Genomic DNA, 54,199 nt, shown 5'->3' with positions numbered 1-54,199 from the left:
AGCCGAGCACCACGGCATTGACATCGTTGAGCGTGACGTTGTTGCCGCTGACGATCGACACTGCCCCGGTGAAATTGTTCGCGTTGTCGAGCGTGACGTTGTTCGCCCCGGCCGTGAGCGTCGTCGTGCCCGGCACGATGATGTTCCCGCTGTCCGTGATGGCTCCACCGGCCGTCACGTTGAGGTTGCCTCCCGCCGCGAGGGTGAAGGCCGGCAGTGCAACGGCTGTGTTATCGAATTGGAGAGTGAGATTCCGCAAGGCGGTCAAACCTGCGAGAGCCGGAACCGTCGCCCCTGCACTGACATTGCGAATCGACAGGTCCCGGAAATTCCCTAGCGTGCCGGCAAACGAGAGCGCTCCCCCGAAATTGTTGGCCTGCGTTCCCAGAAGAATATCCGTATTCGCCGCCGTGGCGGTAAACGATGTCGTCCCGGTCACATTGAGCGCGCCAGACTGGGTGAGGGCTCCGCCTGTCGTGAGGGCCAAGTTGCCGCTCACCGTGGAGGCGCCTACTACTAGCGCATTGGTGTCCCGCAGACTGACATTGTTGCCGCTCGTGACGCTGACCGTGCTGAAGTTGTTGGCCGAAGTTGCCAGGTTGATGGTGTTGGCCGCACCGGAGGTGAGCGTGGTCGCTCCGGTCACGTTCAGCACACCGCTCTGGGTCAGGGCTCCGTTCGTTGTGACGCCCAATGTGCCGGAGACAGTGGAAGCGGCCAGCACCAACGCGTTCGTGTCCGTGAGGACGACATTGCTGCCGTTCGTGATGCCGACCGTGCTGAAATTATTTCCGGCATTATTCAGCGTGATGTTGTTCGCGGCTCCGGCTGCCAAGGTAGTGGCGCCGGTTACGGCCAACGCGCCGGTTTGGGTCAGCGCTCCGGCGGTGGTGAGAGCCAACGTGCCTGAAATCGTCGAGGCGCCGAGCGTCAGCGTGTTGGCATCACGAAGCGCCACGTTGAAGGCCCGACTTACGCCGACCGCGCCGATGAAATTGTTGCCCGCGGTGTTGAGGGTAATGCTCGCCGCAGCGGCTCCGGTGGCGAGCGCGACAGTTCCCGCCGCGCCGGTGTTCATGGTCAGAGCTGCGCCCTGGGTGATCGCGCCGCCGGTCGTATTCCCTCCGACCGCGGTCTGCCCGCGAGTAGAAACCGTCGCAGTCCCGCCGTTCCCCGTCGTGATCGAACCGCGGAGAGAAGCCGCCCCTGTGCCGCCTGTCGGACTGTTGACAATGATCTGAATCGCATTGGCCCCAGCATTGGTGGTGGTGATGGAGCTGCCGGCGTTCATGGTGAAGTTCTGACCACCTGCCCCGTCGCTGTTGGCGTTAATCGTGACGCCGCCCGAGCCGGCGTTGACTGCGCCGGAGAGCGTCACATTGAGCGGAGAGGTCATCGAAATGTTTCCAGTGGTCGTCGTCAGGTTCCTGACCGTGGTGATGCTGCCGGGATCATAGTTTCCCGCCGTGGCAGGATCGATGTTCAGAGAGATGCTTCCTGTGCCTGAACTGAGATTTGCTCCGGCTGCGAATGTAATGTCTCCCGCAGTCCCGTTGGCCCGGTTCGCAACAATCGACGACGAATCGTTTGCGGTCATCGAGATATTTCCGTTGTTTGTACTGACGGCGGCGTTGACGCGAATGTCGCGACCGGCCTGCATTGCGATCCCGACGCCGTTGTTGGTCATCGCGATGGCATTCGTCACCGTTATATCGTTGTTGGCCTGGAGAACGACATTGGCTGCAGCGGCGTTGATGCTGGCGGGAGTGATAGTCACGTCTGCAGCCGGAGTATTCGCGAACAGATTGTTGACGCCGGGATTGTACGCGACGCCGCCCGCCGTCGCGATCGTGATATTTCGAGGATCCAACAGCAGGGTTCCGGCTGATCCGAACGGAGCTAACGCATTGACCGTCCCAAAGAACCCAAGGTTCTCATGACCTGAGACCTCGATCTGCCCACCGTTGCCGCCGAATGCTCCTCCGCGCGCGAGAATCGAGCCGCCGAATGTCGTGCTCTTGTCGGACCAGACCACGATGTTGCCGGCGCTCGAGTTTCCTACTCCGGACGTATTGATGAGACTGTCACTCGTCCCTACTGTCTGATCGGTGGATGAAATGAGGACACGTCCGCCTGGAGCGCCGTCGGCCCCCTTAGCGAGGATCGATCCGACCAGTCCCACTTGCTCGCCGGTGATCGTCACCTGCCCTTGCGCCGCCCCCGGTTGCGCGGCCGAGACGTCGATCGTTCCGGTGTTGAGGACGGCCCCGTCTGCATGCTTGATTTGGCCCAGGTTGGCTTGCCGTCCCACGGTGCCGGAGTTCGTGACGGGGTCCGATCCTTCCAAGCGAACGACCCCGCCGTGGTTCACGAGACTCTTGGCTCGAATGACCCCGCTTTGGTTGACGACGGATGAGAAGATGTCGCCGGAGGCCTTTGCCGACAGGATGACCTGCCCTCCGTCTGCCTGGATGGTTCCGCTATTGCTGACCGCCGAGCTCAGCGGCTTGCCGTCCATCCCCGTCACCTGGTCCAAGACCTTCCCGCTGATGGCGTAATTGATGAGTCCGTCACCCATGAGGTCCAGGGTCAGCTGTTGTCCCGAACCCAGCAACACCTTGCCGAGGTTGGCGACGATCAGGCCGTCATTGGCTACGCCCGGCGCCACAAGGAAAACGAATCCATGGTCTGACACCCGAATGGTGCCGTGGTTGATGACGCTTCGCAGGCCTTTCAGGGGATCTTGTGCAAAGAGATAGCGACCGGCCATGAAGTCGCTGTCGCGAATCTGCAGTGTGGTCGCCAGCAGCCCGCCCACATCGATCTGGGCTCCGGCACCGAAGAGAATACCGTTGGGATTCACCAGGAAGATCCGACCGTTGGCCTGCAATTGACCGAGAATGACCGAGGGATCGGCGCCGATCACCCGATTCAAGGCGATGGAACTCACCGACGGCTGGACGAAATGCACCGCTTCATGCGCCCCGATTGAAAAGCTCTGCCAATTCAGAATGGCCTTGTCGGTCGTCTGCTGAATATTCAGCGTGGTAGGGTTCGTCTGGTGAATAGTCGCATGTCCGCCGACGACGTGTCCGTCGCTGGGAAGGGCGGCAGCGAGGCTCGGAACCAAGAGCTGAAGGGATGCGAGCGCCATGCAAAGCATTTGGCGAAGCCCTGGCCACCGACGCCGGTGGCCGGAAATCGCAATTGTCTTGTCGGGGGGCTGTCGCCTCATCGCTCCGAATGACTCCTCTTAGTTAGAGTGTAGCCGAGGGACGGCGACTCGTCATGAGGCGAAGGGTGTGCCGTCATGCTGCTTAGAATCTCGCAATGGCCTGTATATATATGATTGGAGAGCGATCTCCCGAAATCGTGCCTCCGCTTGGCGTGGGTCCCAAGGGAAAACCTACGTCAAACCGCAGCTTGGTCGAATAGTACGGTAGCTCAGTCTGTAGCCCGAACCCCGTACCGGTCAGATTCGTTGACGCGACCTCGCCCGGTTGAGGATTCTTCAGCCGACCTGCGCCGTAATCAATGAAGACGTCCCCCTGCAAGTGCTTCAGCGGGGTGGGCATCAGAGAGGGGAAAATCGGGATCCGTGTCTCGGCGGAGAGGGTGTAGCCTTCGTCCACGAACCGTTCGCCGAGTTGATAGCCTCGCACTGAATCGGGTCCCCCCAGGAGCATCTGCTCGATGACGACGAGAGGACGAGTCGTCAGCTGGCCGCTTGCCCTCAGCAGCAACAGTACATCATGACCCAGGCTCTGGATTCTCCCGGCCGTCAAGGTTCCCTTCGTGAAGCGGTCGTCTGCGCCGGCTCTTGTCGATTGAGGGTCGTTGTTCGGCATGCCTCCCAACGCTTCGCCGAGTCCCTGGAAACCGTAGAGCGAGAAGTAGGTACGACCGGACAGGTCGAGGCGATCGTAGTTGACTCCCAACTTCAACTCCCGAATCCGGTCGTCTCCGGTTTGCTGGCTGAGCGTGAAGAGCTGATTGTTCTTTCCAGCGAAGCCGAAATCGGCGAGCAGGGACTGAAACCGCGTCTTGATGAAAGGGTGGTTCGCCGAGATATCAAACGTCTGAATACGGCCTTCGATGCCGAGGGCCGCCAGCTCCGCTCCCACGTTGAAGAGGCCTCCCGATCCGGACAGGACAAGCTTGGTTCCGTGTACGCCGATCGGGACAGCATAGGCGCCGAAACCGAAGAGCAACTGATCAGGATGATTTCCGATGATGCCGTTCAGGTTGAGCGTGGCGCCGTCGAACAGAACGTTCCCGGCTTCGATTCCGGCACCGACGCGGTAACGAGAAATCGTGTTGAAGCCGTAGTTGTTGAAGTCCAACGTGGCATGCAGCGGACGCTTGTCCTCGGCCTTGACCTGGATGTCGGTCGAGCCGGTCGAGGCACCCGGCTGCAAAACGGCCGAGACCTTCAGATCCGGATAATTATTCAGCAACAGCAGAGCCCGCTCCAACGCCACATTGCGGATGACGTTGTCTTCCATGGCTTGAGCGAAGCTGCCGCGGATGAATTCCGTTGAATAGTGCCGATTCCCTGTGACAACGATGTCTCCGACCCGACCCTCGAGTATGGCGATGTTCACCACGCCGAATCGGATGTCCTGCTGAGGAATATAGGCGGTGGCAAGAGTGTAGCCCTTATTCTTGTAGAGGTCCTGGACGGTTCCAGCCACACGTTCAAGGTCCGGTAATGCGAGCGACTGGCCGATATAGGACTGAGTCAGTCTCTCCAGCTCCATCTGCGAGACGACGGTGTTCCCCGTGAACGCAAACCCCTTTATCAGCAGATGGTCGCGATCGACGGATTCGCCGAAGCCAGCCGATGGGAGGATTAAGGAGACTGTGACGAAGAGATGGACGGCCAGCCACCAAAACCCCTGCACGTTGTGACTTGTCCCCTGGCCCATCTGGTGTCGCTTCACTTTGCCGCCGAGCTATGCAAAGATGAGCCGGTCGCTGTCGCTGTGAGGTGTCGCTTGTTGATCCGGTCGCTGCTCATTCCGCTCTTCATGGTGGCCACGGGCTGCGCCGTTTACCCTGACGCCTCTTCTGAGATTCGGAACAAGACCGAATCGGGTGAGGCCGAGCCGCCGCCTGCGGTCGAACGCACGGAGCCTCCCCAGCGGCCCACTACGACCTGTCCAGCTGGCATGCGAGGTTCCTGTTAACGTGCGCGAGACGAAACGGAAATACGTGCAATTGGATCGTCTGACCCTAGCGTGAATGGGTCAAACGGTCAATTTATTGTCAGTTTGTGTACGTATGCTGGCTCGTTCTCGTTGAGAACGATTGAGGAGCAGTCATGACCATCGGAGATACGACGAAGACGGAGATGAAGCGTGCCTTGGCTCGAGCCTTTCACGAGACTCGGTCGTTCAAGTGGGATTCAGAGAACGGATTCGTGCTGGCTTCCGGAGAGAGGAGTCCGTACTACGTCGATTGTCGCTCGCTCATGGCCTATCCATCGGCACGTCGTCTCGTCGGGATTCTGGCGAATGAAGCCTTGGTCGGAGACGAGATTGACTGCCTCGGCGGACTCGAGCTCGGCGCGATCTCGATCGCGACGACGATCTCGGATTGCGGATATCGGGGCAGTCCGCCGCGCGACTGGCGTACGTTTGTCGTGCGCAAGGAAGCCAAGGACCATGGTTTGGGGAAATTGATCGAAGGGGCCGTGCGACCGGGAGACCGGGCTCTCGTTGTGGATGATGTGTTGACCAGCGGAGGCTCTCTGTTGAAGGCGGTGGCGGCAGCCAGACAGACCGGGTTGATCGTACGACAGGCGCTCGTGATTGTGGATCGCAAGGAGCAGAACGGCCGTGCGCGCGTGGAGCAAGAAGGCGTATCGCTCATCGCGCTTCTGACGATCGATGATCTCACCCGTCAGCAAGCGACGACGGCCTGAGCGGCCGGTGACACCGATCGCTCGCGTTACTTGCATCGAAACTCAATACCCCATCGCCGCTCACGCACCATTTCTTGAGACCCCTGGACCGCGCCGACTATTCGAGCCCGACCTTTGGCTTCGCCCTCGCGGACGATGGTATAAAGACCGCCGCACTTTTCTTTGATCAACCCCAGCGCCTCTGTCCGAAACGAAGAGAGCATGGCCCCCTGGTCGGCCTTAAATGGGTACACCACGACACCGCTGTCTCCATTATCCTGTACGAGCTTGGCGCCTTCGGCACAACCGGCCAGGCAGATCAGCAGCAACGAGACCCTGAGGCTTGACCCGATCTTCATGAGGCTCCTATCATAGTTGTTGTCATCGGCTCTGTCGAACGATTCACCACGCTTGCCGTTGAGCAGGAGGTCGACCATGATCACACGACTATTGGCGCTCTGTGGAAGCGCTCTGTTGTTGTCCACGCTGACAATCGGTATCGTCTCGGCGCATCATTCGTATCTGCTGACCGTGCAGCAGTTGAAAGCCGGATTGAACAAAGCTTCGTCGACCTCCCAGAAAGGATTCATTCTGGTTGATGTCCGCTCAGCTGAAGAACATGCCGGGGGCTACATTCCGGGCACAGACTTCAACATCGATTTTCGCGAAATCAAGGCACGTCACCGGGAACTCGGCGCGGACTACGGTGATCACATCGTGGTCTATTGTCAATCGGGCCATCGCAGCAACATTGCGGCGGAGACGCTGGCCGATGTGGGGTACACGCGGGTGTACAATGTCAGCGGCAGCATGAATGCGTGGATGGAAGCGGGCTATCCCGTTGCATCAGCGGGGCGATGACTTACGCGGCGGGATCCCCTGGGAGAGCGTGGAGGGGCGTCTCGGGCTGATGCCGATGACGGCGGGCAATCCGATATGTCCCGCGCTCGTGTCGCCCAGGAACGACATCCAGGCGGCCCCAAGATTGGCGTGAGTCGCGTTGCGGCGCAGCACGGGAGCCAGCGCGACGTCGGAAGACGATCCTCCATCCATCGCCATGGCCCTCCGGATCGCTGGAAACGCCTCGTGTAGACATTGACCGATGTCGAACAACGTCGAAGGTTGAGTCGTCTTGACCACCAGCACCTGCCCGCCGGTCTCTTCCGCCAGGATCGTTTGATGTGCTTGTTTTCCGGATCGTCGCACGCGAATCGTGCCATTCTCATCTAACAGCATGAGTGATTGCGCCGCTTCTCGATATGGAACGTGCCGGACGTCAAAGGATTCGACAGAAAGGTCCAGAATCCTGACGGGAGGAGCCCCGGCCTCGGTCGGCTCCGCGACGAAGAGCCCAAGCCACGTCCCGTGTTGCTTGCCGCCGAGCGAGAGTCCGTTGCCGAACAACAGCCCAAGATAGGCGAAGTTTTCACGAAAAAGGCCGGCGTTGAATACAAGATCGTGCCCCATCCTCGCCTGCCATTCATGAATGTCGGGCGGTTGGGCCAGTCGCTCGTTTCGATAGTAATGCACCGCGAACCGATAGCGATCGGGGTCGATCTCGATCATGAGTAACGGCGGGACATCCGGACAGGGCGTCGCCCACAGCGTGACGCGCAATCCGTCGGTGAGATGGTCCCAGGTAGGAGGCTGGGCCCATGTCGTGGTCACGGTACCGGTCAGCGGTGTTAGGGATGCGAGCAAGAGCAAATAGAGACAACAGCAAACCCGGGTGAACCCAGTGGAACGGGATGAAGCATGCTGGAATATCATTGCCGGATGAGCGGGCATGACACTATTGCCAACGTTACCGCCTCCGTCCTGACGCACGCCCGGGCATGGCCTTTGGCCGGGGGACGGTCGTATCGAGAAGTTGGCGTACCGTCTGAGCCAAGACCTCTGGGGTGAACGGCTTCTGTAGAAATGCCGTGGTTCCATCCTCTTGGCCGGACAAAATCCCAACGTCGTCCGTGTAGCCAGACATGAACAAGATACGTAGATCCGGTTTGATGACCAATAGGTGGTTTGCCAGTTCCCGGCCACCCATGCCGGGCATGATCATGTCGGTCAGCAGCAGGTGCAAGGATCCGACGTGCTGGCTGGCGAGTAAACAGGCCTCGATGCCGTTTTTCGACTCGATCACATGATAGCCCAGCTTTCTGAGTTCGTCGCGAACCAGTATCCGCACGCTCGCATCGTCCTCGACCAGGAGGAGTGTTTCGGTGCCACGGCGGGGCGGAGCATGTTCCTCCTGCGCCGGTGAGAGGATTTCCCCCTGGACGTTGGGAAAATAGATGTCGAATCTCGCGCCGTGGCCCAGGCGGCTGCTGACATCGATCGCACCGCCGCATTGCGTGACGATCCCGAAGACGGTCGACAGGCCCAGACCGCTGCCCTTGCCCTCCTCTTTCGTCGTATAAAACGGCTCGAAGAGATGTGACCGTGTCTGACGATTCATGCCGCATCCTGTGTCGCTGACCGACAGTCTGACGTACGGCCCGGGAGTCAGCGGCCGTACGTGATACGGGGGACTTGTCGTGATGTCCACGAGAGCGGACTCGATCGTCAGAATCCCACCGTTGGTCATTGCGTCCCTTGCATTGACGACCAGGTTCATCATCACTTGTTCCAACTGGGCTTGATCGGCCCGGACCTGGCTGTTGCAAGGATCGAGTGCGATGGCTAGCCGAATGTCGGCGCCGATCACCCGTCGCAGCATGCCTTCGAGGTTCGTGATGACGCCGTTCAGGACGAGAAGCTTCGGTTCAAGGGGCTGCTTGCGGCTGAATGTCAGAAGCTGGCGGATCAGCATGGCGGCCCGTTCGCAGGCTCTGAGGGTTTCATCGATCTTCCCGTGCAGCGGATGGTCCGATCCCAGATCAGCCGACAGGACATGACTGTATCCCATGATGACGGTCAGCAGATTGTTGAAGTCATGGGCGATGCCCCCCGCGAGGCGTCCGACGGCTTCCATCTTTTGCGCTTGCCGGAATTGCTTCTCGCTCTGTCTGAGGGCCTGTTCGGCCCGTTGCCGCTCTCGGCGTTCGTCGCGCTCTCTTAGCGCCCGTTGGACGGAGGGTGCCAGCCTCCTCAGGCGCTGCTTCAGCACATAGTCGGTCGCTCCCTGATGCATCGCTTCAATCGCGAGTTCTTCACCGATCAAGGCGGAGACAAACAGAAAAGGAACTTCCGGAGCATATTGGCGGGCCAGCGCCAGCGCGCTCATACCGTCAAATCCCGGCAGAGAGTAATCCGCCAGGATCAGGTCAATGGCTCCCGTCTTGAGCGAGGCCAGGAAGGTGGTGCGGGTATCCACCCGCTGAGCAGCGCATGTCAGTCCTGCTTCGGTTAACGTCGCGATGACCAACTCGGCGTCGACCGGATTATCCTCAAGATGCAGCAGACGGAGCGGCTGGTTCACTTGTCCTTTACGGAGAGGTTAGGAGCGAGACTCAATGCCGGGTGGCGGGGGCTCGTTGATGACCCCCCAGAAGACTCCCAGCTCTTTGACGGCCGTGATGAATTGATGAAACTCAACCGGTTTGACCACGTAGGCGTTGGCTCCCAGGGCGTAGCTCTCGGCGAGGTCGCGTTCCTCTCTCGACGAGGTCAGCATCACAACCGGAATCGGTTTGAGATCCGCGTCGTTCTTGATGGTCCTCAACACTTGCAGCCCATCGATCTTCGGCATTTTGAGATCGAGGAAGACGACGGCCGGGTTTCCCTGTTGGCGCCCGCGATAGGAGCCGCGACAATACAGGTAGTCCAGCACTTCGGCTCCATCGTGGCAGACGACGACCTTGTCGGCGATGTGGTGCTCTTCCATGGCGGCGAGCGCCAGCTCCGCGTCCCGTGGATTGTCTTCAGCGAGCAGGATGGGTTTCACGGTAATCATCAGGCAGACCTCTTGAGCGGGAGGGAGAAATGAAAGGTGGCTCCCTGGTCAAGGGCGCCGTCCGCCCAGGTCCGGCCTCCGTGCCGATGGATGATCCGTCGCACATTGGCCAATCCGATGCCGGTTCCTTCAAATTCATCGTTTCGGTGCAGCCGCTGGAACACTCCGAAGAGCTTGCTGACGTATTGCATGTCGAATCCTACCCCGTTGTCGCGCACGAACAACTCGACCTCCCCCGGCGCTCCGTCCCGGGCGCCGATTTCAATCTTCGGCTCGTTCCTCGTCGACGTAAACTTCACGGCGTTGGAAATGAGATTCATGTACACCTGTCTCAACATGGCCGCATCGGCGGATACCTCGGGTAATGGGCCAATTGTCCAGGAGATGGGTTTGGCTTGCAAGTCAAGCCGCAAATCATGAATGACGCTCTTTACCAGCTGATTGAGATCGACCGTGGCATGTAGCATTTCCTGACGGCCCATGCGGGAGAACACGAGAAGATCGTCGATGAGCTGACCCATCTGCTTGGCGGAATCTGAAATTGTCTGGAGATAGCGCTGCGCCTTGTCGGTCAGCGTCGTCGCCGCCGTCTTGGCCAGGAGCGAGGCATAGCCGTCTATGTGACGAAGCGGGGCGCGGAGGTCGTGGGACACGGAGTAGCTGAAGGCCTCCAGTTCCTTGTTGGCGGCTTGGAGGAGCTCGCCGCGGCGCTTGAGCTCGGCGGCAATGCGGCGGCGCGCCGTCACGTCGTAGTGGATCAGGTAGTAGACGGAAGCGAGGAGAACCAATTGCAGCAGGGCGCCGAGGCCCAGCAGGGCGATGGTATTGCGGGTGCTCGCCGTCGATTGGACGACTCGGGCTTGGGTCAGGCGTTGTTCATCGGATTCAAGCTCGGCAATCACGGCGTGAATCTCGGAGAGTTCGTGCTTCGCGACGCCGGAAAGGGCGAGATGCCGGACGCTCTCCGCGCCGCGGTGCTCACGCTCTGCGATTGCCGCGACTTCGGTTTGGATTTGCCGATTGATCAGCTCCTCCAGCCGTACCACGCGAGGCGCATGCTTCGGCGTATCGGCGGTGAGTAATTCGAGATAGCGGAAATATTCCGGAGCCTGTTCCAGGACGGCGCGGTGCGCTTTCAGATAGGAATCGTCGCCCGTCACCAGAAAGCGACGGTGGCCGTTCTCCGCGGCATCGAGGGTTTGGCCGATGGAAGCCAGCAATTGGATGAGCTCGTGACTTGCGGTGTCGAGCTGGCTGTTGCGGACGACAACGGAGGTATTGCGATAGGAAATGGCACTGATGACGACGATGCCGGCAAACACGAGGCCGAAGCCGACCAACACCCGTTGTTCGATCGACCACCGGGTTGCCCAAGCCGGCAGTCTCCGGCGGGCTGGCATGCGAACCTTCGGCGAGGCCGGTTGGGCGTCTGACGGATCAGGCGAAACGATCGGTAAGGAGGTTGGGCGGTCCTGTGTGGCTGATTCCATGGCTGAGCGAAGCCGGTCAGCGGGACGGGCACGGGGCGCCAGCTTACGGAACTCTACTCTGGGGCCGAGTGTGCTGCAAGCAATATTTCAGTCAAGAAACGAAATACAGCTGCCGACACGGATGAGGCTCAGCCGCCCGAGGGGGTGACCGGGAGAGGTGCGGGGAGCGAGGCAGCGGGACCGGCCAGGTCGCTGAACATCATCGTCGCCGAGACCACCCAATCGATGGCCGGCTGCGGATACACGCCGATGATGAGGGTGCCGGCCAGCCCGATGTACACGACGGCCTTCATCGGACCTGACACCGTCAGCGGTGAGGGATCGTGGGGTTCGACGATGTACATCTTCTTGACGACGATCAAATAGTAATACAGGGAAATGACGATGTTGATCAGCCCCACGGTGATCAAGGTGTACAGACCTTCTTTGATGGCTGCGACGAAAATATAGAGCTTGCCGATGAACCCGGCCAACGGCGGCACACCGGCTAGAGACAGCAGGAAAACCAGCATCGAAAAGGCCAGAAACGGCGAGCGCCGGCCCAAGCCGCTGTAGTCGTCGATTTCTTCACTGCCGATGGCCTGGCTGACCACAATGACGATGGCAAAGGCACCGAGATTGGCGAACAGATAGGTCAAGAGGTAGAACAGGATCGCGTCGTTCCCCATTTTCGTCCCGGCCGCCAGGCCGATCAACACGTTGCCGACCTGGGCGATGCCGGAGTAGGCCAGAAGCCGCTTGATGTTCCGTTGAGCGATGGCCACGATATTGCCGTACGTCATGGAAAGGACGGAGGCTGCCACAAGGATCAACACCCAGGTCGGTTTGAATGTGGCGAGCGCGACGAAGAACATGCGGAGCAAGATGGCGAAGGCCGCCCCTTTGGGAGCGATCGACAGGAACGCCGTGACCGGTGTCGGCGATCCGTGATACGTGTCGGGAATCCAAGAATGAAACGGCACCGCCCCGATCTTGAACCCTAAGGCCCCGAAGATGAGCAGAAACCCGATGATGAGTCCCGGTGTGACTTGGGTGGACTTCATATCAGAGAAGACAAGCTTACCGGTTTCACCGTAGACGAGGCTGATTCCGTAAGCCAGCAGGCCGGCGGCAAACACTCCCAGGATGAAGAACTTCAGTCCGGCCTCGTTGGAGGCCACGTCCTCGCGCAGGTAGGAGACCAGCACGTAGAACCCGAAGGTCGAGAATTCCAACGTGACGAAGACCGAAAGCAAGTCGTTGGCCGAGGCCATGAACATCATGCCCAGTGCCGACATTGCGACGAGGAAGTAGTATTCGCCGCGGAAAAATGTGAACCGGTGTACGAACTCGATCGAGGCCAGAATCACCAGGATCGTCGCAGCCACGATGAAAATCTTGAAAAACAAGGCCATGCGGTCGACCACGAACATGTTCGAGAAGAGGGTGCCGGTGACCCCAAACAGGTCGAAACAGACCAGGCAGGCCAGTGTGCCCCCGAGCCCGACGATGCTCAAATAGGCCAGGTGCTCTTTCGGCAAACGGGGAAACGAGAAATCCACGATGAGCAGCACACAGAGCCAGCAGGTCAGGATGATCTCGGGCAGCAGCAGAAGTAGATCCGCCGACGACATGTTCAAGGAAAAGGTCATGGTGCGACCTCCGAACTCCGACGTACCAGAGGAGGGAGCGCCGGGGTGGTGGCATCACCGATCGAGGGAGCGGACAGGGGCACGGCATCAGGAGGTGCCGAAGCCACCGGAACGACGCGCGTGACCCTGGCGACGAGCGGATCGACCCCGGACCGCACGACGTTATACAGATGCATCGGGAAGAGCCCGAATCCCACGCTGACGGCGATCATGATCAACAGAGGCAAGCGGTCCACCATCGCGATGGCATCATGCGAGTGGCTGTACTTCTGGTCCATCGGGCCGTAGAAGAGCCCCCGCATCATCTTGAAGAGATAGGCGAGCGTCAGAACGATGCCGACGACGGCGATGATGACTTGCAGGGGATATTTGTTCCAGCTTCCCACGATGATCATGACCTCAGCGATGAAGTTCACGGTGCCGGGCATGCCGATGGATGCCATGCAGCCGACGACAAAACAGCCGGCGATGAACGGCATGCGATTTGACAAGCCGCCGAGGGAGGGAATGTCGCGCGTATGGGTTTGATCGTAGACCCAGCCTGCCATGGCGAAGAGCATGCCGGTGGCCATGGCGTGGGCGAACATGTAGATCACTGCCCCACTGAGGCTGATGTAATCCAATGCGGCCATGCCCAGGAACACATATCCCATGTGGCTGGAGCTGGAATAGCCGATGACATATTTCGTGTCCTTGGCATAAAAGGCCACGAAGCCGCCGTACATGATGCTGAAGACACACAGGACTGCGGCGATCGGCATGAGTTCGCGGGTCGTCTCAGGCAGAATTTCGAACGCCACCCGAATGATCGAGAAGTGTCCGAGCTTCATCAGGACGCCGGCGTGAAGCATGCTGGTAGCGGCCGGTGCGGCCGCATGGCCGACCGGAGACCAGGAGTGCAACGGCCAAAGCGGAGCGATTGAAGCAAATCCGAAGAAGATCAAAATCCAAATGATCTTGTCCAGTGTCGTTCCGAGAACCGGGATGTTCATAAGCTTGGCTTGTTCGCGCAGCATCAGGATGTCGAAGGTATTCAGTCCTGCGTACTTGTAGATCAAGAGAATACCCATCAAGGCGGCGACCGCAAACGCCGAGAGGAACAGCACCAGTTTCATGGCTGCGTATTCCTTGCTGTTCGCGCCGAAGTTGAAAATGAACCCCACAGAATCCCGGAGCTTCAGACCGTCGGCATCCGTCATCTCGAGATATTTCTTGGTGTGGCTCCCCCACATGCCGAGCAGCAGATACATGGGGATCACGGACATTTCGTAGAAGAAATACAAGAAGAAGAGATCCAGGGACATGAACACGCCGATGGTGGCGGCGGCCAGGATCAGCAGCCAGATGTAGAACTCTTTCGTCCGATCCTTGATGTGCCAGGACACGAAGATGCCGGCGAACAGCAGGATGGACGAGGCAAGTACCAGGGGAGTGCCGATCCCGTCCACGCCGAGATGCAAGGAGATGCCGAGCTGACGGGACCATTCGAACTTTTGAACGAATTGGAAGCCTCCCGCGATGGGATCATAGGCGTAGAAGACATACAGGGACACTAGGAGTGACACAAAGGCCGAGAAGGCCGCAATCCCCCGCACGAGCAAGGCCTGGCGATTGGAGACGAGGATCAGTGCGATGGCACCGGCAAAAGGCGCGAAGAGAATGTACAGCAGCGCGTAGTCGCTCATGGCGTCAATCGACCCTCTCGTACGGCGGGATTCCAGCAGCCGCAACGGTGGCGTGATTGAGCCGATCGACCAAGGCCTGCACCGATCCATTCATCATGCGCAGAAATGGGGACGGATAGAGTCCGATCCAGAGAATCATGATGGAAAGGGACACGGCGATCACCGTTTCCCGAGGGTGCAGATCGGCGATGGAATCCTTCACCGCCTGGCCGACGGGTCCGAGGATCGCCCGTTCGTAATACCACAGAAAGTAGGCGGCGCCGGTGATGACGCCGGTCACGGCGATCGCTCCGTATATCCAATTGGCCTTGAACGTGCCCAAGAGGATGAGGAATTCTCCCACGAACCCGTTCGTGCCAGGCAGCCCGATCGACGCAAGGCCGATCAGCAAAAAGAACGACGCCAGCAACGGGGTATGTTTTGCCATCCCGCCGAATGCCGCCAATTGGGTGGTGTGCTGCCTCGTGTAAAGAAAACCGGCGATGAAGAAGAGGCCGGCCGTACTGAATCCCAAATTGATCATGGTCAGCAGGCTGCCTTGGAGTCCCTGATAATTCAGGGCGAACAGCCCGACCACGACAAACCCAAGGTGGCTGATGCTGCTGTAGGCCAGAAGCCGCCGGAAATCGAACTGGACGAGCGCCATGATCGCCCCGTACACGATGGCCGCCAGTCCCAAGATCATGGTCACGAGTACCACGGTCTTGCTCATGGCCGCATCGGGGAGCAGCGGGATGCTGAAGCGCAAAAATCCGAACGTGCCCAGTTTGACGCCCGCCAGCATCACGGCCATGCCCACGGGACCTTCCAACAGGGCGTCCGGCAGCCAGGTGTGAAACGGAAAGACCGGGGCTTTGAATGCGAAGCCGAGGAACATCAGCCAGAAAATCAGCACTTGTTGGCTGAAAGGAATGGGAACGGTCAGCAGTTCAAGAAAGTCGAAGGAATACACGCGATCCATGTGATGAACGGTTGCCCAATTGTGGTAGTTGATGTCCAGAAGGGCGATACCGACCAGCATGAACACGCTGCCCAGAAGGGTATACAGGACGTACTTCAGAGCCGCATAGTGGCGCTCGGCTCCTCCTCCCCACAACTTGATCAGGAAGTAGCTCGGAATCAGCATGAGCTCCCAGAAGACGAAAAAGAGGATGAGATCCAGGGAGATGAAAATACCCATGGTGGCGGTTTCCAACGCCAGCAGGGACATCATGTAGAGCTTCATTTGATGGCGGATCGTGTCCCAGGAGTAGATGACGACCAGCGCGGTCAAAAAGGCCGTCAGTCCGACGAACAAGATGCTGATGCCGTCCACCGCCACGTGGTAGCTGATACCGAGCGCTGGAATCCACTGAACCCGTTCGACGAATTGCATGGCCGCCGAGTCCGGCACGAAACGCACCATGACGAAGATCGTCAGGGCCAGTTCGACCAGTGAGATCGTGAGAGCCGAAGTTCTCAGCATATCTTCGTCGTCGATCAGCCACAGAACGGCAGCGCCGACGAGCGGAAAGAAGAGGATGCAGGACAGGATGGGAAACGTGGATGAGAGTTCTTCTAGCATGCTCGTGATTTACCGCTGTACGATGAACTGCACGACCAGCGCCAGCAGGAACAGCCCCGCCACGATGATCGCGGCATAGTGATGGACCATGCCGCTTTGCAGTTGGCGCCATTGCTTGGCGAGGAGATGATTGCCGTATCCGATGACGTTGAGACCGCCGTAGATGACGTGCTTCTCGATCCATGTCGATCCCGCGGCACCCAGTTCGGCGAGCTGGCCGACGGCTCGCACGAGGCCGTCGATGACGGTACGATCGAACCAGTCCAGCAGGAGCCCGAGCTTCTTGGTCGGCTCGACAATCAGCAGGTCGTAGATCTCGTCGACGTAATATTTGTTCAACAGGAGTCGATAGACCGGCTCGACCCTGGTTGCCCAGCGGTCCGGAGTGGCCGGAGAGATGCCGTAAAAATAATGGGCCAAACCCCAGCCGAGAAAGGCGATCCCGGTGGCGATCATCATCAGAGTCAGCACCAAACCGGTGCTCACCTCATGCTCGCTGCCTACGCCGACGACCGGAGCCAGGAAATGATGGAGCCAGCCCTGTTCTGGAGGGAACCCCAAGAATCCTCCGACGAGCGACAGCGCGCCGAGCACGGTCAGCGGGGCGATCATGACCGTCGGGGACTCATGGATGTGTGCTTCGGTGTGATGATCCATCCGTGACCGGCCATAGAAGGTCAGATACGTCAGGCGGAACATGTAGAACGCTGTCAGGAAAGCTCCGGCTGCCGCCATGCCGTACAGCAGGTACCGGTGATGGGTGAAGGCATGAGCCATGATCTCGTCCTTGCTCCAAAAACCGGCCAACGGGGGGATTCCGGCGATGGCGATGGTGCCGATGAGGAAGAGCCGGTAGGTCCACGGAATCTTCGAGCTCAGTCCTCCCATGTTCCTGATGTCCTGCTCCCCTCCCAGCGCGTGGATGACGGACCCGGCGGAGAGAAACAACAGCGCTTTGAAAAAGGCGTGCGTCATGAGATGGAAGATGGCGGCGGTGTATGCGCCGATGCCGCAGCCGAGAAACATATAGCCGAGCTGACTGACGGTGGAATAGGCCAGCACCCGCTTGATGTCGGTTTGCACCAACCCGATGGTGGCGGCAAACAGCGCTGTGGCGCCGCCGATCAGTCCCACGATGCCCATTGCGGTGGGCGACAGGTCGAAAATAGCGTGATTGCGGACGATCATATACACGCCGGCCGTCACCATGGTGGCGGCATGGATGAGGGCGCTGACTGGAGTCGGACCTTCCATCGCATCGGGAAGCCATGTATAGAGCGGAATCTGAGCCGATTTTCCGACGGCGCCCACGAGCAGGCACAGCGCGATGATCGTGGCCATGTCTGGAGACAGTTGGCTGACCTGTGGGAAGACTTGGGTATAGTCCAAGGTGTGGAAGTTGATGAAGACCAGAAAAATCGCCAGGAGAAAGCCGGCATCGCCGATGCGGTTGACGACGAAGGCTTTGGAAGCCGCCTTGGCGGCCGAGATCTTGTCATAGTAGTAGCCGATCAGCAGGTAGGAGCAGAGGCCTACACCTTCCCACCCGATGAAGAGCACCACATAGTTGTTGCCCATCACAAGGAGGATCATCGACACCATGAAGAGGTTCATGTAGGTGAAGAAGCGGGTGAAACCGGTCTCCCCGTGCATGTAGCCGACGGAATAGACATGGATCAGGAAGCCGACGCCCGTCACCACGAGCAGCATGACGCAGGTGAGGGGATCGACGAGGTAGGCCAGATTGATCGTCAGGTCGCCGCCGAAGATCCACTGATAGGCCACGATTTCTCGCGCGGCGCCGGTGCGAAGGACGTCGATGAACACGCCGATCGTCGAGAGGAAGGAGAGGCCCACCGAGCCCCACGCGAGCCGGTGCGCCAGTTCATGGGACCAGCGTGTGCCGGCCAATCCGTTGGCGATCGCCGCCAGGAGGGGAAACACCGGGATCAGTTTAATCAGCAGTTCGGTCACGTTACTCCGATACCTTAGAAAGCGCTCAAGATGCTCGTCTTCTCATCCGCCACCCTCTCGCGCCAAGACACGCGGTTCACCGGGCGAGGCCGCAGGGAACGAGGATCCTGAGGCGTTTTCAGGGCGCGCTACCACTTTAAGAGATTCATTTCGTCCACATTGGTCGAAATTTTTCCGCGGAACACCACGATGATGATCGCGAGGCCGACGGCCGCTTCGCCGGCAGCGATCGCGATGACAAAGAGCGCGACGAGCTGACCGGCCATCGACTCCAGATAATGCGAGAAGGCGACAAGATTGATGTTGGCCGCGTTCAACATGATTTCAACGGCCATCAGAACAATAATGAAGTTTCGGCGGATCAGGACGCCGAGCAATCCCGTGATGAACAGGATGGCGCTGACGGCGACGTATGCGGACAGAGGAACCATAGAGACCAATCTTTACTGTTGAATGCTCAATGCCGAGTGACCGATCGATTCAATTGAACACTCACCATTCATCAGTGAACATTGCGTTCCTCGTCCATCGGCTTCGGTGTTTTTGCCAGTACAATGGCCCCGATTATGGCTCCCAGAAGAAACACGCCGACAATTTCGAATTGCAACAGGTACTCACTGAACATCTTGATCCCGACCGCGAACGTGTTTCCGTCTTGGAGAACCGCCTGTGCCGGCGCATCGCCCTTGGCTCCGCCAAAGGGCGAGTGAAAGAGCTGCGCGAGGACGTAGAGGGAGCCCAGAAGGGCCGGGGCCAGAAAGTATGTCGAGGAGGTATGAAAGTACCGTTCCTCCGTCTTGAGGTTCAGGAGCATCAACACAAAGAGATACAGGACCAGGATGGCCCCCGCGTACACGACCACCTGCACCGCCCATAAGAACTCGGCATTGAGCAGGATGAAGAGACCGGAGACATGAAGAAGCAAAGCCAGGAGCGCGAGACCGCAATGAACGGGGTTCTTGAGGGCCACGGTGAGCACCCCGGCGGCGATGCTCATCAGCGCAAAATAGGCAAAGAACACTGAGATCATGGTCGGAATCAACTCAAATGCTTCGGCGTCGACTGCGTGGGCTTGGCCACGGATTGCGGGAAATAGTACCGATACTCCCGGCTTCCTTCGACGTTCTTTTCCTGGTTGTGAGCATAAAGATACTTCTTCGCGTCGTCCAGATGGCGTTCGCCGATGTCGTACAGGCGTTTCTTGTCGAACAGGAGCGTCCGTTTGTCGTGCGTAGAAAACTCATAGACCTTCGTCATGGCCAAGGCGTTGACGGGACAGGCCTCGACGCAATATCCGCAAAACACGCACTTGGTAATGTCGATGTAAAACTCGCTGGCGTAGCGTTGAAGGGGCCGTTCGGCATCCTCTGAACTAATGACCTTGATGCAGCGTGAGGGACAGGCTGCTTCGCACAAATCGCAACCCACGCACCGTTCGCGACCGTCGTCGTAGCGTAACAAGCCTAGCGCTCCCCGGTGCGTGTCGGGAATCGCCCGTTGCTCCCGGGGATACTGGAAGGTGATGGGTTTGTGGAACATGTGCTTGAACGTGACTTTCATCGCATCCCAGATCTCATAGAAGAGCGCCGCCTGAAGAACTTTTTTTGTCAGTGTGCCCACGCTCATGTTCGTCTCCGTTCCGGGCTAGACCGCTTCGATCGTGACCCGCGTCTGCTTGAACGAGGGCACGCCGGTGACGGGATCCACATGAACGGCCATGAGATCCTTCACGGGCGGATCATTGAAGTGCTCGGGGAAGAAGCAGGTTCCCGGCGCAAGTGTGTGGTCTCGCTGGACGCCGATTTTCAGTGTGCCATGATCCGAGGTCAGGCGGACCGTGCCGCCGTCGCTCAAGCCGAGGCGTTCCATGTCTGATGGGTTCATCCCGATGCGACGCGTGTTGGGCGCGATCTTGATCAGCCCCGGCGCCGCGGTGGACAGTTTGCCGGAATGATAGAGCACTTGGCCCATGAGCAATGTGAATGGGCGTTTGGAATCCGCGAGCGGCGTCTTGTAGCGCGCCGCGACGGCGCTGCCGTAACCGTTTGAGAGATAGCGATCCGCGGTCGGAACGATCCTGCGAGGTTGGCCTAGGTTGTAATATCCGGGCAGGAGCTTCATGATTTCGCCTTGAATGTCGTTGGCCGACTCGTATTCCCACCGGCATCCCAAGCCGTTTGCCAGAGCGGACATGATATGCCAATCGGGCACGCTTTCTCCGATGGCATCCATCGCCTGCCGAACACGCAACACTCGCCCTTCCAGATTGGTGAAGGTGCCGTCTTTTTCGGCGTAGGTCGCTGACGGAAGGACGACATGCGCCAGGCCAGCGGTGTCGGTTAGGAACGGATCCTGGACCACGAGGAGGTCCAGCCGCTCCAATGCCGTCTTGACCTCGAGGGAGGCCGGCAGCGTGGCTAGAGGATTTTCACCCACCACGTACAGAGCGCGGATCTGGCCGCTTCGGCAACGCTTCAGAATCTCGACCAAGTTTGCGCCCGTCCCGACGGCCGGGAGTGTCACGTCCCAGGCCTTGGCCAGCCGATCGCGCATCGCCTCATCCTCAAAACCGATGAGCCCGGGCAGGAACTCCGGTGCCACACCCATATCCGCCGCCCCTTGCTCGTTCACCTCCTCCGTCACGGTATTCACGCCGCAGCCGGCCTTGCCCAGTTTTCCGGTGATCCAGGCCAGGTCGATCAGCTTCAGAACGTTTTGGTAGCCGTCCGGTTGACGCACGATGCCCTCGGCACAGAGGAGGATCGCTCGCGGCGATTCGGCAAAGATTGCGGCCGCCTCCTTGAACGCGTCGACGGTGAGGCCGGTCTTAGACGCCAAGCGCTCCAACGAGCAACTCGCGAGCGCCGCCTTCAGCGCGGTGAACGCCTGTGGATGGGAGGCGACGGCTTCTTCGTCCACGAGATCGAGATCGATGGCCGCCTTGACGAGTCCATCGACGACCAACCCTTCGGTGCCCGGCGTGATCAGATGGGGGTGCGAGGCCAGCTTGCCGATGTTGGTGATGCGAGAGTCAAACACCATGATCTGCGCCTTGTAGACGCGGATCGCCTCCTTGATCCTGACCGCGGTGAGTGGATTGGTCTCCGTCAGGTTCGAGCCGATGATGACGACCGCTTTCGCTTTGGTCAGATCTTCCCAATCGTTCGGCGTGCGTCCGAGGCCCAAGGCGTGTTTGGCGGCGCGAACGAAATTCATATGGCCGTAGCGAGCACTGCTGTCGAGGTTGTTGGTGCGGAACCCGACCCGCATGAGCTTCTGAAACAGATACAGTTCTTCGTTCGTGCAGCGAGCGGTGATCAGCCCGGCAATGGAATCGGACCCATGCTTCTTTCTGATCTCGACGAACCGGTCGACGGTCGAGTGCATGGCCTCCAGCCAGGGTACCTCGACCAGTTGACCCTCCTTGCGAAGCAGCGGTTGCTTCAGCCGGGCTGGCGAGTCGATATATTCGAAGCCGAACCGTCCTTTGACGCAGATGCCGCCGTGCCCCTTCGAGGTATCGGCTCGATCACCCCATTTGTTTTTCCACGACAGAGGGGAAGTTACGCGAACGACTTCCGAATCCTTCGTCTCCACCTGGATCTGGCAGCCGTCGCCGCAGTAGTTGCAGGTCGTGGTCGTCTTCTTCATCTGCCAGGGCTTGTACAGATACTTGGAGAATTTGTTGGTGATGGCGCCGACGGGACAGACGGCGAGGCAGTCCCCGCAGAATTCGCAGGACAGCGGGAGATCTCCCTTCGCCACCACCTGGTTGAAGCCGCCTTTTTTCATGAACTGCAGCGCATCGATCATCAGCACGTCCTTGCAGACGTTGATGCATTCGGCGCAGGCGATGCAGCGATTCATGTTGAAGTCGAGCACCAGGCTGCGGGTGTCTTCGGGGATAAATTTCTGTTTGGCGTTGGGCAAATTCGTGACCCCATGGAGAAACGCCATGTCCTGCAATTCGCAATGTCCGTCGGCATCGCAGACCGGACAGTCGAGCGGATGAACCGAAAGATGTTTCTCGACGGCTTTCTTTCTGGCCTGAAACAGGTCGTCTCCTTCGGTCCGGATGATCATGCCGGCCGCCGCTTTGGCCGTACAGGAGCGAACCGGAGCCTTCTTGCCTTCCTGCATGACCAAGCACATTCCGCAGGAGCCGAACGGATCGAAGGTGTAGTGGTAGCACATCGCCGGCACGATCTTGCCGGTGCTCGCGATGACGTCATAGAGCGACACACCGTCTTTAGCGCTGACGATCTTGCCGTCGATGCTCAGCTCGATGGTCGCAGCTTCAACTTCTGGATTTGTGGCCGGTTTCAGTCCCATAGGTTCCCCAGTGCTGAGTCATGAGTGCTGAGTTCTGAGCCCCGTGCTTCGCGCCGTGTTGTCCTACGCTCGGCCCATCGCACCCAGCACTCGGCAGCTCTCATCGATCGCACTCTCCCATAACGATGTCGTACGTACCGAAGAGCGTAATCGCGTCCGCGATCATGTATCCCCTCGACATGTGATCGAACGCGCCCATGTGAATGAACGAGGGAGCGCGGATCTTCAGCCTGTAGGGCTTTCCACCACCCGTACTGACGATATAGAAGCCCAATTCTCCCTTATGGGCTTCGGTCCCGCAGTAGATCTCTCCAGGCGGAGCGTTGAATCCCTGCGAAAAGAGCTTGAATTGTTGAATCATGGACTCCAAATTCGTGAAGACCCGTTCCTTCGGCGGCAAGGTCACGCTGGGGACGTCGGCCATGATCGGCCCCTCCTGCAGCTGTTCCAAGCATTGCCGGATGATCTTCACGCTTTCGTAAAGCTCCATGACGCGGATCCAGTACCGGTCGTAGGTATCTCCATTCTTGCCGAGCGGTACGTTGAACTCGCATTTCGGATAGGCCGAATAGGGTTCAGCCTTGCGCAGGTCATAGTCCACCCCCGAGCCTCGGAGCGTCGGCCCGCTCAGCCCGAAGTTGACCGCATCCTCTGCGGAGATCACGGCGACGCCTTTCGTCCGGGCCAGCCAGATTCGATTCTTTTCCAGGAATACGATGTATTCATCGATCTTGGGAGGGAAATAGTCCAAGAACTGCTTCAGTTTGGCCAGCAGCGAGGGCGTAAAATCCCGTTCGACTCCGCCGATACGATACCAGCTGGTCGTCAGTCGAGCCCCGCACAGTTCATCAAACCAATCCAGCAGGATTTCCCGATCCCGAAAGCAATAAAAGAACACGGTCATGGCGCCGATGTCGAGCGCCTGCGTACCGAGCCAGAATTGGTGACCGATGATCCGCTGGACTTCCGCCACGATGGTGCGGAGATACTCGGCCCGCTCCGGTACGGTGATGTTCATGAGTTTTTCGACCGCACGGCAGTAAGCGAAATTGTTGTACATCGCGCAGACGTAGTCGAGCCGATCGGTGTGGGGGATGAACTGATGATAGGTGCCCTCCTCCGCCAGCTTCTCAACGCCCCGGTGGAGAAACCCCATCACCGGGGTCGACTTCACCAGCCGCTCCCCTTCCAATTCGAGGATGACTTTCAGCACCCCGTGCGTGCTCGGATGCTGCGGACCCATGTTGAGCAGCAGCTCCTCCGTGCGGAGCGTCGGCAGGGATTCGCTTTCCGGGTGTGCCGGATCAACTTTGTACACCGTGGTGCGTTGATCTTCAAAAGCCATGGTTCGACAGGTCCTTAACGCGCCGTCTCGTCCAGGAAATCAAACGTGTCGCGCCATCCTTTCCCCCGGAGCGGAAAGTCTTTCCGTAGAGGATAGCCTTCGGTATAGTCGTCCGGCATGAGGATGCGGCGAAGGTCGGGATGCCGACGAAATCGGATCCCCATCATGTCGTACACCTCCCGTTCCATGAAGTCTGCGCCTTTCCAAATATCAGTCAGCGAGTCCACGACGCAGTCCGATTCCGCCACGCGCGTCTTGAGCCTGATTCTGTGGCACTTGCGGATAGAATAGAACTCGTACACGACTTCAAAACGCAACTCGTCGTCCGGCCAATCGACGGAACTGACATGAACGATGTAGTCGAAGTCCATTGCGGGATCGTCGTGTAGGAACTGCGCGACCTCATGAAGCCGTTCCCGACTGACCGTCACCGCCAAATCTCCCCGCCATTCGACGGCTTGAATGACCGCCTCGCTGAAATTCTCTTGAATGCGATTCGATATTTGCTGGAGAGACATGGACGCTCTTTACGCCTTGACGCGCGGCTTGACCTGCTCAGGCTGCTTCAAGAACACCCGCTTCTGCATGATCCGGTCTTGCAATTTCAAGATTCCGTCGAAGAGGGCTTCAGGAGTGGGGGGGCAGCCTGGCACATAAATATCCACCGGTACGAACCGATCGACTCCCTGCACCACGCTGTAGCTGTCGTAAATGTTGCCGGACGTTGCGCATGACCCCATGGCGATCACGTACTTGGGCTCCGGCATCTGGTCGTAAATCTTCCGAATGACCGGAGCCATCCGGCGGCAGACGGTCCCGGCCACGATCATGAGATCTGATTGCCTCGGAGAGGCACGAAACACACCGGCGCCGTAGCGGTCCATGTCATAGCGCGAGGACACGGCCGCGATCATCTCGATGGCGCAGCACGCCAGGCCGAACGTCATCGGCCAAAGGGAGCCTTTGCGGGCCCAATTCACCGCCTTTTCCACCGTCGTCGTAATGACGTCCGGTGCCCCGTCCTTTTCCTGTCGGCCCAGTTGAATCAGTCCCATTCGAGCGCTCCCTTGCGCCACGCATAGACGTAGGCCACCACAAACAAGGCGATGAAAATCAGCATTTCGACCAGCCCGATCAGGCCGAGCTTCTCGAACGTCACGGCCCAGGGATATAAAAAGATCACCTCAATGTCGAAAATCACGAAGAGCATCGCAAAGATGTAGTAGCGGACCGGAAAGGGCATGCGGGCGTCCGAAAAGGGTTCCGACCCGCATTCGTAGGTCGAGAGTTTCTCCGGTTCAGGATACTTGGGTTGAACCAAGTAACTGAGCAGCAGCGTCACGACGCCGAACGCCAACGCGATAAAAATGAAAAGCAGAATCGGAAAATACTTCGTCAGATACTCGAGGAGTAACTCAATGCCACTCATCGAAATGACCTTTCAACACCTTGAGTTGCGCCAGAATGGAGGATCTTAGACGGCGGATCGCAGAGATAGCAAGCGTACAAAGGACCTAGCGGAGTCTGACCCCAAAAGTCCTAGGAGAGAGGTTCGGGATTCCGCTGGATCTCGTCGAGGTCCCTCAGCGAAGCGGGAGGCTGTTTCAACGGCTTCGGCTGCGATACCATCAAAACTGAGGCCATTCGAAGGTGGGGTGGCTTGGCTGGATCTGCACGGTCCCATTCCGTTTCCAGAGGAGACAAGGCCAGGGCGTTCTTTCGCCGATGGATCTGCGTCTCAATGGGAGAGCGCCGGGATCGCCCCTGAACTTGGTGGGGAAGTGCGGACATCGTCCTCAACCCTGTGCCGCCTGCTTCATTCTCGCGGGACCTTACCACCGGGTTTGATGTCGGGTCAATCGTTGGACAAGTCTGCAATATTCTTGACAATCTGGGACTGTTTGCTAAGGTTCTCTCAAGAGCATTGGTTTCCAACAAGAAGGACGACCCATGAGCATCTATTTCACTCGCACCGCATTGCCGTTCCTCCTCAGCGTGATGATCCTTGCACCCGTTGTGGCCTGGGCGGATGATCTGGACGTGATTCGATTCGGAGAAGCGGCGCTCGCCTTCGCCGCCGGCTCGATCCAGCAGACTAGTCCGCAGGACGGGGTGGTGAATGTCACTACAGGGGACAATCAGACGACCGGTGATCGGATGCAATTGGGATTACGGGATACCCTCTATCTGCGGCTGAAAAATCCCGGAACTGCGGCGGTCGGCGATCTCTATACGGTATTCAAGAAAGCCCGCAAGGTTTTCCATCCGGTGACGAGGGAGTATCTTGGATACCTGGTCATTCGTCTGGCCATCGTCGAAGTCGTACGGACCGACAAGACGCTCACCACGGTGCGGGCGATCCGAGCCTACGGTGCGGTATCTCCCGGTGATCCGGTGGTGCGGTTTGTGCTGCCGACCGAGCCGGAGCCGGCTTCACTCCCGTCGTCCGGCGATGTCAACGGGATGGTAGTCGAGCTACAGGCCGACAAGGCCATGACCTTGGTTGCGCAACGCAACATCGTCTATGTCGACCGAGGCAGCAACGACGGAGTGCGGCCTGGTGATTCCATGGAAGTCATTCGCTCGGGCGGGAATTTGCCGCCGAGGGCGGTTGGAGAGATCAAGATTCTCTCGACGGAGGCGCGAACCTCGGCCGCCTTGGTCACGCGATCGACCTCACGAATTCTGCCCGGTGACCGATTCTTCGTCAAGCCACCGGAGGGAGAAGCCGTTCCCGTCTCCATGCCGACCCCGCAAAAATTGCAGTCGCTGAGCGCGGCCCATCACGGGACCAACAGCCCACAGACCACAGAGGCGGTTCGGGAGGAGGCTCGGAACGTTCAGTCCGTGTCGCGCGAGACACGCATCACCCTCAGCGATCTCATGAGGCAGTTGCGGTACGAGTCGGGCGAGGCTACGATCAGGCCGGAGGGCTATAAGGTACTCGATGCGCTCGCCGAGCATCTGAAAACTGCACCTGCGGACCAGCTCATTCGTGTGGAAGGCCATGCCGACAATATGGAAATCGGCCCCGCCCTGAAATCGCGATATCCGACCAACTGGGATCTTTCGAAGGCTCGCGCAAGCGGTGTGCTGCGCTACCTCGTGGAGAGGGGGGGGATTGACTCGGTAAGGATCTCGTCCGTGGGATACGGCGATACGAAACCTCTGGTGAGCAATGCCACAGACGTCGGTCGACAAAAGAATCGCCGGGTGGATATCGTGCTGTACCTTCCGGAGTCCGATGCGACTCTCCCCGAGCAGGCACGGGGCCCGGTTGTAGAAGAACGTGCGGAGAAGGTCGGTGCTCTACCGTTGGAAAAACCGGAGGTCTCGATGGCTTCTGCCGACCGAGCCCCGACCCCGCAGCCAAGCGCCACTGGTACTGTTGCCGAGCGGGTCGGAGCTGCTCAACTCACCGCGGACAAAGCGACGGAGACGTCGGAAGCGATCGGTCAGGAACAGACTGCCGAAGCGTCCGTTCCCCTTCAACCCTAACTCGTTCAGTTCATTATGAGACGGAGGGGCATGCATACGCGTGCCCCTCCGTCGTCGCCCTTCCGTTGTCCGCCCATTTCTTCTGCTGCTACAATGAGTCATGCGAGACGCTTCGCCTGCGAAGTTGCCCGTTCCTGCTCCGCATCTTTACGCGGAGATCGTCGTCCCCCGCCACATCCGGAGTTCATTTACCTATCTGGTGCCCGCGCATCTACGGCCGATCCTTCGAGTCGGGCACTGTGTTCACGTGCCGTTTGGACGGAGTCAGCTCAAAGGCACTGTGATCTCGATCGATGAGCACCTTCCGGTGGGAGTAAGCCGGGAACGACTCAAAGAAATCAGTTCCGCCACCACGGCCGACGGACTCAATGAAATTCCGCTTGAGCTGCTTGAGCTTGCGAGGCGTGTGGCAGACCACTATGTCGCCCCGTTGGGGCAATGCTTGAGGTTGGTCCAACCTCCTCCTGGCGGCAGCAAGCAGCGGAGTCGCTGCCTCAGATTGACCATATCGGGCCGCGAGGCACTGAGAACAGGATCTCTTGGAGACGAGCCTCGTTACCTGCTCGAACGGTTGCGAAAGAAGCCGACGGGGCTCAGGATGACCACCCTGTTGAAACACAGCGCCCCATCACAAAGACGAATCGTGGAGGACTTCGTCAAGAAAGGTTGGGTCGCTGAGCTTCAGGTACGATCCGATCCCGTCGGTTCTCCTCCGGTTGAATTGGGTCAGACGACGGTATCCGGTTCGTTTCCCCTCGGGGAGCATTCGTTTGCGGATGACAATACGTCTCGTGCCTTCGAGTCGCGCCTGCGCGCGGCGCTCGAGAGCGGTCAATCGGACACGTTTATTCTCCAGACATCCCTCGCGGACCGTGTGGAATATCTATGCCGGGCCATTCATCGAACGGTCACCGGCGGACGGTCGGTCCTGGTATTGGTCGGAGAAACGGATCGAGCGCGGTGGTTGGCCGACAGGCTCACCAAGCGGGGAATCACCGTTGCCGCCTGCCTGCATTCGGCTTTATCCGATGAGACGCGGGCGGAGGTGTGGCGTCGAGTGAAGGAGCCGACACCGCAGGTCGTGTTGGGAACCAGGTCAGCCGTGTTTCTTCCGTTCTCGTCCTTGGGAATGATTTGGGTCGAGGCCGATGGCGATACGTCGCTTAAGGAACCGCAGGAGCCGCGCTATCACGCCCGGGAGGTGGCGCGCCTGCGTATTGAGGAGAGTCAAGGTGTCCTGATTCTCGGCTGTTCTCAGGTCCCGCTGGATGTCGCCAGTCCCATGAGCGACGCGGGTACTGTCATCCGCCAGGCGCCGCCGGTGGGATCGAGGCCGAACGTCGAGGTTGTCGATCTCCGGTCTTTCGGCAAACGTACGCTCTTGACTCCGCCGTTGCTTGACGCGATGCGCGAGGCAATCGACCGCCGATCCGGTGTCCTGCTCTTCCTCAATCGCAAGGGCTATGCGAACGCGCTTGTGTGTCGCGATTGCGGCCAAGTGCCACGATGCGCATCCTGCCGGATTGCACTAGGCTATTCCAGGCGGACCGGGCGGTTGCTGTGTTCGTATTGTGGAACATCTACGGCTCCTCCGAGCACCTGCCCTGTCTGTTCCGGGCATGATCTGCAGCCGATCGGTGATGGGACTGAACGTGTTGAGGAAGAAGTCGGCTGCCTGTTTCCCGGTGCACGGGTGGTTCGGGCTGATGGGGACACCATGCGGAAGCCGTCACAGGCGATCGCAGGGTGGAAAGTCATTCAGGACCGTCAGTGGGATGTTCTCATTGGGACGCAACTGGTCCTTCGGGACTATGCCGTGCCTCTGGTCGGTCTTGTCGGTGTCCTTTATGCCGACGCCAGTCTCAATCTTCCCGATTTCCGAGCAGCCGAGCGCAGCTATCATATGCTCTGGGGGGCCGCGGCGCTGGCCCGCCCGGCCAAAGACGGGGGACGCGTCGTGATCCAGTCTCACCTGCCGTCCCATCATTCCATTCAGGCCGTCGTTCACGAGGATGAGACGATATTCTCCGCCGAAGAACTTCGCCATCGAAGAGCGCTCCGGTATCCGCCGGCCGTTCACTTGATCGGGCTTTACGTGTCAGGAAGGGATCGGAACCTTGTCGAGAAGGCCGCGTGTGATCTGGTCGACCGGCTCCGGGCGTCTCTGATCATGTCGGATACGGTGCGACCAACCGGTTTTGGTGAGGATGCCGTACTCGGGCCGGTTACGCCTCCTGGACCCAACATTCGCGGGCGGCATCGACGCCAGATTTTGGTCAAGTCTGCCTGGCGGGAACAGGGCGTGCGGTTGGTGCGGCAGAGTCTTGAACTCGTCGAGGACGCCCATCCGAGTCATGCCGTCAAATTCGACGTCGATGTGGATCCCGTCGAGATGTGGTGATCAGCGTTTCTTTCGGGAAGCAGCGCGCACGGCCGGAGGCGCGTCTCCGACGGATCCCACGGCCGGTGTTGCCGATCGTTTAAACAATCCGTAGGAAAAGGCCAACCAAAACGCTGCGGAGAGAATGCCCATGAGCGCGGCGGAGAGCAGCACGCCCAGCTGCTCGTCGGAGGGCTGAGAGGTTGTGGAACTGATTTGCTGCATTGTGACGATCGGCCAGAGGAAGCTCTCGATTCCCAACAGCAAGGTGACCCAGGCCCAAATCGTGGTGATGGTTCTACCTCTCCGTGCCAGAAATCCAAGAGAGACGGCAAAGATGATACCTCCTCCGACAGGCGAGAGTTGAGCCCACGCCAGCCAGGCGCCGATGGCCACGACGGTACTGCCTGCGAACGCGTTGATGAGTTGGACCCGGAACTGGTTCATACCGTAGCATGTGTCCGGTTTGTTCCAGTGTGAGTGTGGGGGACGGTTTTGTCAACGCGGGGCGGGCCGAGTATAACGGAATCTTCAGGCAAGGAGCGCGGATTCAGCTGCGTCCAGTAGAGCTTTCATCTCAAAGGGTTTTTGCAGCGTGCTGTGCGCGCCCAGCATTTTTGCGACGTCCAGAAATCCAAGGACTCCGATCATGTCGCTGCCGCCGGTAATGGCGATGATCTTCACGCTTGGCGATTCGCGTCGCAAGACGGTAATGCACTCCAAGCCATCTTGATCGGGCATTAAGATATCCGTAATCACGACGTCCGCGGGTTGAAGGCGGTACTGCTCAAGCGCGTCTCGTCCGTTGCTGGCCTCTGCGACGCGATATCCGGCTTCTTCAAACGTCGTTCGAATCAGTTGGCGAATCTGGTGCTCATCGTCAACGATCAGAATGGAAGGCATAGCGCTCCCCGTTCGCTTTATGGTCATATCCGCCCCGACACGACTCATTTCGGTCGTGTACGTTTCATGGATCACTCTAGCATCCGCTGTGTGGGAGGGCAAACAATTGGCGTCTTTCACGTGGAGAGGTCCGCTTGATGCAGGCTTTGGACGTGAAACCGGGAGCAGGTGACCGATGAAACGAGCCGCCCAGTCTTGTGTCAGCCGGCGTCACAACTTGAGAGAAGATGATGTTGGTGCCGAAGGCGGGACTTGAACCCGCACGGCTTTCGCCACACGCCCCTCAAACGTGCGTGTCTGCCATTCCACCACTTCGGCACTAAAGGCACACTGAAAATGCCCTTCAACGTCCTTTTCGGTCGCCTGTTTCACTGGGACGTAACATCCCTCCTACGCCTCATTCGCAGGCTCCCTGCGGCGTTGTTCTACGGGCATTTTGTGCATGCCTGAGCACTTGGCTCTCGCTGACTGACGTCTAGTCGCCGGCCCGTTTGAACATCCTGCTCCTCGCGACACGCAGCGGGTGGCCATCCGACTCAGAGGGAGCGGCATTATAGGAGGAGCCCAAAATTCTTGTCAACGAACGGAACGTTCGGTAGAATCGGCCCGCACGTCTCGAATGGGTTCTGTGCACACCTTTCGGATCATCCGACTCAGGACGACTCATCAATGCCGCCCGCTCATATGCTTTCCCGATCTCGGACCGGGACTCAGGTCGCCGCGTTTTTTGATTTGGACAACACCTTGCTGCCTGGCGAGGCCACCGAGGTGCGATTCTTCCGGTCCCTCTGGAGGTGGAAGGTCGTCGGGTGGCCGGAATTGAGGACCAGCGCAGGATGGCTCCTCCGGCATTTGCCCGCGCCGTCGCTCCAGCCTCTCCGGGAGCACAAGTTGTATCTCACCGGTAAACCGACCCAAGTGATTGGGCCGCTGGGAGAGGAGTTCTGTCGCGAGGAGATCTGCCCCGTCGTGGTGGTCGCTGGGATGAGGCGGATGGAAGAACATCGTCGCGCCGGGCACCGGATCGTTCTCATCACCGGCTCGCTGGATTTCCTCGTTCAACCCATTGCGGAGGTGCTCCGCATCGATCGATCTATTGCGGCAGTACCTGAGCAGGTCGAAGGACTCTATACGGGCCGATTGGTGGCTGCCCTGCCCTACGGCGAAGAGAAGCGAGCAGTCATTCAAAGGCTGGCTGCCGAGTTGGATGTCGACTTAGGGTCCTGCTTCGCCGATGGCGATAGTGCGGGAGATCTTGAGATACTCAGAGCGGTCGGCCATCCGACGGTCGTTAACCCCATCTGCGGGATGGGCACGGTCGCCGTGCAACATCACTGGCCGATCGTGCGCTGGCGGTAGAGGCGCGCGTGAGCGATCTCCAGAACGGAACGTTCGGCATGCGAATCACCGAGATCTTCCACAGTATCCAAGGGGAATCCACCTACGCAGGGCAGCCCTGCGTCTTTGTACGGCTGACCGGCTGTCCCCTCCGTTGCACGTGGTGCGACACGGCATACGCATTTCATGGAGGAGAAGAGATGTCCGTTGCCGACGTGTTGACCACCGTCAAGTCATACGGGTGCAGACTCGTCGAAATCACCGGGGGAGAGCCTCTGGCGCAATCCCAAGCCCTCCAGCTTATCGAGTCATTGTGTGAGGCGGACTACACGGTGCTGATTGAAACCAGCGGCGCCATCGATACTTCGCCGGTTGACCGCCGTGCGCACGTGATCCTCGATGTGAAGTGTCCGGGAAGCGGGATGACGGAACGGATGTGGTGGCAGAACCTGACGCGGTTGAGCGCAAAGGACGAAGTCAAATTCGTGATCGCCGGCCGGCACGACTACGACTGGGCGGTCGGGATCATCGAGCGGTATGGTCTGGCAGGATTGTGCCCGGTGCTCATGAGTCCGGTCTTCGAGAGCCTTGAACCACGACAGCTCGCTGAATGGATCTTGACGGACCGGTTGCCGGTTCGGTTCCAGCTGCAACTCCACAAGTTCATTTGGGCACCGGACGCGCGCGGCGTCTAAGAAACCGGTTCTGGCCGTCGGTCTGGCGGCCGGAATCTCACGCTCAAGCAACCGCAAGAAGGGGAGGGTCATGAAGCTGATGCAGGTTCAGATCAACGCGGGGCGGCCCGAGTCCGAGTCGGTCGAGGTCCTGGTCCTGACGCATTGTGAAGGGGAAGCCTTGGCCAAGCAGGATGCAGGCGCGATCGATAAGGCGCTCGGCGGCTCGCTGCAAGGTCTCCTCCGGAGCGGAGAGTTCGAGGGTCGGACGGGCGAAACGATGCTGTTTCACACGCAAGGCAAGGTGCCGGCAAGACGCCTGCTCTTGATCGGATTGGGAAAGAAAAAGTCTCTGACGCTGGACACCCTGCGACAGGCGATGGGGCACGCGGCTAAACGTGCGCGCCAAGCGAAAGTGGATGCGTTCACGGTCTGCTATCCGACGGCGACGCCCAAGGGACACTCTGCGGTGGAGATCACTCAGGCCATGACGGAAGGCGCCGTTCTCGGCGGGTATCAGTTTATGACATACCGCACCGAGGATACCGACGCAAGAGACATCGGTTTCATGACCCTGCTCGTGCCGCAAAAGAGTCAGGTGCGTCAGAGTGCCGAAGGCGTCCGCCGGGGTCTTGCTACGGCGGAGGCCACGATGTTCGTCCGCGACCTGTGCAATCATCCCTCCAACGTCATGACCCCGACGCGCATCGCCGACGAAGCCAAAGCGATCGCCAAGCAGGAGCATCTTACGCTCAAGATGCTTGAGCAGAAGGACATGAAGCAACTTGGTATGGGGGCGCTGCTGGGCGTGGCCCGGGGCAGTCACGAGCCGCCGAAATTCCTCATTCTGGAATACAATCGGGCCAGGAAAAAGGATGAGCGTCCGGTCGTGTTCGTCGGAAAGACCATCACGTTCGATACGGGAGGGATCTCGCTGAAGCCGGCCGAGAACATGGAGCACATGAAAGCGGACATGACCGGCGGCGCCGAGGTGCTGGCGGCAGTCAGGGCAGCCGCTCGCCTGAAGCTGCCGCTTCGGCTTATCAGTATTCTACCGGTGGCGGAGAACATGCCGGGAGGGCGAGCGATGAAGCCGGGCGACATCGTGAAAACGCTCTCGGGCAAGACCGTCGAAGTGCAAAATACCGACGCGGAAGGGCGGCTCATTCTCTCCGACGCGCTCTTCTATGCCCAGCGCTACAATCCCGCAGCCCTGGTCGATATCGCAACCCTCACGGGCGCCTGTGTCGTGGCTCTCGGCCAATTCGCCATCGGCATGTTCGGAACGGACGCCAGGCTGAAGGAGCAGGTGCGGAAGTCCGGCCTGACGTCGGGCGAACGCGTCTGGGAGATGCCGCTGTGGGAAGAGTATTTTGAGCAGCTGCGGAGCGATGTCGCGGACATGCGGAATATCGGAGGCCGCGGAGGAGGCATGATCACCGCCGCGCTGTTCCTAAGCAAATTCGTGGGCGACTATCCGTGGGTGCACCTCGATATTGCGAGCACCGATTGGAGCGAGCGGGAGCGGGCCTATATTTCCAAGGGTCCGACGGGCATCGGCACGAGGCTGCTGATTCAGTATCTGATCGATCGGAGTTTGTAGCGTGGTACGATCTCACATGACGATTCGCGAAAAGGTCGGCCAGCTGTTCATGATCGGTTTCATGGGCACGTCCGTGACGCCCGAGCTCGCGGGCTTTCTGAAAACCTACAAACCGGGCGGCGTCATTCTCTTCTCGCGGAATCTGGAGTCCATCGGCCAGATCGTGGAATTGACTAACGATCTGCAGCGATGCAACCCAAAGTCGCCCCTCGTGATCTCGATCGACCAGGAAGGCGGCCGCGTCTCGCGATTGCCGGCCGGTTTCACGATTTTTCCTCCTTGCGAGGTGCTGGGCCGGTGCAACTCCGCCGAGTTGACCTATGCGGCTGCCGCAACCATCGCGAAGGAGCTGCGGGCCGTTGGAATCAACATGAACATGGCACCCGTACTTGATGTGAACAGTAACCCGAACAATCCGATCATCGGCGACCGAGCGTTTGGGGCGACATCAGACCTCGTCAGCGAATCGGGCATCCTCACGGTCGCCGGGCTGCAGGACAACCTGGTGGTGGCCTGCGGGAAGCACTTCCCAGGTCATGGCGATACCGTGACAGATTCCCATAAGGAGCTTCCAGTGGTGGAGGCCTCTCGGGAACGGCTCGACACGATGGAGTTGGTGCCGTTTCGGCGTGCGGTCGCCACTGGTGTGGCCGCGATGATGACCGCGCATGTCCTCTACAAGGCGCTGGACCCGCAGTGCCCCGCGACGCTGTCTCCGTTCATCGTCACGCAGCTGCTGCGGGATCAATTCGGATATGACGGCGTCGTACTCACAGATGATCTGGAGATGCGCGCGATCGTCGACCACTATGGAATCGCCGATGCCGCCGTCCGCGCCATCCAGGCCGGTTGCGACGTGCTCCTGATCTGCAAAGATCGGGGGCGTGAAGTGGAGGCATTTGAGGCGATCGAACAGTCTGTGGCGGCTGGCGACATCACGATGGAGCGTCTGGATCAGTCCGTGGCGAGAATTCAACGGTTGAAGCAGCGCTATGTGCTCCCCTACAGGCCGGCATCGATTTCCGACGCAAGGCTCGTCGTCGGTTGCCGGACCCACCGAGCGCTCTTGCAGAGCGTGTATCAGACAGGGGCCAGAATGGCCAAGGCGTCGATTCCGCAGACTCTTTAACCATAATCGTATTGTGAAGGAGATCCCGTGCCGCTGAAAAAGGGCGACCTGATCGATGAGCGAAAGCGCCATCCTGACTCGTGCGGCTTGGTGGTCAAGGTGATGGGGGGAGGAGCAGGCTTCGAAAAGATCATGTGTTGCGATCATGAACTAACCGATGAGGATGTTGTTCCCGAAATCCACCCATCCGGCGGCCGGAAGAAGGGCGCCCTGCCGCTGGCCGTGGTTCTCGATGAAAAGAAGTTCTACCCTGATTCCTGTGGGCTGCGGGTTATGATCATGGACGGGGGTGCCGGCTTCAAGGAAATCCGCTGTTGCGGTCACTCACTCACCGTGAGTTCGATGCGGGATCTCAGGTACGGAGCGTTGCGGGGAGCAGATCCAGAGGGAGGATCGGACGCTCAACCGAATGCGCCGGCTGGAACCGCATGATCCGGATGAAGTAAGAGGATTCCATGCAGGATCGCAAAGCAGTCATGAACCGCTGGTGTGGGGTGATGGAATGGCTGGACCGGCTCGGCTATATGACAGCCGGATTCAGTCTTCTGGTTTTGGGCATGCTCTTGTTCGCCCATGCCTGGTACGTGTTCGCCACCAGAGCCGGTCAGATCGGGCTCTTGCCGTCCGGTCTCAAGCTGTTGAACGATATCTTGCTCGTGATCATTTTGCTCGAGTTGTTTCGCACGGTGATCCGTTTCCTCCAGACTGAGGTGCTCGATCTTGAACCCTATCTGGCCGTCGGCATCATCGCCTGCACGCGACGTGTGTTGACCGCCAGCGCAGAGCTGTCCCATCTCCCGTCGATGAATGAAAATCAATTCTATCAGTACCTCATGGATGTGGGGCTGAACGTGATGGTGATCATGGTGCTGGTGGTCGGCGTCTTTCTGGTCCGTAAGGTCCCCGCACAACCTCATACGATCTCGCCGTAGGGGTGCTGGTTCCGCGCTTCCTTTCTCCTCCATCACTTGCGCCGACAGTGAGCGACTTCGCCGGTGGAGCTGTGGTGCGTCAACCTCTCGTACATGCGCCCGGCCCTCGGTGCAGCGTGGAGGCGTGCACCTGGACAGGGCGCATTGTGCGAGCAAACGGGGCAGCCTCCTTGCCCTACGCTTATGGCTTGTGGCATCATGCCGCTTCTCTGGAGTCGACATGGCCAATCTGATCGAATACGTCGGCTGCGTGCACATATTCCTTGGGCCGTATCGCGGGAACCCGATCGCGCTGTACCTGAGAAGGACGGACAACCAATGTCAGATTGGTCCGAAGGTCTATCCTTGGAACGAGGTGGTGGGGACCGGAGAGACTCCCAACAAGGCTGCCGCGGATTTCGAGAACAAGTGGAAGGCCAAGGGACTGTCGGCCGACATGTACTCCGGGCCGTCATGGGACGGTGGAATCAAGCCGGAGAAGCCTGCGCCTCCCAAGCCACCCGCTCCTCCCAAACCCGCGGCTCCACCTGCGGCAACTCAAGCAGGAGCTCCCTCCTCTCCGACAGCCGCGCCTCAGCCGTCTGCACCGGTTTCTGCTGCCGAGCCCGAAGGCGGTCCGGCTGCTTGATCATGGTTGCTTCTCAGGGTAGACGAGCTGCGCATGCGGCTCGAGCGTTGCCAGCCTGCTCTGTTTGAGTCCATACCCGAGATAGATCAGGATACCGATGACCGTCCAGACGCCGAAGCGAATCCATGTCAGTCCGGGCAGCTGCCACATCAGCCAGAGACAGGCCAATGTGGCGGCTACCGGGACGATTGGCATGAACGGAAGCCTAAACGGTCTGGGATAGTCCGGGTTGGTGTAGCGCAGCACGATGACGCCGACGCAGACGAGGACGAACGCGAAGAACGTTCCGATGTTGGTCATATCCGCGGCCTCTCCGATGGGAATCAGCGCCGAAAGGACCGCCACGGCGATGCCGGTCAGGATCGTGGCTCTATGCGGCGTGCCGAAACGAGGATGGACGGCGGATAGCCACGGACCGAGCAGTCGATCGCGCGACATCGCGAAGAATACCCGAATCTGTCCGAGCATCATGACGACAAGAACGCTGGTGATCCCGGCTACGGCGCCGATCGCCACGACCGCGGCCCCCCACTTGAATCCGACGAGCTGCAACGCCTCCGCCACCGGAGCGTGGATGTCGATCCGGCTGACCGGAACCAGCCCGGTCAGCACAGTCGCCACCGCGATGTAGAGGATCGTACAGACGGTCAACGATCCGATAATCCCAATAGGAACGTCGCGCTTAGGGTTCTTAGCCTCCTCAGCCGCCGTTGAAACGGCATCGAATCCGATATACGCGAAGAAGACGATGGCGGCGGCCACTCCCACACCGGCAAACCCCTGCGGCATGAACGGAGACCAGTTGCTTGAATTCAACGAGGTACTTCCAATCCCAATGAAGAACAGAATGACGGCTAGTTTGATCACGACGACAATGCCGGTCATTCGCGCGCTTTCCTTGATGCCAACGACGAGGACGACGGTTACGAGGAGCACGATGATGGCAGCGGGAAGGTTGGCGACACCCCCCTCGGAACCACCTGGCGGATGGGTCGCCCAATGGGGGAGTTCAATGCCGGCCAGCCGGAGCAGATTGTTGAAATAGCCGGACCAACCGATGGCGACCGCCACGCAGGCGACCCCATACTCGAGGATCAGATTCCATCCCGTCAGCCAGGCGAGCATTTCTCCGAGCGTCGCGTAGGAAAATGTGTAGGCGCTCCCGGCTACGGGAATCATGGCCGACATTTCGGCATAGCACAGGGCGGCCAGCGCACAGGTCAGTCCGGATAGGACAAAGGAGAGGATGATCCCCGGTCCCGCTCCAGGCCTGTGGTCATCTCCGACAATCGCGGTGCCGATCAGGACGAAGATGCCGGTTCCGATGATCGCACCGATGCCCAGGCAGGTGAGGTCCCAGGCTGTCAGGGTTTTCTTCAGTCGATGGGTGGGATGATCGGCGTCTGCCAGAATCTGTTGAATCGGCTTGGTCCGAAAGAGGCTGCGTATCACTGGTTATCTCTTGTGCGCGGAAGAGACAATCGGAGGGCGTCAATCACCTGATCGTGTACGTCAGGCCAAGTATAGCAGGTATCTCCGCATTTGCTGTGGTCCAACTGAGCGTCACCGCGTTATCGGGCGCCGTTGCGCAGCACGCAAGAACGCTTCAAACAGTCGCCGATGGGGCCGATGCCGATCGAAGAGAAACTCCGGATGCCACTGCACCCCGAGAAAAAAATGGTGCTGCCGTGACTCAATGGCTTCTACGATCCCGTCGGGAGCCACGGCGCTCGCCACGAGCGATGGGGCCACATCTCTGACGGACTGATGATGAGAGCTGTTGACACGGACGGTGGCTGCGCGGAGGATTCGACGAAGGAGGCTGTGCTGGGTGACGCGTACCGCATGGCTGAGGCGGGTTGCGCGTGCCGCTTGGCGATGTTTGAGGGCCTCTTCCACCTGGGAGGCAATGTCCTGGAAGAGACTGCCCCCCAATGCCACGTTCATGGTCTGCATCCCCCCGCAGATGCCCAGGACCGGCAAGTCGGCGGCTTGGGCCATCCGGACCATCTCAAGTTCAAATGTCGAGCGTCGCTGGCTTACGAGATCGAATGTGTATCGTTGGCGTTCCCCGTACAGTCCGGGCGGGAGATCCGGACCGCTGCCGGTCAGGAGTAAACCATGAATACTGGTGAGTAGGCGGCGGCGGGCATCGCGGTCCGTGGCAAGGGGAAGAACGATGGGAATCCCACCAAGTTCTTCGACGGCGCGAACATAGCGCGCCCGCAGGAAGTATGTGGGCTCCCTACCTCCCCAGTCTTTTCGATCACCGGCATTGAAATCAGGCGTGACGCCGATGAGTGGTTTCATCAGGTCAGCGGGCTGGCTCCACCACCGACGACGGCGGCGTTTCCGCACTGTCGGCTACCCCGAGGAAGCGGATGGGCTTGTCACCGCGCAAATGCTCCGGGGTGATGACGTAAGTGCCGTACATGCTGGTGGTCCAAATACTCTTCGCTGCGTTCTCGTTTCCACCGGAGAACACATAGGCCAAGCCTCCGACCAAGCCGCCCCCGATGGCGAAAGCGGTCTTAAAGGGCAGATAGAGAATTGTGCTCAAACCCGAAAGCACTCCAATGCCGGCGCCCGAGGCGCTGCCGCCTTCGGACGAAGGGGCCGGGGCGGCATCCTGACTCCCGGCCTGTGGCGCCATGGTGAACATGCACAACGCCAGGACAAGGATCATGGCGACTGCCCTGGACCAGGCGGTGACGGATATCGATGAAGGCGAATGAAGATTCACGGAAGGCCCTCCTTCTTCAACTGGAAAAATATGAACTGCGGCGGTGGCACCTGAGGGCCATCCACATGCATGCCCCTGTCGGTTATAACAAATTCACCTGTGAATGCAACCCCCCTGCCTCTTGAAGGCATTAGGTGTCCCTGGTATAAGTCGGATCTCCGGGCTGAAGGTCCATTTCGGCCGCGACGTAGGATCGGATGAAGTCGGTGCGCCGGATCAGATCGGCTTGTGTTTCGGCGTTCCATGCGTCGGCCGTTAGACGCTGGTTCTCCTGGGCGATGCCGGCCTGTAACAGCCGTTCGAGCCGGTAGCGGCAGAGAGCTTGGACGAACACCTCGCCGGCCCGCGCTTCCTGTGATACGTGATCGTCCAATCTCGTGGCGGCCAAGGTTTGGCTGAGCCACCGAGAAAATTGTGTGGCGGTGCGGCTTGCCTGTATTTGAGCTTCGGTAATCTCCACGAGCACCTGGATGCCCCCCTTCCAACTGCGCTTCTTGACGTTGAACACGCAGGCATGGGTGGAAGGCTTCCCTTCCACCGCCTCCGGCCCGAAGAACAGCGTGATTCTGTATTGAATTGATTCAGTACAGGGGTCCGTCGGCATGAGGGGCATTGTAGCATGCCCTAATAGCCGACCGTCACGTCGTTGACGGCTCCGCAGACCCGACGATAAGATGCGCCTCGTGACCGATCAGCCTCACCTGGACCGTGTGCGAGCCGTTCAACTGGCACTGAAAGAGGCCGGAGGCATCGACGGCTGGCTGTTCTACGACTTCCGAGGGAGCGATCCGCTGAGCTACCGCATCCTGTTGCTTGACGTTGCCATGCACGTCACCAGGCGGTGGTATTACTGGATTCCGACCGAAGGAACCCCGCAAAAGCTGTTGCACCGTATCGAGCCGTACGTGTTGGATCCGTTGCCCGGCGAGTCCCACCTGTATGTGTCTTGGACTCAACAGCATGAATTACTCTCGCAGATATTGGAGGGGCGGCGCCGAGTCGTGATGCAGTATTCTCCCATGAACGCCGTGCCATATGTGTCGCGGGTCGATGCGGGAACCGTCGAACTCGTCGAGAGCCTCGGAGTCGAGATCGTCAGTTCGGGCGATCTGACTCAAATCTTTGAAGCGGTCTGGACCGATGCGCAACTGGAGTCTCACCAGTATGCGGCCGAGGCGCTGAGACGGATCGTGGACGAAGCCTTTGCGCACGTCGGAGAAATGGTGGGCGGCGGAAGGGTCCTGACAGAATACGGCTTGCAGCAATTCATTCTTGGTCGGATCCGGGACGCAGGGATGACGACTTCGAGTGCGCCGATTGCCGCCGTCGGCGCGCACAGTGCCGATCCGCATTACGGACCCCCGCCGTCCGGATCCACCGACATCAGGCGGGATGATCTGGTCCTGATCGATCTCTGGGCCAAACGCGCGAGGGCCGGTTCGGTCTACGCGGATATCACATGGACCGCGTTTGCCGGACGGACCGTTCCCGATAAGCACCGCGCAGTATTCAATCTCGTCAAGGAGGGCCGGGATGCAGCATTGAATTTCGTGCGTGGGCAACTGGCGGCAGGAATCCGTCCATTCGGATGGGAGGTCGATAATGCCTGCCGGCGCGTCATTGAGGCGGGTGGCTACGGCCCCCAGTTCCTTCACCGCACCGGCCATTCGATCGGCGAGGAGGTGCATGGCAACGGCGCTAATATCGACGGCCTCGAGACGCAAGAGACACGTAGACTCATCCCGCGCACGTGTTTTTCCATCGAGCCCGGGATCTATCTGCCGGGCGAATTCGGCATCAGGAGCGAACTCGATGTCTATCTGTCCGAAAGCAACGCGCTGGTCTTCGGACTTCCGCTTCAGGAAGCGTTGGCACCGCTGTTGTGACGGGGCTTCACTCGGAGCGCTTCCTTGACAGCAGATCCGGTCGGCCTATACAGTGGACACCTGCGAGGTCGCCTTCTTCGCGCGAGCCAAAGGACGATGCCATGTTCGGCACCATGGGTATTTCGGAATTGATCATCATCCTGGCGATCGTACTCATCATCTTTGGGGCGGGTAAGCTTCCTCAAATCGGGGAAGGCGTCGGGAAGGCCCTCAAGGGATTTAAGAAAGAGGTCCACGACATCCCCTCCCCGGAAGCGACGCAATCTGAACAGGCCGTGCCACCCGCGAGTCAATCCGACATCCACCAGGTACAACCTCCAGCGAGTTCCGCAGCGGCATCCCCTCAGCCGAAACCCACGGCGCCGTACACGCCCGGTCCGGAATTGACTCCCGGAACCACCGCGGCTGCGATGTACAACATGGGACCGCAGGTCCACTCAGCCTCCTCCAAGGCTCCCGTTTCGGCGGCTGCGACCGACGTGGGTCAACGCCCTCCTACCATGGAAGAACGGGCCGCGGCGCCCGTACCCATGATGCGGGGGCAGTACCCCCCTCTTCCCCAGAACGCGCAGCAGAAGCCTGTGATGACCAAGCGGCCGTCGGCCGTCGTGAACAAGGATGCGGTGGCTCGCGTCCAGGCGCAGCAGGCGTCGATGAAGGCGAAGGCGGCGCAACCGACCGGCATCTCCCCGGCGGATATGCAGAGCTTGGGTGAAGGCTTGGGGGATGCTTTGCGGACGTTCAAGCAAGCCGTGGCGGACGTGCGCAATTCGGTTGACCCTGAGATGCGGACCATTCAAGCCGAGATGGACGCAGCTCAGAAAGAACTGCAACAATCGATCGAAGCCGCCAAAGAACTCCCGGTCGTTCAGGAAGATCCCCCCAAACCAGCGTGAGGCGATCGACGGGCAAGGACGCCGAACGGGGATGTAGTAAGGCATACCGTCGTGCCGTACCTGCATTGATTGCAGTGGGTCTCTTGTGGTCCCCCGGATGCGTTCGAGAAACACCGCCGTCGCGGGATGAGGCCGTAACCGTCCTTCTGGCTCTTCTCCGTGATTGCAGTGCGGATACCCGGGAGACGGCTGCAGAAGCCTTGGGGAAGATCGGAGACCAAACCGCCGCCTTGCCCGTAGCCGACCTTCTGAGCGACGAGTCCGCGACCGTCCGACGTGCCGCGGCCCGAGCAGTCGGTCGGCTTGGGGCATCGTCCCGGGATAATGTGATTCCCCGGCTGCTGGGCGCCTTGGCCGATCCGCAGGAATCGGTGCGACAGGCAGCAATCCTGGCGATCGGTGAACTGGAACCGCCGGTCGGGTCGCTCCGCTCCATGGCGGATCTCCTGGTTTCACCTGATGTCGAGCTTAGAAGAGCGGCGCTGTCGGCGCTGGTCGACGTCGATGTCACGCCATGGCTGAGCATCCTCGAAGCGGTGCTGCGGGATGATCCGGATCCCCAGGTGCGTCAAAGAGCGGTCGCCGTTCTGGGGGAGATGAATACGCCGGCGGTGATGGCTCGGGTACGAGAACAGTTGACAAGAGATCCTGATCCAAGCGTCCGCGCGGAAGCAGCCTATCGACTGCGAATGACCGGGGATGAGGCCACGCGACAGGCGCTCGACCAAGCGGCGAGAACGGATAGGAATCGGACTGTGCGTCGGTGGGCGGAACGCGAGCCTACATAACACGCGAGCGATTCAGGGCGGCCACCAATTCGACCAACTCCTTCCGAGCCTGATCGTCGATAGCGGTGAATTGAACCCCCATCCCGGGAAAGAGCAGGAAGCGCTCGGGTTTGTTCCTGGTCCAGGCGACTTTGGCTTTGGCCTTGTGCTTGGCCCACGGGCGGTCCGGCAGGGTGAATTCAACGGCCAATTCAGTTCCCGGCGCCAGAGGCGTGCTGCTTTCAATAAACAACCCTCCTCCACCGATGCCGCCCGTCAGACTGTCGTATTGCTTTCCCTCCGGCGTCGTATAGCGGACCTTGACGGCAAGCGGAGCCCGCGCGTGAGCGCGGGCATGAGCAAACCGATGGGCGTCGTTGGTGGCCACAATTCGTTCGATGATTTCCTGCCATGTCATGGTGCCGAGTAGTTCGCCGTGCTTCTCATGCAGCGCAATCAGCTCTTGATTGGTGTCGATCTCGAGGGTTGTCCCATCATGCCCCGGTGTCATCGTGACCGGAAATTTCATCGGGTCTGTCCTTCGGCTAGACAATCGCTGCGCAGCGGCTCCTGAATCCATCAGGCGGCCGGTTTGCCCACATGCTGGATGCTCTTCACGAGTTCCACAACCCGGTTCCGGATCTCCGGGGCAATTTCCGTGAACCGAACGCCCATTCCAGGGCTGAATGTGTACTGATCGGCCTTCGGACAGACCCATGCGACCAGGCCCTTGGCCGGGAGCCATTCGTTCGGGCATTCCGGCAGGGAGAATTCCATAGCGAGTTGGGTTCCGACGGCGAGAGGGGTGAGACTCTCGATGAAGAGGCCACCGCCTCCGATCCCATCGGCCCGACTTTCGAATTGCTGTCCCTCGGGAGTCTTGTATTTCACTCGAAATGACAGAGTGACTCGCGGTTCGGAGCGTGACTCACGTGCAGCCGGAGGCTTTCTATACGCAAGAATTTGGTCGATCACGAAATCCCAGGAGAGATTTCCCATCGATTCGCCGTTGATGGCCAGCAGTGTGACGATCTCGCGGGCCGAATCCATCTCGATCGTCTTACCTTTGTGTCTGAGGCTAGACACGACGTGATACTTCACGACTTCCCCCAGCGTGGCGATACAGCGCAAGTATAGCGCAGCATTTCCGCTTGTCGAGGAAAACCACACACTTATCAACGGCGGTCGGCCGGTAGTGAGGGTGGGAGCGGAAAAGAAGCCTCGCCCGGTGGGATCGCAGCTAGATACGAAGAGCAGTGCGACGGGTGGCCGGTCCTAGGCTGTCTTGGCGTCCTTGTCTTGCTCGAAAATTCGGATCGGCGCGTGTTTCCCGAGGATCGCGTCTTCCGTGATGAGTACTTCTTTGATCTGTTTCTGGGATGGGGCGTCATACATCACGTCCAGCATGACTTCTTCCAAGATCGCCCGAAGACCCCGTGCGCCAGTTTTTTGCGTAAACGCTTTTCGTGCGACAGCACCGAGAGCGCCCTCCGTGAATTTGAGCTTGATCTTCTCGAAGGAGAGGAGTTTTTCATATTGTTTGGTCAGGGCGTTTCTCGGCTCCGTCAAGATGCGGATCAGGGCGCGTTCGTCCAGCTCGTCGAGCGTGGCCACGACCGGAAGGCGGCCGACAAACTCAGGGATCAGACCGTATTTCAGGAAATCCTCGGGCTGCACTTGCTCGAACAGCTCGCCGAGCCGGATGTCGCCTCGGCTCCGGATCTCGGCGCCGAATCCCATGGATTTTCTGTTCAGCCGTTGTTCGATGAGTTGCTCAAGCCCGACGAAGGCGCCACCGCAAATGAACAGGATATTGCTGGTGTTAACCTGGATGAATTCCTGATGAGGGTGTTTGCGACCGCCTTGAGGAGGCACATTGGCGACGGTTCCCTCGATCAGTTTGAGCAGCGCTTGCTGGACACCTTCACCCGAGACATCACGGGTGATCGAGGGGCTGTCGCTCTTCCGACTGATCTTGTCGATCTCATCGATGTAGACGATGCCCCTCTCGGCCCGTTCGACATCATAGTCTGCCGCTTGAAGGAGTTTCAGGATGATGTTTTCGACGTCTTCGCCGACGTAGCCGGCTTCAGTCAGCGTGGTGGCGTCGGCCAGTGTGAAAGGAACATCCAGATACTTGGCCAATGTTTGCGCCAGTAGGGTCTTGCCCGTCCCCGTGGGGCCGACCATGAGGATATTGCCTTTCTGTAGTTCAACGTCGTCGACGTCTTTCTCCTTGGCGGAGATACGTTTGTAGTGATTGTGCACGGCGACGGAGAGAATGCGCTTCGCTCGTTCCTGTCCCACTACATACTGGTCAAGATGGTGCTTGATCTCCGCCGGCTTTTTCAGCTTGGATGAGATCTCTTCTTTGGCCTCTTCCCAGTCCTCCGCGATGATGTCGTTGCACAGGTTGACGCATTCGTCACAGATGTAGACAGTCGGCCCAGCGATCAACTTGCGGACCTCGTCGCGGCTTTTCCCGCAAAACGAACATCGCAGATGCCGATCCATCTTTTCCTGCTTGGCCATGCGTCCTCCTGCGCCGGTACCGGCTATTTATCCTTAGAGCCGTCCTTGTCCGATCCTACCGCTTTGAGGGCCTTGGGGGCGCGAGTGATGACCTCATCAATCAGGCCGTAGCGCTTGGCTTCCTCCCCGGACATGAAATAATCCCGTTCCGTATCGAGCGCAATTTTCTCGATAGGCTGACCCGTATGCTTCGCCATGATTTCATTCAGGCGTTCCCGAATCTTCAGAATTTCTCTGGCATGAATGTCGATCTCGGTGGCCTGGCCCTGGAAGCCGCCCAACGGCTGATGGATCATCACGCGGGCGTTCGGCAGGGCGAAGCGCTTCCCCTTCGTGCCTGCGGTCAGCAGCAACGCTCCCATGCTGGCGGCCTGTCCGAGACAAATCGTATTGATCGGTGGTTTGACGTACTGCATGGTGTCGTAAATGCCGAGGCCGGCCGTGACGCTGCCGCCCGGCGAATTGACGTAGAGATTGATGTCCTTTTCCGGGTCCTCGGCCTCCAAGAACAGCAGTTGGGCGATGATCAGGTTGGCGAAGATGTCGTCGATCGGCGCTCCGAGAAAGATGATGCGGTCTTTCAAGAGTCTGGAGTAGATATCGTAGGCGCGTTCGCCTCGGTTCGTTTGCTCAACGACGATGGGAACTAGCATGCAGGTTCTTCCTTTCCAGATTGTCCGGACGGTCTCGCGGACCCTCAGTCGCTGTCGGGCTATCCTTGAATCACGGCGTTGCGATAGACGAAATCCAGAGATTTTTCGGCAAGAATGCGTGCCCGCAATTCTGCCAGAGAATCCTGGCCGCCCGCCTGGATCATCTTCACCAGGTCGCCATGGGCGATCTTGAGTTCGTGTGCGAGGCGATTGATCTCCTTGTTGACGTCTTCTTGACTGACGCTAATCTTTTCCTTCTCGGCGATCGCCTCAAGTATCAAGCCGACCTTCACCCGGCGCATCGCCTCATCCCGATTCTGCTGACGGAGTTGTGCAGGATCAGCCGCCTCTGCGCCCCCAGGAGCCTCGTTTCCGACGCGCCCCTGCTGTTGGGCATATTGCCGGATGATGGCCTCCAACTCACGCTCAACCAGCGTGTCGGGAAGATCGAAGTGGTGGGTGTCGATAAGGCGTTTTATGATCGTATCTTTATGCAGTTCCTCAACTTCGCGCTTCAACGCTTTCTCCATTTCGCCGCGCAGGCGGTCGGTGAGTTCAGACAGTGAGGCATAGGCTCCGCAGTCTTTGGCGAACTCGTCGTCCAGATCGGGCAGCTTCTTCACCTTCACGGCGGTCACCACAAGCGTAAAGGTGACGGTCTTGCCGGCCACGCGAGGATCTGGGTGGTCGACGGGGTAAGGCTGTGAAATCGTGACGCTCTGTCCTTCCGTCGTGTTGACGACGTGAGGATCGATGCTCAAGCCCAATAGCGAAGCCTTCGAACCGACGCGATGTAGATGCCCCTCTTTCTTGGTCCCGTCCAGCGGTTGGCCGTCCAAGTGGCCGGCCAGCGACAGCACGACGAAATCCCCTTCGGCGACTCGATGGCCGGTGGCCGCGGCTTCAAGTCGGGCATGCTGCTCCCGCAGGACATCCATGCCCTTCGCGACCTGCTCGTCGGTGATGCTACGCTTGTCCGGTTTCAAGGAGATGGGATTCGGAGCTTTATAATCCCGCAATTCGATCGTTGGCTTGATCTCAACGGTGGCCGTGAAGGTAAATGGCGCGTCCTTCTTGATCTTGACCCGTTCCAGGGGCGGGATTTCCACCAGGACCGGAGAAATGCCGGCCTGACGGACGGCTCGGTCGTAAAAATCAGGGACAAGGGTCCGGACGACATCCTCCTCAACCGCTTTGGCGTAGCGCTTTTCCAGCAGCGCGAGGGGGGCTTTTCCCGCACGGAACCCCGGCATCTGTACCTGGCGGTTCAGTTCCTTGTAAGCCTGGGTAAACCGCTGCGCAACCTCTTCTGCCGGCACTTCGATCTTCAGGGCTCGTTTCATCGGCCCCAGCTCTGTCATTTCCATTTTCATGGGCTGCATTCAATCCTTCTAGCTGTCGTTGCCTTCCTCTGTCGTTGACAACACCGGGCAGGCGGCATCTGCCTTGGCTTGGGCCTGGTGCGAGAGGGGGGACTCGAACCCCCACGGTTACCCACGAGATCCTAAGTCTCGCGCGTCTGCCAGTTCCGCCACTCTCGCACGGCGGAGAGTCCCGGAGTTCGGTCTCATCCGATTCAACAAACAGGCGAAATTACGCGCTCCTGCCGGTATTTTGTACCGTTGGACATGTGCGACTGTCAACCCATACTCCTGCGGGGCGGTCAGCGGGTTTGGGGGAAGGCGGCGGAGAGATTTCGGCGCGGACGGTCGCGGCATACGATTTGTCACCGCGTAACCGATTGAGGTACTCACAAGGGGTACGAACTTCCGAAGTCTCTCAATCGCTTCTATTCCTGACGACCGGGTTTGCGACGCCCGAGAGAACCGGTATAATCATCGAAGGCGTAGTTCGTCGGCATGCTTACCCTCTGAATGAGGCCCGCCATGCACGCTGCTCTACATCATGTGGTACTGACGACGGCATTCTGGTTTCTGATTCTTGTCGATCCGTCCCGTTCGCTCGCCTATCGAGATTATTTCACCGCAGAACAGAAGGCCCAACTCGAGAAAATTCAGACGGTTCAGGTCGAGGCTCTGATGCTGTCTGATAAAGGATCTGTCGATGCGGCGCCGATCGCCGAGCTTGTCGCTCGGCGACTGAGCGAATTGGGGTATCGAACAATCGGGGACGCAAGCAAACCCCACGACGTCCTGTTTAGGGTCAAATGCGAACAACGAAAGACCTGGGAGGGCACGACCGTGGCAGGGGGTGACGCGGACCTTCCTGATGCCCCGTCGCGGCTTTGGAAAGGTCCGGCTTGCCAACTGACCTATGTGTTGGGTGAACTGAAGGTCAGATGGCAGAAGGAGGTGCGGACTGACTTCGAGGATGCTGTGTCAGCCGCGCAGGCGGCCGATGCTGGCGACCCGGGCGTCTTTGCTGCGGGCAAGTTGCGGGAGAAACTCGAGCAGTATGATTTCCCGGTCTTGCTGACCGCTGAGTGGGGTCAGCCGGATCGATTACTGAAACTGTTGGAAGCGACGGATACGCCGCAGATCCGTAAGCTCAAGATTATTTCTCTTCTGGGCGAAATGCAGGCGGATGAGGCGCTTCCGAAGCTCAAAGCCGCCCTCAAGGACAAAGATCTTTCCAAGCAGGCTGCAGTAGCGTTAGGCAACATGGGTAAGGAGGGCATTCCGATTCTGGTCGACATCTTGAAACATTCTAAGCAGCCGGAATTGCAGGCCGCGGCCGCCAAAGGGCTTGGGGATCTCGGGAACACGCATAATGATTCGTCGGTGGTACCTCCCCTGCTGGAGATGTTGGACGCTCCGGGCGTCGATATCACTGTGCAGACAGAGGTCGCATGGGCGCTTGGAAGGGTGCCGGACCGGCGGTCGGTCCAGCCACTCTTTGATCTCGATAAGAAACTCCAAAAAATCCGGCAAGACCCGGTAGATCCTCAGATGAAGAAACTCAAGGAAGCAGTATTCTGGGCGATCAAACAGGTATACACCGAGGACCAATACAGCTAGTCGGGTACTCACGCCCCTCATTGGTGACAGGACAACCGGAGGCACGGGGCCCGGTCTAGGGTGAGATGCCTTCTTTGTCACCCGCGGAATCTCAATCAGATCCGACCGATACGACACAACGACCCTGGAACTACTCTTCCGTCTTTTCGCGCGGCGGGGCTTATGGGGATTGTCCGACAATCCTACGCGCGGAAGTCGGCTGTCCCAGATCTCTGTCATCGCACGACAGGAAAGCGTACGGACAATAGAACGATCCGGGTATTAGACGGTTCTCCCCGCCGGAGTGCGGCATTGGCGGCTGAGCCGATTAAGATCGGAATCCTCGATCCATTGTCCGGTTCGTACAAGACTTCGTCGATCCATGACGTGCACAGGGCCGATGTGGCGGTTGATCGTTTCAACAAGAGCGGCGGCGTGATCGGGCAGCCAGTGGTTCCGCTTGAGGCGGATGATGCATCCATTCCCGACACGACGGTCAAAGCGACGACCAAGTTCAACCGTGAGGATCGGCTCGATTTCTTGAGGGGGAGCTTCAGCGGCAGGGGCCTTCCTGATGAAGGCTCCTGCCGCCGTGGGGGGTGCGCTATCTGGTCACGCGGATTTCCACCCGTCGGTTCTGGGCCCGTCCGGCATCGGTGGTATTGGAGGCCACCGGTTTGGTATCCGAGTAGCCGGCGGTGGATGCTCCAGAGAATCCGCCACCGGCCAGCGCCTCTGCGGCATTCCGCGCGCGCGCTTCAGACAGTTCCACGTTGGACGGAAATTTGCTTTTCAGTGCGGCACGGATCGGCCGGTTGTCCGTGTGCCCGTCCACCGCGACGTGGTATTCGGGGAATTCCTTCAGAATCGCGCCGACCTGTTTCAAGGCCTCAGCACCCCCTGGCTTGAGCTGATCGTCTCCGGAGTCGAACAGGTAGCCGGAGTTCAGGTTGATGAGGAGCCGTTCGTTGTTCAAGTCGACGGTGATGTTTTTCTTGTCGATCTGGGGTCTAAGCGCCCGGATCAGGCCGCGTTCGGCTTCCTTCAGCTTCGCCATCTCCGCCGAGAGGTCACCGCGAAGGCTCGCCAGTTCCCGATTCCGGTCCGCCAGCTGCTTTTCGAGATCGGCCGTATGCTGCTTGGCCGAGGCCACCTCGGCCATGAGTGTATCCTTCTCCGCCGAGAGGTCACCGCGAAGTCCTGTGAGATCCCGATCACGATCGGCCAGCTGCTTCTCAAGGTCGGCGGTCCGCTGTTTGGCTGCCGCCACCTCGGCCGTGAGTCTATCTCGCTCGCCCGCGGCGCTTCCGAGGGCTGCGCACTGCGCTTCAAGCTCCGCTGTCCGTTGTTTCGACGCTGCCAACTCGGCGGCGAGCTTGTCCTTGTCGTCTGCGCCGGCCTGAAGGGCAGCGATCTCCGCACCGGAGGAGGCTGAGAGGGTGCTCATCTGCCTCTCAAGATCAACCGTACGGTTCTTCGAGAATTCGAGATCCCGTTGTGTCGAGGACAGCTGTTGGGCAAGTTTTTCAGAATCGCTCGCACTCGAACGGAGTGCCGCCAATTCGTGAGTACGATCGGCGAGCTCCCGGTCGCGATCGGCCAGTTGGCGCTCCAGATCGCCACTCCGGCCCTTTGCCTGGCTCAAATCGCCCGACAGTCCGTTCAGCCTAGCGATTTCCTTGTCCCGCTCCGCCACCATACGTTCCAGTTCTGCGATCCGCAGATCGCGCGGATCCGCTGGAGGGGGTACCTCCTTGGCTTTGGCCGTCATCTCGTTGAGCGCCCGGCTCGTGCTGTCATTCGGCGCCTCTTCCTGCAAGTACCAGGCGGCACCGCTCTCCCCCGTCACTCCGACCGTGACGACTAATCCCAGGACGAACGCTGCCAGTCTCTTGCCTCGCATTGACTCCTCCTTGGCTTTTCGATGGGCCCCTCTTATGTCAGACGGAAACGGATCTCCCGTGCGCGGCGAGGAGGGAGCGGTTCCTCGCCGACCGTAGAATTCAGGAATGGCATCATACTCAATGCCGCTGGTTCTTGATCGCGTCTCGAATCTCCATCAGCAATTTCTCTTCATTGGTAGGGCCGGCCGGTGGTGCCGGCGGAGCCTCTCGCTTGAAGCGGTTGACTTGTTTGACCAGCATGAAAATCACGAAGGCGACGATAAGAAAGTCGAACACGCTCTGGAGAAATACGCCGTAATTGAGGGTCGGCGTTCCCGCCGCCTTGGCTGCAACCAGCGAGGGTTGTGGGGTACCCGACAAGGTCAGGAACAGACTGGAAAAATCCACCTTCCCCATCAGCAACCCGATGGGCGGCATCAGAATGTCGCTGACGAGCGATGAAACGATCTTTCCGAACGCTCCTCCGATAATGACGCCGATGGCCATGTCGAGCACGTTGCCCTTCATTGCAAAATCCCTGAATTCTTTCAACATCGGAACCCTCCTTGTATCGAGTGATTGAGGAGAGAGACTTTCAGCCGAAGTCAACGCCGTCGCGTCGTGTCGAAATTGTAGCCGAACGTGATGAGATACAGCGTGTCAGTGCTCTGAACACCGGCCGGGGGTTTGTTGTTATAGCGGTAGGTGTACTGAAAATTCGCGACGAACCCTTCGATAAGCTTTAACCGGATGCCCTGGTCCATCGTGATGTAGTAGTCCTGACTGTTCTGGAAAGAGGGGAAAAATTCGCCGAAATGATAGAGCACGATTCGCTCATCCAGCATGGGCCAATTGAGCCTCAGAGATCCTCGTCCGCGCACGGACGACTGATCGGGAAGATTCTTGAAATCCTCATTGAAATAGCTGACGCCGAACTCACCCGACAGGGTGATGTCCTTGAAGTACGGGCCGGAAAAATCGCCCAGGTCGATAAACTGATAGCCCGGTCCGGTCGCCAGTGCGGTCCGAAGGTTCAGATCCTGGAATGTATCCTGCTCGAAGTAGGCGCTGGTAAAGGCATAGAAACGTTTGGTGAAAAAGAAGTCGAGCTTGATCGTGCCACGGGCATTCCGGGCGGCGAGTTGGCCGTTGTTCTCGTTGTAGACATACCGGCCGTTCAAGAGCAGCCGCAGCTTTTCACTGCGTCCGGTGAGGTCCAACAGGAAACTGGCGTTTTGAAAATTGGTGTTGCCGTTCGCTGTCGAGATGCCGGCCGTCACCGCGCCGACGAAAACAACCGGTGGCTGAACGAGGGGGTTGATGGAGGCGACCGATCCGACTGGAATCGTCAGGGGTTCGGCCAGCGATTCCACTTTCAGCAGGAGGAAACCGTCCTTGTCCGCTTGGGTCGTGCCTACCAAGATCGTACCCTCCTTCAAATGGAACGGGAGAGGATGGGTCACGGTCAGCTTGGACACCTCACTCCACTTGACCTTGAATGCCTTGTCGGCGCTGTCCACGGTCTTGAGGAGCAGCGTCCCCTCGGTCATTTCGATGACCTCGCCGTACAGAATGCTGCCGTCTTTCAAGGTCACAATATCGATGGGGACCGGGGCCGGAGGACCGGGCGCTACATCGGTGTCCGAGGCGAGTGCGGCTAAGGGAAAAGCCAAACAGAGAGCCAGGACGATTGCCCAGGCGTTCAGGGTCGAGGATCCTCGCATGAACGTCAAATTCCCCTTAATTCCGTGGACGGCCTTCCGATGGGTTGATTGCGAGAATCGTCGGTCGAATCAACTCGAGCGAGACTCAGGTGTATAACCGAATCCTCACGGCTTTGGCAATAATCACACCCGCAGCCTGACGACGAGCCAGGTCGGTGCCGCGGGAGACCGATGTCATTGGCAAGAACTGCGTAAGCAGTTGTACCCGCCCCGCTGATCCTATATGAACAATCTTTCTGGGCTGGATGCAAGATGCTCCTGAGTGAGGGCGATTCCGCGGCGACGGACGAAACCGTTCCGGTTCGATCCCCGCGATGGCGGATGACGAGCCTAGGGCCTTGGTACAACGGCGGAAGGGGCAAACTCGATCTGCGCGGCCCGAAACCGTTCCATCACTGCCTTGTTGATTTCCCCTTGGGTCGAACCGTAATCCGCGACGGCCGTCCAGGGTTGAATGGCAATGGTGATGGCCGGCTGGCCGAGCGCGCTGATACCGACCGACGGAGCTGGATCCTTCAGGATCTTGGGGTGGCTCTGGAGCACCTCCCGCGTGATGGCCAATGCCCGGTCCATATCGGCCGTGTACGCGATGTTGACGGTGAGAGTCATTTGACGGATCGTGCCGAAATTATGAAGAATCTCTCCGATGATCTTCCGATTCGGGATGATCACGCGGGAGTGATCCGCGTGCATGAGGACGGTGGAAAAGATGTCGATCATGACGACATCTCCGTGCACGCCCAACACCGAGATGTGCTCGCCGACCCGGTAGGGTTTCGTGAAGATAATGGACAGCCCGGCCATGACGTTGCCGAGTACACCTTGGAGCGCGAGTCCGATCCCCACGCCGGCGACGCCGATGCCTGCGATCAAGGGAGCGATGGGCACTCCGAGCGCCTCCAGGGCGATGACCGTCGTGAACAACAGGACGATGATTCTGACGACGCGAACCAACAGCAGCCGGACCGGCGGCTCGAGCGTGTGGCGCTCAAGCTGCTGTCTTGCCAGGTTCCCCGCCCATCTCGCCACGATCACTCCGACGGCGAAAATCCCGATCGCTACCACAGCTTGCAGGCCGTATCGCACGGCGTATTGCGTGAGCGTCTCCATTGCAATCATCTCGGCGCCTCCTTCTTAGCGACCAACCATCTCCTCATAGGAATTCCCTGCTGGTACCACGGGCCCGCAGCTTCGTCCATCTTTCAAGATTCACGTCATGCGACCTCTCCGCGGATCGTCCGGCAGTATAGGAAAG

The 54,199-nt window shown here is 59.2% G+C and carries 49 protein-coding genes and 2 tRNA genes; 15 read left to right on the top strand and 36 right to left on the bottom strand.

Annotated elements, in window-relative coordinates; translation table 11 throughout:
• Positions 1-3,154 (bottom strand): filamentous hemagglutinin N-terminal domain-containing protein (locus P0111_17200; protein ID MDF0645766.1); only part of this gene is annotated, 3,154 nt, incomplete at its 3' end.
• Between the two features lie 163 nt (positions 3,155-3,317).
• Complete coding sequence (locus P0111_17195) at positions 3,318-4,943, bottom strand: ShlB/FhaC/HecB family hemolysin secretion/activation protein (protein MDF0645765.1); 1,626 nt, start codon at positions 4,941-4,943, stop codon at positions 3,318-3,320.
• 380 nt (positions 4,944-5,323) lie between these two features.
• On the opposite strand from P0111_17195, the gene pyrE reads away from it, so the two are divergent.
• Complete coding sequence (gene pyrE, locus P0111_17190) at positions 5,324-5,926, top strand: orotate phosphoribosyltransferase (GenBank protein MDF0645764.1); 603 nt, start codon at positions 5,324-5,326, stop codon at positions 5,924-5,926.
• A gap of 26 nt (positions 5,927-5,952) precedes the next feature.
• Here the strand turns inward: pyrE and P0111_17185 are convergent, their stop codons facing one another.
• The gene (locus P0111_17185; GenBank protein ID MDF0645763.1) at positions 5,953-6,264 is read right to left on the bottom strand and encodes a hypothetical protein; all 312 of its coding nucleotides are present in this window, start codon (positions 6,262-6,264) and stop codon (positions 5,953-5,955) included.
• Between the two features lie 76 nt (positions 6,265-6,340).
• Here P0111_17185 and P0111_17180 point away from each other — a divergent pair, with 76 nt between their 5' ends.
• On the top strand, positions 6,341-6,766 hold the full coding sequence (locus tag P0111_17180; protein ID MDF0645762.1) for a rhodanese-like domain-containing protein: 426 nt from the start codon (positions 6,341-6,343) through the stop codon (positions 6,764-6,766).
• Here the strand turns inward: P0111_17180 and P0111_17175 are convergent.
• The 16 genes from P0111_17175 to ndhC all read right to left on the bottom strand — a co-directional run bounded on the left by P0111_17175 (position 6,752) and on the right by ndhC (position 25,247).
• Complete coding sequence (locus P0111_17175) at positions 6,752-7,573, bottom strand: hypothetical protein (protein MDF0645761.1); 822 nt, start codon at positions 7,571-7,573, stop codon at positions 6,752-6,754. The two genes, P0111_17180 and P0111_17175, sit on opposite strands and share 15 nt — an antisense overlap.
• Positions 7,574-7,709: 136 nt before the next feature.
• Positions 7,710-9,323 (bottom strand): response regulator, encoded by a 1,614-nt coding sequence (locus tag P0111_17170; GenBank protein MDF0645760.1) that lies wholly within the window; start codon positions 9,321-9,323, stop codon positions 7,710-7,712.
• Between the two features lie 18 nt (positions 9,324-9,341).
• The gene (locus P0111_17165) at positions 9,342-9,797 is read right to left on the bottom strand and encodes a response regulator (protein ID MDF0645759.1); all 456 of its coding nucleotides are present in this window, start codon (positions 9,795-9,797) and stop codon (positions 9,342-9,344) included.
• Positions 9,797-11,197 carry an ATP-binding protein gene (locus tag P0111_17160; GenBank protein MDF0645758.1) on the bottom strand — a complete coding sequence of 467 codons (1,401 nt, stop codon included), beginning with the start codon at positions 11,195-11,197 and terminating at the stop codon, positions 9,797-9,799. The genes P0111_17165 and P0111_17160 overlap by 1 nt, the downstream gene beginning before the upstream one ends.
• 218 nt (positions 11,198-11,415) lie before the next feature.
• Positions 11,416-12,918, bottom strand: coding sequence for an NADH-quinone oxidoreductase subunit N (locus P0111_17155; protein MDF0645757.1), 1,503 nt, complete (start codon positions 12,916-12,918; stop codon positions 11,416-11,418).
• On the bottom strand, positions 12,915-14,603 hold the full coding sequence (locus P0111_17150; GenBank protein ID MDF0645756.1) for an NADH-quinone oxidoreductase subunit M: 1,689 nt from the start codon (positions 14,601-14,603) through the stop codon (positions 12,915-12,917). The genes P0111_17155 and P0111_17150 overlap by 4 nt, the downstream gene beginning before the upstream one ends.
• Positions 14,604-14,607: 4 nt before the next feature.
• A complete protein-coding gene (locus tag P0111_17145; GenBank protein MDF0645755.1) occupies positions 14,608-16,167 on the bottom strand; it encodes an NADH-quinone oxidoreductase subunit M in 1,560 nt (519 codons plus the stop codon).
• 9 nt (positions 16,168-16,176) lie between these two features.
• Positions 16,177-18,141, bottom strand: coding sequence for an NADH-quinone oxidoreductase subunit L (nuoL, locus tag P0111_17140; GenBank protein ID MDF0645754.1), 1,965 nt, complete (start codon positions 18,139-18,141; stop codon positions 16,177-16,179).
• 128 nt (positions 18,142-18,269) lie between these two features.
• Positions 18,270-18,572, bottom strand: a complete 303-nt coding sequence (gene nuoK / locus P0111_17135) for an NADH-quinone oxidoreductase subunit NuoK (GenBank protein ID MDF0645753.1) — start codon at positions 18,570-18,572, stop codon at positions 18,270-18,272.
• A gap of 71 nt (positions 18,573-18,643) precedes the next feature.
• Entirely contained in the window at positions 18,644-19,171 is a 528-nt protein-coding gene (locus P0111_17130) for an NADH-quinone oxidoreductase subunit J (protein MDF0645752.1), read from the bottom strand.
• Positions 19,172-19,179: 8 nt separating this feature from the next.
• Positions 19,180-19,767, bottom strand: coding sequence for an NADH-quinone oxidoreductase subunit NuoI (nuoI, locus tag P0111_17125; GenBank protein ID MDF0645751.1), 588 nt, complete (start codon positions 19,765-19,767; stop codon positions 19,180-19,182).
• An 18-nt stretch (positions 19,768-19,785) separates the two neighbouring features.
• Positions 19,786-22,473 carry a molybdopterin-dependent oxidoreductase gene (locus P0111_17120; protein MDF0645750.1) on the bottom strand — a complete coding sequence of 896 codons (2,688 nt, stop codon included), beginning with the start codon at positions 22,471-22,473 and terminating at the stop codon, positions 19,786-19,788.
• 100 nt (positions 22,474-22,573) lie between these two features.
• On the bottom strand, positions 22,574-23,818 hold the full coding sequence (gene nuoD, locus P0111_17115; protein ID MDF0645749.1) for an NADH dehydrogenase (quinone) subunit D: 1,245 nt from the start codon (positions 23,816-23,818) through the stop codon (positions 22,574-22,576).
• A 14-nt stretch (positions 23,819-23,832) separates the two neighbouring features.
• Complete coding sequence (locus P0111_17110) at positions 23,833-24,336, bottom strand: NADH-quinone oxidoreductase subunit C (protein MDF0645748.1); 504 nt, start codon at positions 24,334-24,336, stop codon at positions 23,833-23,835.
• A 9-nt stretch (positions 24,337-24,345) separates the two neighbouring features.
• On the bottom strand, positions 24,346-24,873 hold the full coding sequence (locus tag P0111_17105) for an NADH-quinone oxidoreductase subunit B (GenBank protein MDF0645747.1): 528 nt from the start codon (positions 24,871-24,873) through the stop codon (positions 24,346-24,348).
• Positions 24,864-25,247 carry an NADH-quinone oxidoreductase subunit A gene (gene ndhC, locus P0111_17100; protein ID MDF0645746.1) on the bottom strand — a complete coding sequence of 128 codons (384 nt, stop codon included), beginning with the start codon at positions 25,245-25,247 and terminating at the stop codon, positions 24,864-24,866. Before ndhC ends, P0111_17105 begins: the two co-directional genes overlap by 10 nt.
• Before the next feature lie 521 nt (positions 25,248-25,768).
• Here ndhC and P0111_17095 point away from each other — a divergent pair.
• Complete coding sequence (locus P0111_17095) at positions 25,769-27,316, top strand: OmpA family protein (protein ID MDF0645745.1); 1,548 nt, start codon at positions 25,769-25,771, stop codon at positions 27,314-27,316.
• A gap of 100 nt (positions 27,317-27,416) precedes the next feature.
• Positions 27,417-29,717 (top strand): primosomal protein N', encoded by a 2,301-nt coding sequence (gene priA, locus P0111_17090; protein MDF0645744.1) that lies wholly within the window; start codon positions 27,417-27,419, stop codon positions 29,715-29,717.
• Here priA and P0111_17085 read toward each other — a convergent pair whose 3' ends face one another.
• The 3 genes from P0111_17085 to P0111_17075 form a co-directional block, all read right to left on the bottom strand.
• A complete protein-coding gene (locus tag P0111_17085) occupies positions 29,718-30,143 on the bottom strand; it encodes a hypothetical protein (protein ID MDF0645743.1) in 426 nt (141 codons plus the stop codon).
• A gap of 84 nt (positions 30,144-30,227) precedes the next feature.
• Positions 30,228-30,599, bottom strand: coding sequence for a response regulator (locus tag P0111_17080; protein MDF0645742.1), 372 nt, complete (start codon positions 30,597-30,599; stop codon positions 30,228-30,230).
• A 234-nt stretch (positions 30,600-30,833) separates the two neighbouring features.
• Positions 30,834-30,917 (bottom strand) — tRNA-Leu (locus P0111_17075).
• A 351-nt stretch (positions 30,918-31,268) separates the two neighbouring features.
• Between P0111_17075 and P0111_17070 the strand changes: the two genes are divergently transcribed.
• From P0111_17070 to P0111_17040, 7 genes are all read left to right on the top strand, one after another.
• Complete coding sequence (locus P0111_17070; GenBank protein ID MDF0645741.1) at positions 31,269-31,958, top strand: HAD-IB family hydrolase; 690 nt, start codon at positions 31,269-31,271, stop codon at positions 31,956-31,958.
• Positions 31,959-31,966: 8 nt separating this feature from the next.
• Positions 31,967-32,632 (top strand): 7-carboxy-7-deazaguanine synthase QueE, encoded by a 666-nt coding sequence (queE, locus tag P0111_17065; GenBank protein ID MDF0645740.1) that lies wholly within the window; start codon positions 31,967-31,969, stop codon positions 32,630-32,632.
• 70 nt (positions 32,633-32,702) lie between these two features.
• Positions 32,703-34,214 carry a leucyl aminopeptidase gene (locus P0111_17060; protein MDF0645739.1) on the top strand — a complete coding sequence of 504 codons (1,512 nt, stop codon included), beginning with the start codon at positions 32,703-32,705 and terminating at the stop codon, positions 34,212-34,214.
• A gap of 16 nt (positions 34,215-34,230) precedes the next feature.
• On the top strand, positions 34,231-35,343 hold the full coding sequence (nagZ, locus tag P0111_17055) for a beta-N-acetylhexosaminidase (protein ID MDF0645738.1): 1,113 nt from the start codon (positions 34,231-34,233) through the stop codon (positions 35,341-35,343).
• 27 nt (positions 35,344-35,370) lie between these two features.
• Positions 35,371-35,775, top strand: coding sequence for a hypothetical protein (locus P0111_17050; GenBank protein MDF0645737.1), 405 nt, complete (start codon positions 35,371-35,373; stop codon positions 35,773-35,775).
• A 23-nt stretch (positions 35,776-35,798) separates the two neighbouring features.
• On the top strand, positions 35,799-36,275 hold the full coding sequence (locus tag P0111_17045) for a phosphate-starvation-inducible PsiE family protein (protein ID MDF0645736.1): 477 nt from the start codon (positions 35,799-35,801) through the stop codon (positions 36,273-36,275).
• A 220-nt stretch (positions 36,276-36,495) separates the two neighbouring features.
• A complete protein-coding gene (locus P0111_17040) occupies positions 36,496-36,903 on the top strand; it encodes a hypothetical protein (GenBank protein ID MDF0645735.1) in 408 nt (135 codons plus the stop codon).
• On the opposite strand, the gene P0111_17035 is transcribed toward P0111_17040, so the two are convergent.
• The 4 genes from P0111_17035 to P0111_17020 form a co-directional block, all read right to left on the bottom strand.
• Positions 36,904-38,355: an amino acid permease gene (locus P0111_17035; GenBank protein MDF0645734.1), complete on the bottom strand. Its 1,452-nt coding sequence runs from the start codon at positions 38,353-38,355 to the stop codon at positions 36,904-36,906.
• Between the two features lie 111 nt (positions 38,356-38,466).
• Complete coding sequence (locus P0111_17030; protein MDF0645733.1) at positions 38,467-39,213, bottom strand: gamma-glutamyl-gamma-aminobutyrate hydrolase family protein; 747 nt, start codon at positions 39,211-39,213, stop codon at positions 38,467-38,469.
• 4 nt (positions 39,214-39,217) lie between these two features.
• A complete protein-coding gene (locus P0111_17025; protein MDF0645732.1) occupies positions 39,218-39,646 on the bottom strand; it encodes a hypothetical protein in 429 nt (142 codons plus the stop codon).
• A 130-nt stretch (positions 39,647-39,776) separates the two neighbouring features.
• Positions 39,777-40,259: a hypothetical protein gene (locus P0111_17020; GenBank protein ID MDF0645731.1), complete on the bottom strand. Its 483-nt coding sequence runs from the start codon at positions 40,257-40,259 to the stop codon at positions 39,777-39,779.
• 70 nt (positions 40,260-40,329) lie between these two features.
• On the opposite strand from P0111_17020, the gene P0111_17015 reads away from it, so the two are divergent.
• The 3 genes from P0111_17015 (at position 40,330) to P0111_17005 (ending at position 43,216) form a co-directional block, all read left to right on the top strand.
• The gene (locus P0111_17015; GenBank protein MDF0645730.1) at positions 40,330-41,532 is read left to right on the top strand and encodes a M24 family metallopeptidase; all 1,203 of its coding nucleotides are present in this window, start codon (positions 40,330-40,332) and stop codon (positions 41,530-41,532) included.
• 101 nt (positions 41,533-41,633) lie between these two features.
• Entirely contained in the window at positions 41,634-42,428 is a 795-nt protein-coding gene (gene tatA / locus P0111_17010; protein ID MDF0645729.1) for a twin-arginine translocase TatA/TatE family subunit, read from the top strand.
• Positions 42,429-42,502: 74 nt separating this feature from the next.
• The gene (locus tag P0111_17005) at positions 42,503-43,216 is read left to right on the top strand and encodes a HEAT repeat domain-containing protein (protein ID MDF0645728.1); all 714 of its coding nucleotides are present in this window, start codon (positions 42,503-42,505) and stop codon (positions 43,214-43,216) included.
• Here P0111_17005 and P0111_17000 read toward each other — a convergent pair.
• The 6 genes from P0111_17000 to P0111_16975 all read right to left on the bottom strand — a co-directional run bounded on the left by P0111_17000 (position 43,209) and on the right by P0111_16975 (position 47,921).
• Positions 43,209-43,724 carry a PilZ domain-containing protein gene (locus P0111_17000; GenBank protein ID MDF0645727.1) on the bottom strand — a complete coding sequence of 172 codons (516 nt, stop codon included), beginning with the start codon at positions 43,722-43,724 and terminating at the stop codon, positions 43,209-43,211. The genes P0111_17005 and P0111_17000 overlap by 8 nt on opposite strands.
• Positions 43,725-43,774: 50 nt before the next feature.
• Positions 43,775-44,281: a PilZ domain-containing protein gene (locus P0111_16995; GenBank protein ID MDF0645726.1), complete on the bottom strand. Its 507-nt coding sequence runs from the start codon at positions 44,279-44,281 to the stop codon at positions 43,775-43,777.
• A gap of 189 nt (positions 44,282-44,470) precedes the next feature.
• Positions 44,471-45,727, bottom strand: a complete 1,257-nt coding sequence (gene clpX, locus P0111_16990; protein ID MDF0645725.1) for an ATP-dependent Clp protease ATP-binding subunit ClpX — start codon at positions 45,725-45,727, stop codon at positions 44,471-44,473.
• 23 nt (positions 45,728-45,750) lie between these two features.
• Complete coding sequence (clpP, locus tag P0111_16985; GenBank protein MDF0645724.1) at positions 45,751-46,380, bottom strand: ATP-dependent Clp endopeptidase proteolytic subunit ClpP; 630 nt, start codon at positions 46,378-46,380, stop codon at positions 45,751-45,753.
• 59 nt (positions 46,381-46,439) lie between these two features.
• Positions 46,440-47,753 (bottom strand): trigger factor, encoded by a 1,314-nt coding sequence (tig, locus tag P0111_16980; GenBank protein MDF0645723.1) that lies wholly within the window; start codon positions 47,751-47,753, stop codon positions 46,440-46,442.
• 85 nt (positions 47,754-47,838) lie between these two features.
• Positions 47,839-47,921, bottom strand: a tRNA-Leu gene (locus P0111_16975).
• A gap of 345 nt (positions 47,922-48,266) precedes the next feature.
• Between P0111_16975 and P0111_16970 the strand changes: the two genes are divergently transcribed.
• Positions 48,267-49,358, top strand: a complete 1,092-nt coding sequence (locus P0111_16970; GenBank protein MDF0645722.1) for a HEAT repeat domain-containing protein — start codon at positions 48,267-48,269, stop codon at positions 49,356-49,358.
• A 583-nt stretch (positions 49,359-49,941) separates the two neighbouring features.
• Here P0111_16970 and P0111_16965 read toward each other — a convergent pair.
• The 4 genes from P0111_16965 to P0111_16950 all read right to left on the bottom strand — a co-directional run bounded on the left by P0111_16965 (position 49,942) and on the right by P0111_16950 (position 54,063).
• Positions 49,942-51,240, bottom strand: coding sequence for an OmpA family protein (locus tag P0111_16965; protein MDF0645721.1), 1,299 nt, complete (start codon positions 51,238-51,240; stop codon positions 49,942-49,944).
• 118 nt (positions 51,241-51,358) lie between these two features.
• Positions 51,359-51,775: a large conductance mechanosensitive channel protein MscL gene (gene mscL / locus P0111_16960; protein ID MDF0645720.1), complete on the bottom strand. Its 417-nt coding sequence runs from the start codon at positions 51,773-51,775 to the stop codon at positions 51,359-51,361.
• Between the two features lie 50 nt (positions 51,776-51,825).
• Positions 51,826-52,944 (bottom strand): DUF481 domain-containing protein, encoded by a 1,119-nt coding sequence (locus P0111_16955; GenBank protein MDF0645719.1) that lies wholly within the window; start codon positions 52,942-52,944, stop codon positions 51,826-51,828.
• Between the two features lie 330 nt (positions 52,945-53,274).
• Positions 53,275-54,063, bottom strand: a complete 789-nt coding sequence (locus tag P0111_16950) for a mechanosensitive ion channel family protein (GenBank protein ID MDF0645718.1) — start codon at positions 54,061-54,063, stop codon at positions 53,275-53,277.
• Between the last annotated feature and the right edge of the window lie 136 nt (positions 54,064-54,199).

Origin of the sequence: Nitrospira sp., from assembly GCA_029194535.1 — a bacterium.
GTDB lineage: Bacteria > Nitrospirota > Nitrospiria > Nitrospirales > Nitrospiraceae > Nitrospira_C.
This window is presented reverse-complemented; position numbering and strand designations above follow the sequence as displayed.

Bases quoted from the DNA above. Each gene is read 5' to 3' on its own strand.
- pyrE (MDF0645764.1), top strand. From the start codon at position 5,324: ATGACCATCGGAGATACGACGAAGACGGAGATGAAGCGTGCCTTGGCT.
- P0111_17185 (MDF0645763.1), bottom strand. From the start codon at position 6,264: ATGAAGATCGGGTCAAGCCTCAGGGTCTCGTTGCTGCTGATCTGCCTG.
- P0111_17180 (MDF0645762.1), top strand. From the start codon at position 6,341: ATGATCACACGACTATTGGCGCTCTGTGGAAGCGCTCTGTTGTTGTCC.
- P0111_17165 (MDF0645759.1), bottom strand. From the start codon at position 9,797: ATGATTACCGTGAAACCCATCCTGCTCGCTGAAGACAATCCACGGGAC.
- P0111_17160 (MDF0645758.1), bottom strand. From the start codon at position 11,197: ATGCCAGCCCGCCGGAGACTGCCGGCTTGGGCAACCCGGTGGTCGATC.
- P0111_17155 (MDF0645757.1), bottom strand. From the start codon at position 12,918: ATGACCTTTTCCTTGAACATGTCGTCGGCGGATCTACTTCTGCTGCTG.
- P0111_17150 (MDF0645756.1), bottom strand. From the start codon at position 14,603: ATGAGCGACTACGCGCTGCTGTACATTCTCTTCGCGCCTTTTGCCGGT.
- P0111_17145 (MDF0645755.1), bottom strand. From the start codon at position 16,167: ATGCTAGAAGAACTCTCATCCACGTTTCCCATCCTGTCCTGCATCCTC.
- nuoK (MDF0645753.1), bottom strand. From the start codon at position 18,572: ATGGTTCCTCTGTCCGCATACGTCGCCGTCAGCGCCATCCTGTTCATC.
- P0111_17130 (MDF0645752.1), bottom strand. From the start codon at position 19,171: ATGATCTCAGTGTTCTTTGCCTATTTTGCGCTGATGAGCATCGCCGCC.
- nuoI (MDF0645751.1), bottom strand. From the start codon at position 19,767: ATGAGCGTGGGCACACTGACAAAAAAAGTTCTTCAGGCGGCGCTCTTC.
- P0111_17120 (MDF0645750.1), bottom strand. From the start codon at position 22,473: ATGGGACTGAAACCGGCCACAAATCCAGAAGTTGAAGCTGCGACCATC.
- nuoD (MDF0645749.1), bottom strand. From the start codon at position 23,818: ATGGCTTTTGAAGATCAACGCACCACGGTGTACAAAGTTGATCCGGCA.
- P0111_17110 (MDF0645748.1), bottom strand. From the start codon at position 24,336: ATGTCTCTCCAGCAAATATCGAATCGCATTCAAGAGAATTTCAGCGAG.
- P0111_17105 (MDF0645747.1), bottom strand. From the start codon at position 24,873: ATGGGACTGATTCAACTGGGCCGACAGGAAAAGGACGGGGCACCGGAC.
- ndhC (MDF0645746.1), bottom strand. From the start codon at position 25,247: ATGAGTGGCATTGAGTTACTCCTCGAGTATCTGACGAAGTATTTTCCG.
- P0111_17095 (MDF0645745.1), top strand. From the start codon at position 25,769: ATGAGCATCTATTTCACTCGCACCGCATTGCCGTTCCTCCTCAGCGTG.
- priA (MDF0645744.1), top strand. From the start codon at position 27,417: ATGCGAGACGCTTCGCCTGCGAAGTTGCCCGTTCCTGCTCCGCATCTT.
- P0111_17085 (MDF0645743.1), bottom strand. From the start codon at position 30,143: ATGAACCAGTTCCGGGTCCAACTCATCAACGCGTTCGCAGGCAGTACC.
- P0111_17080 (MDF0645742.1), bottom strand. From the start codon at position 30,599: ATGCCTTCCATTCTGATCGTTGACGATGAGCACCAGATTCGCCAACTG.
- P0111_17070 (MDF0645741.1), top strand. From the start codon at position 31,269: ATGCCGCCCGCTCATATGCTTTCCCGATCTCGGACCGGGACTCAGGTC.
- P0111_17060 (MDF0645739.1), top strand. From the start codon at position 32,703: ATGAAGCTGATGCAGGTTCAGATCAACGCGGGGCGGCCCGAGTCCGAG.
- nagZ (MDF0645738.1), top strand. From the start codon at position 34,231: ATGACGATTCGCGAAAAGGTCGGCCAGCTGTTCATGATCGGTTTCATG.
- P0111_17045 (MDF0645736.1), top strand. From the start codon at position 35,799: ATGCAGGATCGCAAAGCAGTCATGAACCGCTGGTGTGGGGTGATGGAA.
- P0111_17040 (MDF0645735.1), top strand. From the start codon at position 36,496: ATGGCCAATCTGATCGAATACGTCGGCTGCGTGCACATATTCCTTGGG.
- P0111_17030 (MDF0645733.1), bottom strand. From the start codon at position 39,213: ATGAAACCACTCATCGGCGTCACGCCTGATTTCAATGCCGGTGATCGA.
- P0111_17020 (MDF0645731.1), bottom strand. From the start codon at position 40,259: ATGCCCCTCATGCCGACGGACCCCTGTACTGAATCAATTCAATACAGA.
- tatA (MDF0645729.1), top strand. From the start codon at position 41,634: ATGTTCGGCACCATGGGTATTTCGGAATTGATCATCATCCTGGCGATC.
- P0111_17000 (MDF0645727.1), bottom strand. From the start codon at position 43,724: ATGAAATTTCCGGTCACGATGACACCGGGGCATGATGGGACAACCCTC.
- clpX (MDF0645725.1), bottom strand. From the start codon at position 45,727: ATGGCCAAGCAGGAAAAGATGGATCGGCATCTGCGATGTTCGTTTTGC.
- clpP (MDF0645724.1), bottom strand. From the start codon at position 46,380: ATGCTAGTTCCCATCGTCGTTGAGCAAACGAACCGAGGCGAACGCGCC.
- tig (MDF0645723.1), bottom strand. From the start codon at position 47,753: ATGAAAATGGAAATGACAGAGCTGGGGCCGATGAAACGAGCCCTGAAG.
- P0111_16970 (MDF0645722.1), top strand. From the start codon at position 48,267: ATGCACGCTGCTCTACATCATGTGGTACTGACGACGGCATTCTGGTTT.
- P0111_16965 (MDF0645721.1), bottom strand. From the start codon at position 51,240: ATGCGAGGCAAGAGACTGGCAGCGTTCGTCCTGGGATTAGTCGTCACG.
- mscL (MDF0645720.1), bottom strand. From the start codon at position 51,775: ATGTTGAAAGAATTCAGGGATTTTGCAATGAAGGGCAACGTGCTCGAC.
- P0111_16955 (MDF0645719.1), bottom strand. From the start codon at position 52,944: ATGCGAGGATCCTCGACCCTGAACGCCTGGGCAATCGTCCTGGCTCTC.
- P0111_16950 (MDF0645718.1), bottom strand. From the start codon at position 54,063: ATGATTGCAATGGAGACGCTCACGCAATACGCCGTGCGATACGGCCTG.